A 52,947-nucleotide genomic window follows, 5' to 3' on the forward strand; every position below is an offset into this window, starting at 1 on the left:
AAGCGGCCTGCAGCAAGGCTGCAAGTAGAACTGAAAGCATGAATCCCCCCATCTTCGTGGCAAAGCTTAGGGTTGAAGGCCGCCGCCGCGCTACCGCGTTCTACCGGTCCCTGATCGACACCACCGAGGACATGACCGGAACGCGGATGGTGCGGCCCGCGCCGCCTCTCGCCCGTCAGTGGATCAGCAGCGCCTTCCTGGGATCGGGATCGAACCGAACCGCAATCAGGACCCAAGGGTCCTCACCGGCCTTCGGCGCATGGAAGCGCATCTTGGATCTCAGGGACATCAGCGCCTTGCCGAAGCCGTAGCCGGCGGGCGCCTCGGAATGGACGCTGCAATGGGCCGGCGCGCCGATGTCGTTGATCTTGCACTTCAGCGTCGCCTGCCCGGCCGTGCGCGTCTTCGACGCCTGACTGGGGTAGGCGAGCGCGCGCTCATAGGCGCTCGGCACGCGCTTCCATCGGGCTTCGGCCACCTCCCCAGGGAGGGACGCCGTGGCGGCCTGCAGCAACAGGGAAGCGGCGATCAGATCCATCAGGTACGCATACCGGCCGGCGTAACGGCCGCCAAATGCCGCCTACCGGTCCCCGGTCGAGACGATGGAGAACATGATCGGGATGCGGATGGTGCGGCCCGCGGTGGCGCTGCCGTCGGGCGCCGTGCCGGACATCTTGAACAGCGGCGCCAGCTCCAGGGCCGCCATGCCGAACTCCAGGCCCACCGGGTCCTCGATCTGTACGTTACAGGCCTCCAGCCCACCTTGCGTCGCGACGCGACATTCCAACAGTACGGCGCCGCTCTTGCCGGCCTGGACCGCGGTGGGGGGATAGACGTTGGCGATGTCCTGGCCGTTGGGGGTGGCGACCCAGCGCACTTCGGTCAGGGCAGTGGTGGCCAGGGCGGGGGCCGGAGCCGCCTGGATCGCGGAGGCGGAGGAGAGGGCCGCGGCGGCCAGTGCGATCAGGTGGAGCATTTCGGTCCCTACGCTTTGGTTACCTAAGCGTTAAAGCAAGACCTGCGCCAGCAGCCAAGCCGCATCGCTTCGCCGGCCTTGCCTTCGCCCCAAGAGCCCGCCAAACGTCACCGCGCCCATGCCCCGCATCGTCACCTACAATGTCCATCGCTGCGTCGGGAACGACCGGCGCCTCGACGTGGGCCGCGTGGCCGCGGTGCTGGCCGAGCTGAACCCCGACATCGTGGCGCTGCAGGAGCTGGACGTCGGGCGCCGGCGCACCGGCCACGCCGACCAGGCCCACGAGATCGCACGGCGTCTCGAGATGACGCATCATTTCCACGCGGCGCTGCAGGTCGAGGAGGAACGCTACGGCGACGCCATCCTCACGCGCTATCCCGAGCGCCTGGTGAAGGTGGGTCCGCTGCCCGGCCATCCGCGCATGCCCCGCCTGGAGCCGCGCGGGGCGCTGTGGGTCGAGGTGGAGATCGACGGCCGGCCGGTCCAGATCATCAACACCCACCTGGGCCTGGTGCCGCGCGAGCAGCAGATCCAGGCCGCCCACCTGGCCGGCTCCGCCTGGCTGGGGCACGCCGACTGCGCCTGGCCCGCGATCCTGCTGGGCGACTTCAACGCCACCGCCAGCTCGATCGTCTACCGCACGCTTACCTCGCGGCTGGAGCCCGCACGGCGGCTGGCGCGGCGAAAGCAGCCCACATCGACGTTCCCGTCGCCCCTGCCCGTGCTGCGGATCGACCACCTGTTCGTGAGCCCGGGGATCGAGGTTCACGAGGTCTCCGCCCCCTTCGACCCGCTGACCCGCGTGGCCTCCGACCACCTGCCGCTGGTGATGGACTTCGACCTGGCCTAACGCTCGGCCAGCGCGCGGGCCTGCTGGAACAGCCGTTCGCGGCGGCGGCCGAGGCGCCAGGCGTCGGCCACGTCGGCGGGATCGCCCAGGTGGTAGGCGGCGATGAACTCCTCCAGCGCGGTGCGCCGCGACAGGTCGATCGGGTTCAGCCGGCCGCTGTCGCGGTTCAACGCGTCGATCGCCGGGATCAGGCCGCCCCGGTCGGCGCTGGCCTTGGCGACCGCGTCCCCGGTCGCGCCGATGAAATGGCCGACCAGCCGGTCGCGGAAGGCGGCGATGTTGCGGCGCGCGTCCTCGTCCTCCGCCTCCACCGCCAGCTCGATCTCGGTGTCGAAGCCGAAGGACCGGTTATTGATGTTGGCCGAGCCCACCCGGACAATCCGATCGTCGAAGACGCTGGTCTTGGAGTGGACGATGATGTTGGTCCCCGCCCGCGTGACGGGGTGGAAGGCGCGGAAGCGGCCGTAGACGTCGGCGGCGCGTAGCCGCCACACCATCGCGCCGCGCGCGTGGTCCATGGTCAGCTGGTCGAACCAGCTGGGCGAGGCGCCCGTGGTCACCAGCACGATCTCGGGCCCCCCGGGGTCGCCCAGCCGCCGGGCCAGCGCCTCGGTGATCACCGGCGAGGTGAAGTATTGGTTCTCCAGGTAGATCGTGCGCTCGGCGCTGGCGATGCAGGCGAGCGTCAGGTCGCGGATCTCGTGGATGGTGGGCCGCCTGCGCCAGCCCGGGTGGGTGCGGGCGATGGAGACGTGGGTGTGGATCAGGTGCGGCGGCACGTGGTCCGGCCAGGGGTCGCCGCCGGCGTCGGGCGCGGGCGACATCGGCTCGTCCCGGGTCGCGTTGCCCCAGCGGGCGCGGAAGTGCTCGGCCAGGGCGGCCGCCGCATCGCCGTCGACCATCATCATAACCTCGTGCCGCGGCGCGTGGCACTCCTGGTCCGGCATGATCCGCCGCTGGTCCTCGTCCAGGTGGCCGGGCGTGTCCCACCGGTCGACGGAGATATCACCGCCGCCGCAGAACGCCAGCCGGTCGTCGATCACCACCACCTTCTGGTGATGGCAGGCGCCCAGCGGCACCTGGTCGTCCAGGTGAAACTTGACCCGCGAGCCCTGGAACCACTTGCGCGCCTTGTGCGGGAAGAATTCTTGGCTGGCGGCGATGGGCAGGGCCGACTTCCAGATCAGCAGGCGGATATCCAGCTCAGGCCGCTCGGCGGCGAGACGCAGCAGGACGTGGCCCACCTCGTCGAGGTCGTCCGGGCCGTCGTAGCCGTCCGGGAACAGGCGCGCGCGCGGATCGAAGCCCCAGCCCAGGATGAGGATCGAGCGGCGGGCCTTCATCATGGCCTCGTAGAGCGCCGTGAAATAGGCCTCGGTGTCGACCAGGAATGCGACGCGGTCGGCCTTCTCGGTCCGCCAGCAGGTCTCGCCGGGGGTCAGCACACTCATCGACGCCCTCGCCTCGGCCACCCAGGTCAAACCCTATGGCCCAGCTCGGGTTCCGGGCATAGCGCCGAGACGCGCCGGCGGCGCTACAAAAAGAAGGGCCACGCCAGCTTTCGCTGGCGTGGCCCTCTCAAAGAAAGAAAGGCGCGCCAGCTTTCGCTGGCGCGCCCGGCGGAATGCCGAGAGTTGGGCTTGGGATCTACTGCTTGGCGACGCTGGTGGCCGTGCCGAGATAGGCTTGGCAGGCGGTCGTGAGTTCGGTCGTCAGGCGTTCCTTGCGGTCGGCGCTCTTGGCTTCCCGGCGGGCGCGCTGGAACTCTTCGTCGCCGCGGTTGACGATGTAGGAAGCACGCGCGCCGCGCTCGGCCTTGATGAAGTTGGCGAGCGCGGCGGGATCGACCACGCCGTCGATGCTTGTGGCCAGGCCCTTGCAGCGGTTGGCCTTCAGATAGTCGACGTCACTGACCTTGTCGGAAGCCGAGGCGGCGCCCGCGGCGAAGGTGGCGGCGACAAGCGCGATGACTGCAAACTTCATGAGAATTTCTCCCTCAGAACCTGCAACAATGCTGCCCGTCAGGGTCGGTCAACTCAAATGAACAAGCCGCAATGTTCAATGTTCGAGGATTAATATTCAGTCATGATACGCGGTTGTTACACTGAAGATAAACGACTTGTAATAAATCGGTCACCTGCGTCACAAACATCCATGGCCAGGCTGGAACCGAAACTGGACGCCGAAGGCGTCAACGCGCTGCTCCGACGCGCCTTCCCGGGCATGAACCAAGCCGCCACGACCCTGGTGACCGAGGTGGGACCCGGCCGCGCGCACCTGGTCGCGCCGTACCGCGAGGGCCTCCTGCGGCCCGGCGGCGTCATCTCCGGCCCGACCCTGATGTCCCTGGCCGACAGCGCGGCCTACGCCCTTGTGCTGGCCCATATCGGCGACCAACTCATGGCCGTGACCTCCCAACTCAACATCAGCTTCCTGCGCGGCGCCCAGCCGGGCGACATCCACGCCGAGGCCGAGATGCTGCGGCTGGGCCGCCGCCTGGCGGTCTGCGATGTGCGGATCTGGACCGAGAGCCCGGAGCGCTTGGCGGCCCAGGCCAACGTCACCTACGCTATCCCGTGATGACGGTTTCTCCGGAAAGAGCCGGGCCCCCCGCCCCGATCAAGACGCCCTGCATCAAGGTCTGCGTCGTCGATGGCGAGAGCGGCCTTTGCCTGGGCTGCTACCGCAAGCTCAACGAGGTGGCCGGCTGGGCCCGCATGACCGACGAGGAACGCGACCGCGTCCTGGCCGAACTGCCCGACCGCCGCAGCCTGATCCGACCCGAAAAGCTTGCGATGTTCTGACGCGGGGATTCACGAACGTGAAACCCTGCCCGTTCACCGCTTCAAAACCCAACCAGAGGTAGCTTCGCACCCACAAGACAGGCCGGAACGGCCGCTTCCCTAGGTGATCGAGGTGTCTTCCTTCGGCAAATTCGCCATGGTGGCTGGCGTATCGGCGCTCCTGAGCGCCTGCGCCGTCACCGCGATCAGCCCTCAGCCGCTGCGGATCGCGCGGCTGGAGGCCGAGGGCTTCGCGTCCGGTCCGCCGAAGCCCGGCTCCGGCGCGGTCGCCAAGGCCGCCGACGGGCATTTCTGGGCCGACGCCCAGGTGAACGGCCGGCAAGGCCCCAGCCAGAACGTCCGCTTCCTCGTGGACACCGGCGCCACCGCCGTGGCCCTGACCCCGGAAGACGCCGAGAAGCTCGGCATCAAGCCCTCCGACCTGAAGTACGGCCACAACGTCACCACCGCTGGCGGCCAGGCCCGCGCGGCCGCGGTCACCCTGGCCTCGATCTCGATCAACGGGGCCCGCCTCGAGAACGTCCAGGCGCTGGTCGTCTCCGACGGCCTCGACGTCTCGCTGCTGGGGATGAGCTACCTAGGCCGCCTCACCCGCTTCGAGGCCACCCGCGACACGCTGCGCTTCGAGCCCTGAGACAGCGGCCAGGGCCCGGTCGATCACCTCCAGGCCGGCCCCCGCCTTCACGCCCTCGACAGTGAGGATGCGCCGCCAGGCCCGCGCACCCGGCATCCCGTGGAACAGGCCCAGCATGTGCCGGGTCATCGCCGCCAGGTGCGTGCCCCGCGCCAGCTCAGAGGCGACATAGTCCTTGTAGGCCTCGACCGCGGCGCAGGGATCGACGGAAGCGCCCTTCCCGAAGATGCGCGCGTCCGCCTCGGCAAGGATCGCCGGCGTGTGATAGGCCGCCCGGCCTAGCATGACGCCATCCACGTGCTTCAGGTGTTCCTGGGCCTCGTCCAACGAGCCGATGCCGCCGTTGATGACCACGGTCAGGTCCGGCCTCTCCCGCTTCAGCCGCCAGACCAGGGGATAGTTCAGCGGCGGGACGTCGCGGTTCTCCTTCGGCGACAGGCCCTTGAGCAGCGCCTTGCGCGCATGGACCACGAACAGCGTCACGCCCGCCTGGGCGCTGAGCTCCACCAGCCGGAACAGGCTCTCCTCGGGGTCCTGGTCGTCGACGCCGATCCGGCACTTCACCGTCACCGGGATCTTCACCGCCGCGGCCATGGCCGCCATGCACTCCGCCACCAGCTCCGGCTCGCGCATCAGGCAGGCCCCGAACCGGCCCGACTGCACCCGGTCCGACGGGCAGCCCACGTTGAGGTTGACCTCGTCGTAGCCCTCGGCCTCGCCGATCCGCGCCGCTTCCGCCAGGTCCGCCGGATCCGACCCGCCGAGCTGCAGCGCCACCGGATGCTCCTGCGGATTGAAGCCCAGCAGCCGCGCACGGTCGCCATGCAGGATCGCCCCGGTGGTCAGCATCTCGGTGTAGAGCAGACTCTCGTGCGTCAGCGTCCGATGCAGGACCCGGCAGTGCCGATCCGTCCAGTCCATCATAGGTGCTATACTAAGTAAATGATGTTGCATTTTCAATGTTTTATACTTATATCTCAATGCGCTGGACGAACGCCTTGGCTCGCCATTTTACGACGTTCCACGATGCGTTTCGCCGGCTTTCGATCCTCTACCGCACCCATCTTGCACGCGAAAAATGGCTTCCATACGCAAGCAAAAGTCCGGCCACTGGCGGGTCTGGGTCCGCCGCAAGGGCAGGTCTCTGACCGAGACGTTCGTCAATCGCGGCGACGCCAAGGCCTGGGGCCTCGAGACCGAAAGACAAATCGACCGCGGCGGTTCGCCTATGCCCTCCCGCGTGTCTCGGATCACCAAGTTCAAAGAGCTCATCGATCTGCACATTGCCGACATGAACGAGGTCGGCAAGCCGCCCGGCCGTTCGAAGGCGGCGACCCTGGACATGCTCAGGCGCGAATTGGGTCAGAAGAGCATCGTCGATCTGGATCGCAGTGAGCTTCTGAAGTTCGGGCGCGACCGCGCCGCGCAGGGGGCCGGACCGGTCACCCTGTCCATGGACATCGGCGCGATCAAGCTGGTGGTCTCACATGCGGCGGCGGTCCACGGGCTCGATGTCAGTGTCGAGCCGATCAATCTCGCCCGCATCGCGCTGAAGCGCCTGGGCCTGATCGGCAAGAGCAACGAGCGCGACCGGCGGCCGACTGACGAGGAGCTGGAGAAGCTCTTTCTGCACTTCGACAAGAACGAGCGGTACACGATCCCCATGTCGCGGGTGATCCGGTTCGCGATCGCCACGGCCATGCGGCAGGAGGAGATCTTCCGGGTCACCTGGAGCGACTACAATCCGCGCACCAAGATGCTCCTGATCCGCGATCGAAAGGACCCGCGCTCGAAGAAAGGCAACGATCAGCGCATCCCCCTCCTGTCTGTGTCCGGTTACGACGCCGCGGCGATGATCGAAGAGCAGCGGTCGATCCGCGCCAACGAGGACGACCGGATCTTCCCGCACCACCACAAATCCGCCGGCACCGCCTTCACACGGGCCTGCACGATGGCCGGCATCCACGACCTGCACTTCCACGACCTTCGGCATGAGGGGACCAGCCGGCTCTTCGAGGCCGGGTTCGCAATCCAGCAGGTCGCTCTCGTCACCGGGCACAAGGACTGGAAGATGCTTCGGCGCTACACGCACCTGAAGCCCGAATCCCTGCACGCGATCGCCGCGGGGTTGGATCGATGAGCGGATTGCGAAATGTGGCCCTTAGCGCTACACTTCTCAAGTCTGGCTCAAAATGAGCGTCTATAAGACAAAGGTCTTCGCGCGCTTTGCGCGAAAGGCGGAGTTGGACGACGAGGTCCTGCTGGGCGCCGCTGCAGAGGTGGTCGCCGGGCGGTACGAGGCCGACCTCGGCGGCGGTGTGTTCAAGAAGCGCGTCGCCCGGCCTGGCGCTGGAAAATCAGGAGGGTTCCGAACGCTCCTGGCCTTCCGGCACGGGAGTGACTGCTTCTTCGTGGTCGGGTTCGCGAAGAATGAGAAGGCCAACCTGAGCCCGAAGGACTTGGCGGCGGTCCACGACTACGCGGCCATGGTGTTCGCATACGATGCGAAGGCGCTCTCTGCAGCCGTCGCGGCGGGTGGATTGATAGAGTTGGAAGGCGATGGCGAAGGCAGCGAGAAGGTCGGGATCTAAGGTCCTCGCGGCGGTCCATGAATCGGTGACCGACCTCTACGAGATCGGTCTCGTGGACAAGGCGACGATGCGGCACTTCGACGAGCTCTGCCTCACGCCGGTCGCCGCGATGTCGCCGGAGGAAATCCGCGCCTTGCGGGAGCGCGAGCAGGTCTCGCAGCCTGTTTTCGCCCGCTACCTCAACGTCCGGAAGGAAGCGGTCAGCAAGTGGGAGCGCGGCGAGAAACGGCCGGATGGCCCTTCGCTCAAGCTGCTGGCCCTGGTGAAGGCGAAGGGCCTTCAGTCCATCGCATAGTCGCGCCGGTCATCGACAGGTGACACACCGTCGATCCACAAGGTTCGCGCTGCGGTCGCTTGGCCGGCGGAGCGCCAGGGCGCATCATCGCCACATGAGCGAGCGGTTCGTCGTCCGGCCCGATATCAGGGGATTCAGCGTCTTCGATCTGGCGCTTGGCCAGGTCGCCGAGATCGCGCGAATCCCGCAGCAGGCCCTCTCCACCGAAGACGCGGAACACCTCGCCGAGCTGCTGAATCAGCAGCCGATCGCAGCCGCTATGCAAAGGTCCTGAGTTCTCGGCCCGCCCGAGCCGCGCGGACGGTATGAACTGTCGTCTCGGTGGTCGAGACCCGGGCGCCGCGATCGGCCCACGCCTGCAGGTCGTCGATGGCGTAGACGACGCGGCCGCCGATCTTCCGGTAGGACGGTCCGGTGCCGAAGGTGCGGTGCTTCTCGAGCGTGCGGCCGGAGAGACCGAGCCAATCCGCCGCTTCGTTCGTGCGGAGCAGCCTGTGCGGGGTGACGGTGATGGCGTCGCTCATGATCGCAACCTCCAACGGATTTCCACCAGGATGCGCTCCGGCCGCCGGCCCGCCGAGGGCGTAGCCCTACCCTCGCCCGGCCGGCCGGCAAGCGCCCGTCCGTCGGACAGCCGACCTTCGCTTTGACACAGGCCCACCGGGCATGAACAACTTGTGACAAGTGCAGGTTGTTGGCGTGGCCGGGCATGGATGTCTTACGGGATCAGGATGCGGCGGCCCGGCGGGCGACCCTGTCGCGAATCCTCAAGCTGTTCCGCAAGCGCGCGGGCCTCCGCTCGATCGAGGCCGCCAGGCTGATGAACAAGGGCTACCGCACCTACCAGCGCTGGGAGTCCGGCTACTACGGCGTCGAGATCGAGGCGATCCATCGGTTCGCGGAGATCGTGAACACCGACCCGTGGGGCATCATCTTCGCCGTGGAGTTCGGGTCCGTGGACTTCGCCCTCGACACGTCCGGCAACAACGCCGCCTCGCTGTTGCTGGTGGCGCTTCGGCGGTTCCACCGGCGGCCGGGCGGCAAGGCGATCCGCGACCTCGACCCGCGGTCGCTGTCCCTCACCTACACCCGCGGCTTTGACCTGCTGATCAAGCGCGCCGAGGAATATGCCGCGGACCTGGAGCAGTGGATGTTCGACGAGGGTCTTGGCGGCGCGGGGGACGAGGATCCCGACGACAGGACGCGCTAGCTGAGCCGATCGGCCGGCAGGCGCGGCGGCGGGTCCGCGATCAGGCCAAGGGACCTCGCCCGCACCACCGCCTGGACGCGGGTCCGCACGCCGAGCTTGGCGCACGCCCGGAAGACATGGCGTTCGACGATCCGGTGGGACACGCCGAGGATGATGCCGATGTCTCGGGAACTCTTGCCTTGCTGAACCCAGAACAGGCACTCCGTCTGGCGAGGCGACAGGGTCACCGAACGGGTTTCGGCGTCACTCTCAAGGGCCGGCGACCGGTCTTCATGCAGCGCAACCATTGCACAGATCCTTCGAATACCGGGCGCCCAACACGCCTCGGCTTCCGAACTCATCCAATTATTCGATCCGGGGCGAAGTTCCCGGATTCTGATCGCGGTACAACCTAAGTCACCCTGAGCGCCCCACGCGGCGTCCCGCGCGCCAAATTCTGGCGCATTGGTCAGGGACGCGGGTGGAGGTTACGCCCTCGCGCCCATCGCGCCGCCCCGCCAGCCTGCTGGCGAAAGGACGGGCCCAATGCTGGATCCCCAAGCCGTCGTCGATCTGGCCACGCACTGCGCGCCCGGCGTCGCGCCGGCCACCCTGCTGGCCGTGGCCCGCGCCGAGAGCCGACTCGATCCGCTGGCGATCGGCGTGAACGGCCCCCCGGTGCGGCGCCCCGCCGCCGCGACGCCGGGCGAGGCCGCCGCCGCGGCGAGGGCCCTGGCGGCCGCGGGCCGCGACATCGACCTGGGCCTGGCGCAGATCAACATCCGCAACCTTGCGCGCCTCAACCTCTCCATCGAGGCCGCGTTCGACCCGTGCCGCAACCTCGCCGCCGCCGCGCAGATCCTCAGGGAGGGCTACGCGCGCGGCCGCGCCCGGCATGGCGCGGGGCAGGCGGCGCTGCGCGTCGCGCTCAGCGTCTACAACACCGGGGACGCCGCGCGGGGGTTCGCCAACGGCTATGTGGCCCGGGTCCTGGCGCAGGCGGGCGGACCCGCCCCGCCCGCCGCGACGCCCGGGCCCGCCGCGCCGCCGCCCGCCTGGGACGCGTTCGGCCGCGCCGGCCTGCGGCCCATCCGCTTCGTCATGTCCGCCACAGGAGTCACGCCGTGATCGCACCGCGCCGCGCTCGCCGCCTCGCCCTCTTCGCCGCCTGCGCCTCGCTGGCGGCCGGCCCCGCCTTCGCCCAGGACGTGGGCGGCGACCTCGGCGGTTTCATCCAGAACATCATCGACCTGCTGAACAGCGGCGTGGTCCGGGGCCTCGCGGTGCTGGCGGTGATCGTCACCGGCATCGTCTGGATGTTCGGACAGATCGACCTGCGCCGAGCCGGCACGGTGGTCGTCGGCATCATCGTCATCTTCGGGGCCTCGACCATCGTCGACCTGATCACCGGCGGCGGAGGCGGCTGATGGCCAGCGAACGGCTGCAGGAAGATATCCTGTTCCTCGCCTGCACGCGGCCGGCCCTGGTGCTCGGGGTCCCCATGGAGGCCATGGGCGTCAACCTCATCGTCTCCACCGTGGCGTTCCTGGGGGGCGGCTCGCTGCTCTACCTGCTGATCGCCCCGGCCCTCCACGCGATCTTCCAGGCCATCTGTCGGTCCGATCCGAACGCCTTCCGGGTGCTCTACCTTTTCCTGGAGACCAAGGGTCGCGCGCGGAACGGCGGCCTCTGGGGCGGCAGTTCGGCGAGCCCCCTGCCCGTGCGGCGGCCGTCGGGCCGGGGCGTCCCCCATGTCTGAGCTGGCCCTGCACGCCGCGCCCGACCGGGCGCGCGGGCGCGAGCTTCAGGCCTCGCGCACCCTGCCCTACGCCCGCCACGTCAACGACCGCGTCGTCGCTCTCGACACCGGGGCCCTGATGCTCGCCTTCCGCCTCGACGGCGCAAGTTTCGAAACCGCCGACGTCCGGGACCTCAACGACCGCCACGCCAAGCTCAACGGCGCCTGGCGCAACATCGCCTCGGATCGCCTGGCGGTCTGGCACCATCTCGTACGGCGCGAGGCCGATCCCCCCGGGGACGGGCGCTTCCGCTCCGACTTCGCCCGCCAGCTGGACGGCGCCTACCGCGCCCGCCTCGGACGCCAGCGGCTGTTCGTCAACGAGCTCTACGTGACCCTCGTGACGCATCCGGGCCGCGACGCCGCCGCCCGCACGCAGGCCTGGGTGGGCCGCCTGATCCGCGCGAGCGGGATGGACCTGGCGACCGACGACGCCGTCCGCGAGCTCGAGGACGCCGGCCAGGCGCTCGTCCAGCACCTGGCGCGCTATGGCGCCGAGCCCCTCGGGCTCTACGAGCGCGGCGGCCTGCTGTTCTCGGCGCCCCTGGAGATGCTGCGCCGCGTGCTCACCGGCGAGCCGGCTCGGGTCCCACTGGTCCGCGGCCACCTCGGCGAGGCGCTCTACACCTGCCGGCTGATCTTCGGCCGCGAGGCGCTCGAGGTCCGCGACACGGCCAGCGCCCGTTACGCGGCGATGCTGGGGATCAAGGAGTACCCGGCCTCCACACGGCCGGGCCTCTGGGACGGCCTGCTCTCCGCGCCGTTCCCGCTGGTGGCGTCGCAATCCTTCAGCTTCCTGTCGAAGGCGGCCGCGCAGGGGGTGATGACCCGCAAGCAGAACCAGATGCTGTCGGCGCGGGATCGGGCCGCCTCGCAGATCGAGGGCCTGGACGCCGCGCTCGACGAGCTGATGTCGAACCGCTTCGTCATGGGCGAGCACCAGGCCTCGCTGCTGGTCTATGGGGACACCCCCCGTGCGCTCGCCGACCACCTCTCGCGCGCCCGCGCCCTGCTCGCCGACGCCGGGCTGGTGGCCGCGCGCGAGGACCTCGGACTGGAGGCCGCCTTCTGGGCGCAGTTCCCGGGCAATTTCCGCCTGCGCCTCCGCCCGGCGGCGATCACCAGCCGCAACTTCGCGAGCTTCGCGCCCTTCCACACCCATCCGGCCGGCCGGGCCGAGGGCAACCACTGGGGGCCGGCGGTGACCACGCTGCGCACCTCGGCCGGCTCGCCCTACGCCTTCAGCTTCCACGTGGGCGACCTCGGCCATACCTTCATCTGCGGCCCGTCCGGGTCGGGCAAGACGGTGGTCCAGAACTTCATGCTGGCGCAGCTGGAGAAGCTCGGCGCCCAGCAGGTGTTCATCGACAAGGACCGGGGCGCGGAGATCTTCGTGCGCGCCTGCGGCGGAACCTATCTCGCCCTCGCCCCAGGGCGGCCGACCGGCTTCGCGCCCCTGAAGGCGCTCGCCGACACCCCGGCGGACCGCGCCTTCCTGGGCGTCCTCGTCCGCCAGATGGTCCGTCCCGGCGACCGGCCGCTGACGCCGCAGGAGGAGGCCGCGATCGACGGAGCCGTCGCCGCGCTCCTGCCCCTGCCGCCCGCCAACCGGTCCGTGGCCGCGCTGCGGGCCCTGCTGGGCCAGCGCGACGCCGGCGGGATCGGGGCGCGGCTCGATCGGTGGCGCTCCGGCCAGGCGCTCGGCTGGGCGCTCGATGGCGAGGCCGACCTCCTGCCGCTCGATGCGCGCCTCGTGGGCTTCGACATGACCCACGTGCTCGATGCGCCGGACGTGCGCACGCCCCTCATGCTGTACCTCTTCCACCGCCTGCAGGGCCTGGTGGACGGACGGCGCCTGATCATCGACGTCGACGAGTTCTGGAAGGCGCTGGGCGACGAGGCCTTCCGCGGACTCGCCCAGGACGGCCTGAAGACCTTCCGCAAGCAGAACGCCCTGCTGGTCCTCGGCACCCAGTCGCCGGCCGACGTCCTGCGCGCGCCCATCGCCCACACCATCGTCGAGCAATGCGCGACGAAGATCTTCCTGCCCAACCCGCAGGCCACGGCGCGCGACTACATCGAGGGCTTCGGCCTCTCCGAGCGAGAGTTCGCGCTGGTGCGCGAGGAGCTCGCGCCCGTCCAGCGCCGATTCCTGGTCAAGCAGGGACTCGACTCCGTGGTGGCCGAGTTGGACCTCGGCGGGCTCGACGACGAGCTCGCGATCCTGTCCGGCCGCGCCGAGACCGTGGACCTCCTCGACCGTATCCGCGCTCGGCACGGCGACGATCCCGCCGGCTGGATGGTTCCCTTCTGCACCCAACGGAGGCAGCTCCCATGAAGCCCCTGATCCCGCTCGCCGTCCTCGGCGCCCTGGCGTTCGCCCACCCCGCCTCGGCCCAGATGATGGTCCACGATGTGGCCAGCTACGCCAGCCTGCTGCGCCAGGCGACCACCGCCCTCGACCAGCTCAAGGAATTGCAGGCGCAGGTCGCCGAGGCCAAGCGGCTCTACGACGGCTTCAACACCGCCTCGGGCGCCGGCGCGCTGGCCGGCGTCCTGAAGGCGCCGGAACTGCGCGGTCTCGTGCCCGACATCGACAAATATGTCGCCGCCGCCAACGGCGATCTCGCCGCCCTCGGCGAGATCGGACGCACGGCGGCCGCGATCCGCGCCGAGGGCCGGCTCTACGCGCCCCCCGCCGACGATGCCCTCGGCCAGGAGCTCGAACGCCAGGGCGACCGCGCGGCCCGGGACCTGGCCCTGGGGCGGGCCGTGGCCGGCGCCGGCGGGCGACGGCTCGAGGGTCTGAACGAATTGCTCGGAGCCCTGGACGCCGCGCCGAACGCCCGGGCGGTCCTGGACCTGCAGGCGCGCATCGCCGCCGAACAGGCGATGGGCGTGAACGACCAGATGCGGCTGCAGGGACTGGCCATGGCGCAGGACGCCGAGGCCCGGCTTCAGGCGCAGCGCGACCGAGAACGGGCCGCGGCCGCGCGCCAGTCCCGTATGCAACGCTACAGGAGCGGCTTCCAATGATCCGTTCGGTCGTCCTGCTTGGCTTGTGCCTCGCGGCCTGCAGCCCCACGCCCCGCGACGTCAGCTGGTTCGAGACCAACCCCGAGGCGGCGAAGAAGGTCGTAGAACGCTGCGCTGCGGGGGCGCGCGACACCGAATGCGAGAACGCGCGCGCCGCGCTGAACCGCGTCAAGGCCAACGCCCGGATGGAGCGCTATCGTCAAGGGTTTGAATGATGGCCGGCGATCTGCGGATCTTCACGCCCGCGTACGCCTATATCGACGCTCGGCTCGACGCCTTCCTGAGCAACGGCGCCCGCGAGCTTATGGCAGAGGTTGCGGGTCCGTTGCGCGCGGCCCTCGTCCTCTATGTCCTTCTATATGGCTTCGCGATCCTCCGAGGAGCCATCGCCGAGCCCTTGATGGATTTTGCCGTCCGCTCGGTGAAGCTGGCGCTGGTAGTCATTCTGGCCACGACGGCCGCCTATGGTTCGTGGATTGCCCAACCGCTGTTCCACGGGCTACCGGATGCTCTCGCCCGTGGTATCGGAGGTGGAGGCGTCGGTGATGCCGGCGCTGCCTTCGATCAGTTCTTCAACCGAGCGGCCTACCTCGGGGAGAAGATCGCCGAGCAGGCAACGCTCACGGATTGGGTGCCGCTGCTCCTGAGCGGGACCGTCTGGGTGTGCGCGGCCCTCGCCGCCGCACTGGGGTTCGGCATCGTCGCACTTTCCAAGGTGGCGTTGGCGTTGTTGATCGCCCTTGGGCCGCTGTTCGTGGCCTGCGCACTTTTCGAAGCCAGTCGCCGGTACTTCTTCGGATGGTTGAGCCAGTCCGTGAACTATCTGGTGTTGTTCGCCTTGGTTCTGGCCATCGTCCAACTGGTGCTGGCGATTGTTGCGGAGCAATGGCCTGCGATTGAAGGCGACGATCCGATGGCTGGAGGTCTCATCTTCATCGCCCTGTGCCTGCTGGGCGCGATCTTCTTCCTGCAGACGCCGGCCATCGCCGCGGGGATCGCCGGCGGCGCCAGTATCGGCCTGGCCGACTTTGGCAACGCGATCGGGGTCCGGGGCGGCGGCGGCCGAGGCGGCGCGTCGGCCGGCGGCCATCGCAGCTACGCACCGCCGGAGGGCGGGTCCGTCCGGCAGGTCCGGAGCCCCAGCTAGGCGTGGCTCGGCAGAGCCCCGGCGCGTCCTCGGCGCCCGCGCGCGGGAGCCTATCGCGGCCTTGGCGGCTCCTCGGAAGCCCCGCCGGCGCCCTGGGGCGCAAACCGCGCGACAAGGTCATAGGCGTCGCCCGGGAAGGTGAGACGGACGTGGGTGATGCGGTCGGAACCCCGCCACGTGCCCCGCTCCATCACCAGGCAGGCGGAGGTCGGTTCGATGGACAGCAGGTCGGCGACCGCCTTCGAGGGGCTGGCGGCGCTGATCCGATGCTCCGCCTCGGTCCAGGGGACGTGACCCAGCAGCCAGCTGCCGGGCGCTGTGGCGGCGAAGTCCACCTCGCGCGCCTCGGGCACGGTTTCGAGGTTGATGAGGCGGTCCTCGAGGGCGAAGGGCCGCCGGCTGGCTCGGTGGAGGCAGCGCAGGGCAAGCACCTCGACGGGCCGTTCCAGGCCGAGCCGGTCGAGATCGCCGCTTCCGGCGCGACGCACGTCGCGCGCCAGCAGCTCATAGCCGTAGGGCTCGCCCCGCGCGGTGACCTCGGCGGGGATGTCCGGAATGTCCAGCACCACCGAATGGATGCGGGGCCGCGCCACGAAGGTGCCGACCTTGCGGTGGCGCACGATCAGGCCGGCCTCCGCGAGCGGCGCCAGGGCCTTGTTCACCGTCATGCGCGAGCAGGCGTATTCGCCCATCAGCTCGTGCTCGAACGGGATCCGGTGGCCCGGGGGCCAGGCGCCGGACAGAATCTTCGCCTGGATCTCCGCGCGGATCCGCTTGTGGAGCGTGCTGTCCTTGGGTGGGGCCATGGGCCCGCGCCTGATGCCGTCGGCTGGAAGCAGCGCGTCACGATTCGGCCGTGGCGGGCCACGGCGGAGCGGGGCGCTCAGGAGACGTCCCGCGCAGCTTTCGGCGCGGCCTCCGCCGGCGCGCGGGCCCGCCGGCGGCGCGCCGCGAAGGCGTCCCAGGGGTCGAGCAGCCAGGACACGTCCGACCGTCGGAAGCTGCGAAAGAGCAGGATCAGGCCGCTCAGCGCCAGCCAGGCGGCGCCGCAGGCGACCGTGATGATCAGCGGATGGTTGAAGCTCTGGCGCTCCTGGTAGTCCATGATGTGCAGCATCCAGGCGATGTCCCACAGCCGCCAGGTGTCGTTCTTCGCCCCCAGCACCTCGCCGGTCGTCGCCGACACCAGGAGGGTGTTGCGGTCCTTGTCCGCGAACTCCACCCGCCAGACCGGCAGCGAGACATCCCGCGTCTCGAGGGTCGGCCGGTCGACCCGGTCGACCGAGCGGACCGGCTCAGCCCCGCTGTAGCGCGCCACGGCCAGGGTCTTCGCCTTGGCTGCGTCGATCGGAATGGGGGCTCCGCTGGCGGCGTCGAGCAGCTGCACGCCGGCAGCGGTGGTGACCTCATAGACGTAGGTGTCGAACAGCGGCTTGAGCTGCAGCTTGAGGATCGGAGCGCCCACGCGTTCGACGATCCGCGCCAGCGACAGGGGCTCGGCCGGCGCGGCGATCTGGGCGACGGGCAGGACCGCGCGCTCGGCGGACACCTCGTGGTGGTCGAGCAGCGCCATCACCGCGCCGCTGACGGCCCAGAGCAGGAACTGCAGCCCGAGGACCAGGCCGAACCATTTGTGAAGCCAGCGGATCAGGAGCATCGGCGGCCTCAGGCGGCTTTGCGCACGCGGCGCTTTTTGCGGAAGCTGTAGAGCAGGAGCCAGGCGCCGCTGGCTGCGGTGGCCACGGCCATCCAGGTGAAGACCCGGATCAGCGGATTGTTCACATCCTGGCGGTCGTCATAGTCCATGATGTGGAACATCCACACGAAGTCGAAGGTGCGCCACAGGTCGTGGCGGCGTGACACCAGCTCCCCGGTGAAGGGCGAGATGTAGAACGTGGGCCGCCAGGCGCCCTCGAACTCCACCCGCCACAGGGGCATGGGCCGGGTCTGGACCTCCAGCGGCGCCTTGGTCAGGAGCTCCGCGCTCACGACGTCGCCCGCCTCGGCGAACAGGGCCTTGGCGCGGGCGCGGGCCTGGGCCTCGCTCAGGGGCGACAGCTTGGCGCCGGTGCGGGCGTCGAACAGCGCCTTGCCGGCCTCCGTCTCCACCACATAGACCGGCGCTCCCAGCTGCCGCTCGAGCCGCGCGGCGCGAAGCCCGGGGACCAGGTGGGCCAAGTGGGCGGGGTCCACCAGGCCGGTGACGTCCAGCGGGACGGCGGGCTCGGCCTTCACCAGCCGGTCGCCGTGGATGATGTCGATGTGGACGGCGGTCATGTAGAGGCCGCTCAGCGTCCAGAACACGGCCTGGATCGCCACCAGGAGGGCGAGCCACTTGTGGGTCTTCCGGGCGAAGGCGGGCCAGCGCATGCGTCGTCGTCTCGTCAAGTCTCGGGTCGAACGCCGGCCGGGCGAGTGGGGTGACCCGGCCGGCGCTCTCGGGGGCGGCTTTAGAAGGTGTACTGGAGCCGCACGTAGCCCCGCCGACCGAGGAGGTCGTAGGTCATGGTGTCGGTGTTGGCGTCCGTCCAGCTCTGGATGAACGGGGCGTCCTTGTCGAAGACGTTGTCCACGCCCACCGCGATGCTGGCCTGCTCGGTGATCCGGTAGGAGGCCTGGGCGAAGTGGTAGAAGACGTTGGACGTGCGCGACCCGATGGCGGTCGGCGCGGCGTTGAAGTCCTTGGCCTTGCCGATCATCTGCACGGACCAGGAGACGTTCCAATTGACGTCCGACAGGGTGAAGGCCGCGTTCGAGCGCCAGTGCGGATAGCCGCCGTTGCCGCCGCCGATCCGCCCGTCGAAGACGATCGGGGCCGCGCCCAGGAAGGGCACTACCTCATACTTGCCGAGGTAGGTCGTGTTCCAGTCGAGGTCCGCGCGCAGGCCGTGGACGTCGAAGCCGTACTGCAGGCCGATGTCGACCCCCTTCATGGTCTCCTTGCCGGCGTTCGTCGGCTGGGAGGACAGGAAGTTCACCTCGCCCGTGAGAGCGCTGCGACGAAACTGGGTGGGCGAGCAGAACGGGTGCGACAGGTTCGCGCTGGCGTAGCAGACCGCCAGCTTCGTGGAGCCGGGGATGTTGCGGATCGCATCCTTGATCTCGATGTCGAAGTAATCGACCGTGATCGACAGACCCGGCGCGTAGGTTGGCTGGTACACCACGCCCAGGGTCAGGTTCTCCGACTTCTCCGGCTGCAGGTTCTGGTTGCCCCCGACGGTGGTCAGGACCGTATTGCCCAGCTGGACATAGCCGGCCGGAACACCCGAGGCGCGGCAGTTGGCGACCAGGGTGGCGTTGGTGCTGGTCGAGTAGCGGCTGCACGGGTCGGTGGTGGTCAGGTTACCCTCGGCCACGCCGCCGAACAGTTCCGGCACGCTCGGGATGCGGAAGCCCGTGCCGTAGGTGGCCCGCAGGCGCAGGCCCGACATGACCGTCCAGTCGAGGCCCAGCTTGTAGGTCCAGTTATCGCCGAACAGGTTGTAGTCGGAGTAGCGGACCGCGCCGTTAAGCTCGAGCCGCTCGACCAGCGGCATGTCGGCCAGCAACGGCGCCGACAGTTCGGCATAGGCCTCCTTGGTCTTCACCTCGCCGCGGATCGGGCTCTGCTGGTTGGTGTTGGCCACGCCCAGCACCGTCAGGGCGTCCGGGTTCCGGTAGCCGACTTCCTCGCGGTAGACCGCGCCCGCGGCCACCGCCAGCGGGCCGGCCGGCAGCTCGAAGAGCGTGCCGGTGATGTCGGCCGTGACGCTCTTCTGCTCGTTGCCCCCGTTGTCGCGGGTGGTGGCCAGGATGTAGTTCAGCACCTGGGGCGTGAGGTCGCCTGCGCCCAGATAGTCGCCGCAGGGCGCCGTGGTGGTGGCGCCCGGCAGGCAGGCGGCGAGGGTCTCGCCCACGCGCTGCAGGTTGGCGATGTTGGTGGAGCCGTCGACGCCCTTGGTCTTGCCCCAGTTGCCGGCCACTTCCCAGGTCCAGTCTCCGGCGAACTTGCCGCGCAGACCCCCCACCAGCCGCCAGGTGTCGGTTTCCTGGAAGAACTGGCGAGGGCCCGGCTCCGCCAGGCGACGCTGGATGAGGGTGATCTGCTGGCCGGTGGGGTTGGTCCGGTTGGCGGCCGGGATCACCAGGTTGCGCAGGGTGCCGGGGGTCGCGATCTGGTCGCTCTCCCGGTTCGTGAACATGAACTCGCCGAACAGTTCGACGTCGTCGGTGAGGTCGTAGTCCCCGAACACCCCGACGCTGATCCGCTCGATGGCGCTCACCGCGTTGAGGAACGGGTTGGAGTTGAAGTTGTGCTTGGCGGCGCTGTAGGGCTCGAAGAAGTTGCCGTTGCCGCCGGGCGTCTGGTTGAAGTTGATCTGCTGGCCGTTCGGCAGCACGGCGCGGCCGCCGACGGTCGAGGCGCTGCCGACGCAGACCAGCTGACCGCCGACCTCGCCCAGGCCGCAGGGCTCGCGATCGGCCATGTTGACCGGCTTGGTCTTCTGGTAGTTCACCGCCGCCGTGAAGCCGCCGCGCTCGCCGCGCAGGCCCCACAGCAGGTCGCCGGTGAACTCCTCGCCGTCCCCTTCGTCGGTGACGCCGTACTTGCCGGTGACCTGCACGCCCTCGAAGTCGGTGCGGGTGATGATGTTGACCACCCCGGCCACCGCGTCGGCGCCGTAGATCGCCGAGGCGCCGTCCTTGAGGACGTCGATGCGGCCGATGAGGGCGGCGGGGATGGTGTTCAGATCCACCGCGCTGTTGGCGCCGGTGCCGCCGTAGACCACCCGACGGCCGTTCAGCAGCACCAGGGTCCGGTTGATGCCCATGCCGCGCAGGTTCACCTGGGCCGTGCCGTAGCCGTTGCCGGTCCAGTAGGCGTTGGTCTGGCCGCCGGCGTTGCCGGCCGACGCCGGAAGGCGCTGCAGCAGGGTCTCGACATTCGCAAGGCCGGTGCGCGCGATCGTCTCCTCGGTGACGACCGTCGCCGGGCCGACCCCTGTGATGTCCGCGCGCTTGATGCGGCTGCCGGTGACGACGACCTCGTCGACGCGGCTGTCCGCGGCGGTCTGCGCCGCCGCGGCGCCGCCGCTCATAGCTAGAGCGACGCAGGCGCTCGCAAACAGCCGACGCTTTGAAACCTGATCCATGCCACCCCCTCAGTTGGACGTCGGAGCGGCCCGCGACGCGTGTCACCGGCTCCGGTCTTCGAGTTCTCGGTTCGCTGGGAAGCGGGTGTCAAGTCATGTATATACATAAGAAGCCGCCGCGGCGGGCAGCAATTTGCGACGTTTGCGTGAACGTCGATCAGGCCGGGGTTCACGAACCGCGGCCCCTGGCAAGGACATGCCTCCATCCGCGGACATCCCAGTAAAATGCCGCTTTCTTCGTATTGAAGAAAGCATAGCGCCCCCATGCCCCCGGCGCCGCTTTTATAGACGCCTCGCAGGACAGAAGAACAGCTTCCCGTTATGAGAAACTCTCACCTCTCGCGCGCAGGAACGATGTCAACCTCGCCCCCCAGTTGCTCTCGGACCTCCGACAGAGGGCATGGAAACCTTCCCATTATTGGAGACTTGAAGGCCCTCCGATCCCGTCGCCGCTACATCCGCGCCCTTGACCTTCCCATGATGGGAAGCCCCATCTGCGCTGGGCGTCGCGTTCAGGAGTCGCCCCATGCCCCAGTCCCGTCTCGAGATGATCGACATTCCCATCCTCGGTATGACCTGCGCGAGCTGCGTCGGACGGGTGGAGGCGGCGATCGCAGGCGTGGCCGGCGTGGCCGCGGCGAGCGTCAACCTGGCCGCCGAGCGCGCCCGCGTCGAACTGACCCCGCAGGGCTCGGCGCAAGCCGTCGCCGACGCGATCCGCCGCGCCGGCTACGCGCCGATGGAGACGGTGGTCGAGCTCAAGATCGGCGGCATGAGCTGCGCCAGCTGCGTCGGACGTGTGGAGCGCGCGCTCGCCGCGGTCCGGGGCGTGCTCGGCGCGGAGGTGAACCTCGCCGCCGAGCGGGCGCGCGTGCGCGTGCTGGAGGGCGGCCCCGACCCCGCGACCCTGATCCTCGCCGTGACCGCCGCCGGCTATGAGGCCGCGCCGGCCGGATCGGCGACGCCCGAACGGGCCGATCGAGAGCAGGCGGCCCGCGCCGCCGAGATCTCCGGCCTGAAGCGCGCCGTAGTCGTGGCGGCGCTGGCCACGGCGCCCCTGTTCCTGCTGGAGATGGGCCGCCATTTCCTGCCGGGCGTCCACTACTGGCTCGACGCGACGATCGGCGAGCAGCCCTGGCGCCGGATGAGCTTCGCGCTGGCGGCCCTGGTCCTCTTCGGGCCGGGCCTGCGCTTCTATCGCAAGGGCGTCCCGAACCTCCTGCGGCGCACCCCGGACATGAATTCGCTGGTGGTTCTCGGCGCGAGCGCCGCGTTCGCCTACTCGGCGGTGGCGACCTTCACGCCCGGCCTTCTGCCGGCCGGCGCCGACCACGTCTACTACGAGGCGGCGGCGGTCATCGTGACCCTGATCCTGCTCGGGCGGCTGTTCGAGGCGCTGGCCAAGGGCCGCACGAGCGCGGCCATCCGCCGGCTGATGACCTTGCAGGCTAAGACCGCCCGCGTCGTGCGCGGTGGGCGCGAAACCGAGGTCCCGATCGCGGAGGTCCGCGCCGGCGACGTCGTCGCCGTTCGCCCGGGCGAGCGCGTGCCGGTCGACGGCGAGGTGACGGACGGCGCCTCTTTCGTCGACGAGTCCATGATCCGCGGCGAACCCGTCCCCGTGGAGAAGGGGGCCGGCGACGAGGTCGTCGGCGGCACGGTCAACAAGACCGGCGCCTTCCGCTTCCGCGCGACCCGGGTGGGCGCCGACACCCTGCTCGCCCAGATCGTCCGCATGGTGGAGACCGCCCAGGGCGCCAAGCTGCCGATCCAGGCGCTGGTCGATCGGATCACCGGCCGGTTCGTGCCCACCGTCATCGTCGTCGCCGTGGCCACCTTCGCCGCCTGGCTCGCTTTCGGACCCAGCCCGGCCCTCGGCTTCGCCCTGGTCAATGCCGTCGCGGTGCTGATCATCGCCTGTCCCTGCGCCATGGGCCTGGCCACCCCGACCTCGATCATGGTGGGGACGGGCAAGGCCGCCGAGCTCGGCGTCCTCTTCCGCCGCGGCGAGGCGCTGCAGGCGCTGCGCGACGTCAAGGTCGTGGCCTTCGACAAGACCGGCACGCTGACCATGGGCCGGCCCGCGCTCACCGACCTGATCCCGGCCGAGGGCTTCGCGGCCGACGAGGCGCTGCGGCTGGCCGCGGCGGTGGAGGCGCGCTCTGAGCACCCGATCGCAGCGGCCATCGTCGAAGCGGCGGCCGAGAGAGATCTCGCCTGGGGGGCCGCCGACGGCTTCGAAGCGGTCCCCGGCTTCGGCGCCGAGGCGTGGGTGGACGGCCGCCGCGTGCAGGTGGGCGCCGATCGCTACATGCTGCGCCTGGGCGTCGACGTCGCCGCCCTCGCGACCGAAGCCGCCCGCCTGGCCGCCGAGGCGCGGACGCCGCTGTTCATGGCCGTCGACGGCCGGCTGGCCGCCTTGATCGCGGTCGCCGACCCGATCAAGCCGACGACGCCGGCGGCGCTCGCGGCCCTGCACGCGGCCGGCCTCAAGGTGGCGATGATCACCGGAGACAATGCGCGCACCGCCCGTGCGGTCGCCGACGCGCTGGGGATCGACCAGGTGGTCGCCGAGGTGCTGCCCGACGGCAAGGTCGCCGCCCTCGCGGCGCTCCGCGCCCGATACGGCGCGGCGGCGTTCGTGGGCGACGGGATCAACGACGCGCCGGCGCTCGCCGCCGCCGACGTCGGCATTGCGATGGGCGCGGGCACGGACATCGCCATCGAGAGCGCCGACGTCGTGCTGATGCGCGGCGACCTCACGGCCGTGGCCACGGCGGCGAGCCTGAGCCGCGCCACCCTCGCCAACATCCGCCAGAACCTGGCCTGGGCGTTCGGCTACAACGTGCTCCTGATCCCGCTGGCCGCGGGCGTGCTCTACCCGGCCTTCGGCCTCACCCTCTCGCCGATGATCGCGGCCGGCGCCATGGCGCTCTCCAGCGTCAGCGTGTTGGCCAACGCGCTGCGGCTGCGGGGCTTCCATCCCGCGGCCGTGTGAGGTTCAGAACCAGGCCCGCAGACCGACGACGAAGCGCGTGTCGCTTGCGTCCTCGCCGGCGGCGCGGGCGAAACGGGCGGTGTCGCCGACCTTGCGGCTCCAGACCACGCCGACATAGGGCGCGAACTCCCGGCGAATCTCATAGCGCAGCCGCAGACCCGCCTCGACGTCCGAGAGGCCCGAGCCGACACCGCGGGAAGGGATGTCTGCTGCTGAAAAGTTGAGCTCCGCACGCGGCTGCAACACCAGCCGCTGCGCCAGCCGGAAGTCGTAGGTCCCCTCCGCCCGGCCGAGGAGCTCGCCCTTGTTGGAGAGGAACAGCGCCCCTTCCGCCTCGAACCAGTAGGGGAGCAGGCTCTCGAAGCCGATCACGGCATAGGTGCGCTGCGGCCCCGGCTCGAAATCGTGGCGCACGCCGACCTGCAGGTCGGTGTAGACGCCGACGGCGCGGGAGTAGAGCACCTGGGCCTCGGCGTCCTCGGCGCCGTCATCCCAGCTTCCCTCGCCCTCCGATTTCAGGACGAGGCGGTTCACGTCGCCGCCGAACCAGGCCTCCAGGTCCCAGTGATAGCCGCCGCCGGACCCCAGGCGGGCCTCGGACATGTTGGCCATCACCTTGGAGAGCCGGGTTCCGCCGTGCTCCTGTCGCAGGATCGCGCGGCCCTCGGCCATCGGACCCGCGCCGTAAACACGGTCTGCGCCGAACTCGGCGGGCGGCGCCGGCGGGGCCTCCGCGCCCACCGGCAGGTCGGCCCCGGTCTGGGTCACGGCCGGCGCCGCTGCGTGTGCGGCGTGCGGGTCCGCGGGCGGCGCCGGCATCGTGTGGCCCGCGTGCGGATCGGCGGCGGGCGGCCCGGCCTGGGCCGTGTGACCCGCGTGGGGATCGGCCGTCGGGGCCGGCATCGTATGGCCGGCGTGCGGATCGGCGGTCGGCGGCGGCGCGGGCTTCGCGGCCGGGGCCGCATGCCCCGCATGCGGATCGGCCGTCGGCGCCGGCCTGGCGTGGCCGGCGTGCGGATCGGGGGTCTGGGCCAGGGCCGGGGCCGCGAAGAGGGTCGGAACCAGGGCCATGCAGATCAGACGGCTCATGCGGCGGCTCCATCCAGGGGCCGCACGGCGAACACCTGAAACATCCCGGCGTGCATGTGGTACATCATGTGGCAGTGGAAGGCCCAGTCGCCGGGCTCGGCGGTGATGTCGAAGCTGACCTTTCCCCCCGGCAGGACATTCACCGTGTGCTTGCGCGGCATGTGGCCCACCGGCCCGTGGGTCAGTTCGAAGAAGTGGCCGTGCAGGTGGATCGGGTGGGTCATCATGGTGTCGTTGACCAGGGTGACTCGGACCCGCTCGCCCTTGCGGAAGCTGTACGGCTTCGGACCGTCGCTGAACTTCATCCCGTCGAAGCCCCAGATGAAGCGCTCCATGTTGCCGGTCAGGCGGATTTCCAGGCCGCGCGACGGGGCGCGCGTGTCCGGATTGGGCTCCAGGGCGATGAGGTCCGTGTAGACCAGCACGCGATGCCCGACGCTCTCCAGCCCCTGCCCCGGCTCGCCGGTCCGGTCCATGGGCGACGGTGCGATCGACTGCACGCCCGGGCCCATCTTCACCTGCGGCGCGTTGAGCGGATCGCGCATGGACATCTCCATGCCGCCCATGTCGCCCATGGCGTCGGACCCTCGCACTCTCGGCGGCGCCATTCCGGGGGCGGGCTGCGCCGCGCCGGCCGGGGCATGGCCCATCGCCGCGTGATCCGCGCCCGCCGCCGCCGGCGCGCCGGCCTGGACGCCGCCGTGGCCGGCGTGCGTGCCCATGCCCATGTCCTTCATCGTCCCGAGCGGCCGTTGGCGCAGCGGCGGGACTGCCGCGGTCATGCCCGGTCGCGGGGACAGGGTCGCCCGGCCCATGCCGGAACGGTCCACGGCCTCGGAGACCAGGGTGTAGGCGCGATCCTCGGTCGGCTGCACGATCACGTCGTAGGTCTCGGCGTTGCCGATCTGGAATTCGTCGACCTCCACCGGGCGCACGTTCTGGCCGTCGGCCGCCACCACGGTGAGCTTCAGGCCGGGGATGCGGACGTTGAAGATCGTCTGGGCGCCGGCGTTGATGAAGCGCAGGCGCACCCGCTCGCCGGGCGTGAACAGCGCCGTCCAGTTGTCCTCAGCGCCGTGGCCGTTGATCAGGAACTTGTAGACCGCGCCCGTGACGTCGGAGATGTCGGTAGGGTCCATCAGCGTCTTGGACCACTCCTTCCGCTCCTGCAGCGTCTGGTCCCGCCCCGCCAGCAGGCCCGCGATGGTCTGGCGTTGATAGTTGAAGGTCCCAGACTGCTGCTTCAGCCGCTGGAAGATGCGGTGGGGATGCATGAAGCTGTAGTCCGACAGCACCACCACGTGCTCGCGGTCGTAGGCCACCGGATCCGGGCCGGCCGGGTCGATCACGATGGGCCCGTAGTGGCCCTCCTGCTCCTGCAGGCCCGAGTGGCTGTGGTACCAGTAGGTGCCGCTCTGGATGACCGGGAACTCGTAGACAAAGGTCTCGCCGGGCTTGATGCCGGGGAAGCTGACGCCCGGCACGCCGTCCATCTGGAACGGCACCAGCAGCCCGTGCCAGTGGATCGAGGTGTCCTCATCCAGGGTGTTGGTCACCGAAAGGCGGACCTTCTGGCCCTCCTTCAGGCGGATCAGCGGCGCGGGCACGGTGCCGTTGATGGTGACCGCGTGCCCGCGGCGGCCGTCGACGGTCAGCGCGCTGTGGCCGATCGTGAGCTTTATGTCCTCCCCGGAGAGCGTGGGCAGCGTGGGCAGGCCAGGCGCGGCGCTGAGCGCCCACCCGGGCAGGAGGCCGGCGGCGGCGAGGCCGCCGCCCGCCAGGGTCGCGCCGCGCAGGAGTGCTCGGCGGCTGAGAAGATCGTGCATCGTCCGTCCCGGAGGTTCACCGCGGCCCCGCGGTGCGAGGCGACATGGCCAGTATACGCACGAGGTCGGCTGCGCCCCTCAAAAAGCGATTGCGGCGGGCCCGTCATCCTGTCGCGTGAGGGACTGGAGGTTGGCCGCGCGTACAACCCGGTGAGGCGTCCCTCAACCCTGCGGAGATATCGGAATGACGTTCAGAACCCCCGTCGCGCTGGCCGTCGCCGCGAGCGCCCTGCTCGTCGGCAGCCACGCCTCCGCCCATGCAAAGCTGGTGAGTTCCAGTCCCGCGGCCAATGCGGCATCGCCCGCCCCCGCCCAGATCCAGCTGCAGTTCAATGAGAAGCTGCAGGCGAAGTTCTCCGGCTTCGAGGTCTCCTCGAAAGGCGCAGCCGTGCCGGTGAAGGTGGCCCCAGGCAAGGACGGGCTTTCGCTGGTCGGGACGCCCGCACGGCCGCTGAGCGCCGGCGTCTATGAGGTGAAGTGGCACGCGGTGACCGCGGACACCCATCGCATGCAGGGCGCCTTCAACTTCACCGTGCGCTGACGGCGCGCGCATGCACGCCGCCGTCGTCGCCCTGCGCCTCCTGCAGTTTGCGGCCGCCGTCGTGCTCTTCGGCGCGCCGCTCTTCCTGCTCTACGGCCTGAAGGCCCCTGCGCGGGATGCGCTGCCATGGCCACGGCCGCTCGCCATCGGCGCCGGCCTGGCGCTGTGCGCCGGGGCCGTGGCCGGGCTGCTCGCGCAGACGGCCGTGATGGCTGGTGACCCTTCGGCCGCATGGGACGGCGCGCTCCTGATGAGCGTCGGCGTCGAGACCCCCTTCGGCCGCGCGGCCCTCGCCCGCGCCGTGGCCGCCATGGCGGCGCTCGTGCTGGTCTTGGTCATGACGCCCGGCCGTCGCCTGTGGTGGGCGCTCAGCGTCCTGGGCGCCGCCGCCGTGGCCAGCCTTGCCTGGAGCGGCCACGGGGCCGCCACCGAGGGCCCCGGGAGTCTCGTCCATCTGGTCGCCGACATCCTGCACCTCCTGGCGGCCGGGGTCTGGATCGGGGCCCTCGCCGCCTTCGGACTTCTGCTTCGCGCCAAGCCCTTCGGCGTCCTGCAGGCGCGGGCGTTGCACGGCGCGCTCGCCGGCTTCTCCGGCGTCGGCTCGGCGGTGGTCGCCACCCTGGTCCTGACCGGCCTCGTCAACAGCTGGTTCCTGGTCGGCCCGCAGGGCCTGGCGCGCCTCGCCGCCACCGGCTGGGGCGTCCTCATGCTCGCCAAGCTGGCCGTCTTCGCCGTCATGCTGGGCCTGGCCGCGGTGAACCGCTTCCGCCTGACGCCCGCCTTGGCCGCCGGCGCGGCGTCGGGCGATCCCGCGGCGCTGGCCGGCTTGCGCCGCAGCCTCGCGCTCGAGACCGGCGCGGCCGTCCTCGTCCTGGCGCTGGTCGCCGCGCTCGGCACGCTCCCGCCTCCGGCCGCCGCTTGAGGGAAGTCAAAGACAACTGCGCGCCGAAGGCTCATGATGAGCCCATGATCGCGCGGCTGTTTGCGCTCCTCGCCGTCCTGGCCCTGGCCCTCAGCCCGCTCAACGCGGCGGCGGCCGCGCGCGCCTGCGAGCACATGGACGCCGCCGCGGCCATGGCGGACATGCCGTGCTGCGATCCCGACCCATCTGCGCCCATGGACCCGGCCTGCGCGGCGAAGTGCGTGGTGATGGCCGGGGTCGTCGCCGACCTGCCGACGTCGCTGGTGGTCGATCGGCCGGCCGCGACCTGGACCGCCTATGCCGTCCCGGGCGCACAGTTGCTGCACGCCCATCCGCCGCCGCCGCTGGAACGACCACCGCGACCGCTCGCCTGAAGCGCGCCGCCGGCCAGCCCCGAGGCTCCGCCGGCGCGTGAGACTGCGCGCGCCTTCGGGCGCTTGGTTCCGCGTCGTCAGGACGATTCCATGACCTTGTTGTCCCCCCGAGCCCGGCGGCGACGCCGTCGCGCTCGCTGGCCCGGCCTCGCGGCCGCCGCGGCCTGGCTGGTCGCCGCACCCGCGGCCGCCGCGCCGATCACGCTCGCCGCCGCCCTCGACCGCGCCGAGGCCCAGGCCCCCGAACTGCAGGCCGCCGCCCTGCAGGAGGAGGCCGCGCGCGCGGCCTCGCGGGCCGCCGGCGCCCTGCCGGACCCGAAGCTGCAGCTCGGACTCGAGAACGTGCCGGTCTCAGGCCGCGGGGCGGGCCGCTTCGACGCCGAGGAGATGACCATGGCCCGCTTCGGCCTGACGCAGGACCTCCCCAACGCGGCCAAGCGGGCGGCCGAGCGCGAACGCGCCCAGACGGGCATCGCCGCGGCCCTGGCCGCCCGGCGGGCGAGCGGACGCGAGGTCCGCGCCGCGGCGGCCGCCGCCTGGGTCGACCTCTACTATGCGCAACGACGGCTCGCGGCGCTCGACCAGGCGGTGGCGACGCTGAGTCCGCTCTGGGACGCGGCCTTCGCCAGCGTGGCGTCGGGCGCCGCGCGACCCGCCGCCGGCCCGGAGGGGCGGCGCCTGCGCGCCGAACTCGCCGACCGCCGCAGCGAACTGGTCGCCGCCGTCGCCGTCGCGCGCGTCCGCCTGGCGCGCTGGACCGGCGACCCGGCGGCGGAGCCGACGGGAACCCCGCCGCCGCTCGAGCTCGACGTCGCAGCCTTGCGCGCCGGCCTCGACCGCCATCCGCTGATCGAGGCCCGCGACGCCTCGGTCCGCCAGGCGGGCGCCGAGGTCGACCTGGCGCGCGCCGGCAAGCGCCCGGACCTTGGCCTGGAGTTCGCCTACCAGCGCCGCGACCCGATGTTCGGGGACATGGTCTCGGTCGGGGTGACGGTGAGCCTGCCGGTCTTCGCCCGCACCCGCCAGGAGCCGATCATCGCGGCGCGGACCGCAACCTTCGGCCAGGCACGGGCCGAACGCGAGGCCGCCGCGCGCGCCCTGGCCGCCGAGCTCGAGGCGGGTCTCGCCGACCACGCCATGCTGCGGGAACAGTGGCTACGGGCGCGCGACACCCTTCTGCCGCTGGCGCGGACCCGGGCCGACCTGGAGACCGCCAGCTACGCCGCCGGGCGCGCGGGCGTGCCTGAAGTCACCGAGGCGCTCAGCGCCCGCGCCGAGGCGCAACTCACCCTGCTCGAGCGCGAGGCCGCCTTGGCCCGGGCGACCGCGCGGCTCACACACACCCTGGGGAGCGATCGATGACCCGCTTCAACATGTCTCCAGTCGCGCTCGCCGCCGCGGCCGGCCTCGCCGTCGCCGCCCTCGCCGGCGGCGTCCTGATCGGCCGGGCGACGGCGCCCGCGGACGCTCCGGCGCCGGCGGCGGCCGGCCGCGAGGTGCTCTACTGGTACGACCCCATGAACCCGGGCCAGCGCTTCGCGCGCCCCGGCAAGTCGCCGTTCATGGACATGCCGCTGCAGCCGAAATACGCCGACGACGCGGCGTCGGATCCCGGCGTCGCCATCGATCCGGCGCAGACGCAGAGCCTGGGCCTGCGCCTGGCCAGGGCTCAGCGCGGCGCGTTGCCGGGCGGTCTCAGCGCCACGGGCGTGATCGACTTCAACGAACGTGACGTCGCCGTGGTGCAGTCCAGGGCCTCGGGCTTCGTGCAGCGGGTCTACGGCCGCGCCCCCGGCGACGTCGTGGGCGCGGGCGCGCCCCTGGCGGACATCCTCGTGCCCGACTGGGCGGGCGCCCAGGCCGAGTTCCTGGCCGTGCGGCGATCGGGCGATGCGGCCCTGATCCGCGCGAGCCGCCAGCGCCTGCAGCTGCTGGGCATGCCCCCCGGCCTGATCGCGGCCGTGGAACGCGGCGGGCGCGTGCGGGACGTGACCACCGTCGTCATGCCCTCGGGCGGGGTGATCCGCACGCTCTCGGTCCGCGACGGGATGACCGTGACAGCGGGGCAGACCCTGGCCGAGATCAACGGCCTCGGCCGGGTCTGGCTGAACGCGGCGGCGCCCGAGGCGATGGCGGGCCAGATCCGCGTCGGCGAAGCGGCCAGCGCCACCCTTGCCGCCTATCCCGGCGAGGCCTTCGGCGGCCGGGTGACGGCGATCCTGCCGCAGGTCCAGCCGGACAGCCGCACGCTCACGGTCAGGATCGAGCTGCCCAACGCAGGCGGCCGGTTGCGGCCCGGCATGTTCGCCACGGTGCGGTTCGGCGGTGTGGGGCAGTCCGCGCTGCTCGTCCCCACCGAGGCGGTGATCCGCACCGGACGGCGCACGCTGGTCATGCTGGCGGGGCCGCGCGGGACCTATCAGCCGGCGGAAATCCGGACCGGGCGTGAGGCGGGCGGCCAGACCGAGGTGCTGGCCGGCCTGCGCGAAGGCGAACAGGTCGTGGCCTCCGGCCAGTTCCTCATCGACAGCGAAGCCAGCCTGTCCGGCGTCGCGGCCCGTCCGATCGGCGACGCGCCCCCCGCTCGCGCCGCGGCGTCCCTGATCGAAGGCGTCGGCCGCGTGGAGCAGATCACGGCGAGCCAGGTGACCCTGAGCCACAACGCCATCCCGGCCGTGCAGTGGCCGGCCATGACCATGTCGTTCCGGCTCGGCGATCCACACCTGGCCCATGCGGTGAAGCCGGGCGAGCAGGTGACCTTCGCCTTCGAGCAAACGGCGAGCGGTCCGATCGTGCGCCGGCTCGAGCGGAGGCCCGCGCGATGATCGCCGCCCTCATCCGGGCCTCGGTGCGGGGTCGGTTCCTCGTCCTGCTGGGCGCTCTGGCCCTCCTGGTCGCGGGGGTCATGGCCGTCCGTGCGACGCCCGTCGATGCGCTGCCCGACCTCTCCGACGTGCAGGTGGTGATCCGCACAAGCTATCCCGGGCAGGCGCCGCAGATCGTAGAGAACCAGGTCACCTATCCCCTGACCACCACCATGCTCTCGGTGCCCGGGGCCAAGACGGTGCGCGGCTACTCCTTCTTCGGCGACAGCTTCGTCTATGTGCTGTTCGAGGACGGGACCGACCTCTACTGGGCGCGCTCCCGGGTGCTGGAGTACCTCAACCAGGTGCAGGGCCGCCTGCCCGCCGGCGCGAAGGCCGCGCTCGGGCCGGACGCCACCGGCGTCGGCTGGGTCTACGAATATGCGCTGATCGACCGCTCCGGCCGCCACGACCTGTCGCAGCTGCGCGGGCTGCAGGACTGGTTCCTGCGCTATGAGCTGAAGAGCCTGCCGGGCGTCGCCGAAGTCGCCAGCATCGGCGGGATGGTGCGCCAGTACCAGGTGGTGCTGGATCCCGTCCGCCTCGCGGCCTACGGGGTGACCCATCAGGAGGTCGTGGGCGCGATCCAGCGGGCGAACCAGGAGGCCGGCGGCTCGGTGCTGGAGATGGCCGAGGCCGAATACATGGTCCGGGCCAGCGGCTATCTGAAAACCCTCGACGACTTCCGCGCCATCCCGTTGCGCACCGCCCGCGGCGGCGTGCCCGTTCGCCTGGGCGACGTGGCCACGGTCCAGATCGGGCCGGAGATGCGCCGCGGTGTCGCCGAACTGAACGGCGAGGGCGAGGTGGCCGGGGGGGTCGTCATCCTGCGCTCGGGCAAGAACGCGCGCGAGACCATCGCGGCGGTGAAGGCCAAGCTCGTTGAACTCAGGCGCAGCCTGCCGCCCGGCGTGGAGGTGGTCACCACCTACGACCGCTCGCAGCTGATCGACCGGGCGATCGCCAACCTCAGCCAGAAGCTGCTCGAGGAGTTCGTGGTCGTGGGCGTGGTCTGCGCCCTGTTCCTCTGGCACGCCCGATCGGCGCTGGTGGCCATCCTGACCCTGCCGCTCGGTGTGCTGTTCGCCCTGCTCGTCATGCGGCTGCAGGGCGTCAACGCCAACATCATGTCGCTGGGCGGCATCGCCATCGCCATCGGGGCCATGGTCGACGCCGCCGTGGTGATGATCGAGAACGCCCACAAGCGGCTCGAGCGGTGGACGCACGAGAACCCCGGCGAGGCCATGGACGAGCCGACCCGCTGGCGGCTGGTCACGGACGCCGCCGCCGAGGTGGGGCCCGCCCTGTTCCTGAGCCTGGTGATCATCACCCTCTCGTTCGTGCCGGTGTTCGCCCTGCAGGCCCAGGAAGGGCGGCTCTTCTCGCCCCTGGCCTTCACCAAGAGCTACGCCATGGCCGGCGCCGCGATCCTCTCGGTGACCCTGGTGCCGGTGCTGATGGGCTTCCTGATCCGCGGCCGCATCCCGAACGAGGCGGCCAACCCGGTGAACCGCTGGCTCACGCGCGCCTACGAACCCGTCATCGGCTGGGTGCTGCGCCGGCCCCGCACGGTGCTCGTGGTCGCGCTGCTGGCCTTCGCCACCACGGCCTGGCCGCTCAGCCGCCTGGGCGGGGAGTTCATTCCGCCGATGGACGAGGGGGACCTTCTCTACATGCCCTCCGCCCTGCCTGGCATCTCCGCGGCCGAGGCGTCCGCCCTGCTGCAGCAGAGCGACCGGCTGATCCGCACGGTCCCGGAGGTGAAGAGCGTCTTCGGCAAGGCCGGCCGCGCGGAGACCGCCACCGACCCGGCGCCACTGGAGATGTTCGAGACCACCATCCAGTTCAAGCCCCGCGACCAGTGGCGTCCCGGCATGACCCCGGAGACGCTGACCGAGGAGCTCGACCGGGTGGTGCGGATCCCCGGCCTCGCCAATGTCTGGGTGCCGCCGATCCGCAACCGCATCGACATGCTGGCCACCGGCATCAAGAGCCCGATCGGCGTCAAGGTCTCCGGCGCGGACCTCGCCCAGCTCGACCGGGTGGCCGCCCAGGTGGAGAGGGTCGCCAAGCGCACGCCCGGCGTCTCCTCCGCCCTGGCCGAGCGCCTGACCGGCGGACGCTACGTGGACGTGCGGATCGACCGCGCCGCCGCGGCCCGCTTCGGCCTCAACATCGCCGATGTCCAGGAGATCGTCGGCGGCGCCGTCGGGGGCCAGACCGTCGGCGAGACGGTGGAGGGCGTCGCCCGCTACCCGATCAGCGTGCGCTATCCGCGCGAGCTGCGCGACAGCCTCGAGGGGCTGCGCGGCCTGCCCATCCTGACGCCCGCCGGCCAGCAGATCACCCTCGGGACCGTGGCGGCCATCGAGGTCGCGGACGGGCCGCCGATGCTGAAGACCGAGAACGCCCGCCCGTCGACCTGGGTCTATGTGGACGTGCGGGGCCGCGACCTGAACTCGGTCGTCACCGACCTGCGCCGCGCCGTCGCCAGGGACGTGACGCTGCCGCCCGGCGTGTCCGTCGCCTACGCCGGCCAGTTCGAGTACCTGCAGCGGGCCGCCGCGCGGCTGAAGCTGGTGGTGCCCGCGACCTTGGCGATCATCTTTCTGCTGCTCTACGCCACCTTCCGCCGCTGGGACGAGGCCGCCCTGATCATGGGCACCCTGCCTTTCGCGCTGACCGGCGGCGTCTGGGCCATCTACCTGCTCGGCTACCACCAGTCGGTCGCCACGGGGGTCGGCTTCATCGCCCTGGCGGGCGTGGCGGCCGAATTCGGGGTCGTGATGCTGATCTACCTGAAGCACGCCCTGGCGGAGCGCGGTCCGGACCCCAGCCCCGAGGACGTGGCCGCCGCCGTGCACGAAGGGGCCCTGCTGCGGGTCCGTCCCAAGGCCATGACCGTCGCCGTGATCCTGGCGGGCCTGGCGCCGATCCTCGTGGGCCACGGCGCCGGCGCCGAGGTGATGAGCCGCATCGCCGCCCCGATGATCGGCGGCATGCTCACCGCCCCGCTGCTCTCCATGCTCGTCATCCCCGCGGGCTATCTGCTGCTGCGCCGCCGCCGGCCAGGCCGGCGGTCCCCCCTGCCGAAAGGAGTCTCCCGATGATCAACCCCTCCCCCACCCCCGCCCGAGGCCCGGGTCGCCGCGCGCTGATCCTGGGCGCCGCAGCGCTGGGCCTGACGGCGGGCTGCGCCCGCGCGGCGGCCGCCGAGCTGACGGTCTACAAGACCCCCTGGTGCGGCTGCTGCGGCGGCTGGGTCACCCACATGCGCCGCGCCGGCTTCTCGCCCAAGGTCGTCGAGGTGGAGGACCTGGCCCCGGTGCGGGGGAAGCACGGGATCCCCTTCACGCTCTCGTCGTGCCACACCGGGGTCATCGCGGGCTATGTGGTCGAGGGCCACGTCCCGCCGGCGGACGTCGCGCGACTGCTGCGGGAGCGGCCGAAGGCCCTGGGTCTCGCCGTCCCCGGCATGCCGATAGGCTCCCCGGGGATGGAGCAGCCCGGCGGCGCGACCGAGCGCTTCGTGACCCTGCTGCTGCTCGACCGGTCCGGCCGCACCCGACCGTTCGCGACCCACGGGTAGCGGCCGCGGGCGCGAGGGCTGCGGCGGCGGCCCGGCACGCCGCTTCGCAGCGGCGGCGGCGCTCCGCGCAGACCTGGTGATGGGCCATCTGCGCATGGCGCGCCTCCTGGTGTCGGAAGGGCCGGCCACCCCGCGGAGGGCGGCCGGCGTTCCCGGCCGGGCGCAACTCGCCATTGACGTGCGAAGGTTGTCGCCCGGGGAAGGTTGCGGCGGCTCCGGACTCCGTCCGCCGCCTCAGGCGGGCGCGCGGACCGCGTATCCCGCCCCTGTGATCGCCTGCGACACCGCCCCGGCGTCGGCGCGGGTCTGCGCCTCCACCGTTCCCGCCTGCAGGTCCACGCGGACCTCCGCGGCGGGATCGAGCGCCTGCACGGCGCGGGTCACCGCGCCGACGCAATGTCCGCATCCCATGCCATCGACCTTGAACCGAAGCATCTCAAACCTCCAAGCTGGCCTCGGTTCCGAAGATGGGGCTTCCCATCGTGGCAAGGTCAAGGACGGGGCGGAGGGGCCGGTTGAGGGATGCGCGGCGGCGGCGCGTAATCTCACCGACGGTCCGCGCAGTGGGCGGGCAGATTTTCCGAGATTCAGGAGACCGACATGAAACTTGCCTTGATCCTCGCCGGTGCGCTCGCCGTGGCCGCGCCGGCCGCAGCCCAGCCGGCAAACCACGCCGACCACGCCGCCGCCGCGCCGAAGGCCGCCGCTCCGGTCCAGGGCTCGGGCGTCGTGAAGGGCGTGAACGCCAAGGCCGGGACCATCACCCTCCATCACGGCCCGATCCCCGCCCTCAAGTGGCCGGCGATGACCATGACGTTCAAGGCGGCTCCCGAGGCGGTCAAGGCCGCCAAGACGGGCAAGTCCGTGACCTTCACGCTCAACGCGGCCGGCGACCAGGTGCTGTCGCTGCAATAGGCCTTCAGCCGCCGAAAGGACGGGCCGCCGCGCGGCGGCCCCTCCCGGCCGGCGGATCGCCGGACGCCAGATCCGCCAGGATGGGACAGTCGGGGCGGTCGTCGCCGGCGCAGCAGCCGGACAGGTGGCGCAGGGTGTCCGCCATCGCCTGCATCTCGGCGATACGGCCCTCGAGCTCGGCGACATGCTGATCGGCGATCGCCTTGACGTCGCGGCTCGGCCGCGCGCGGTCGCGCCAGAGAGAGAGCAGGTTGGTGATTTCGTCCACCGAGAACCCGAGGCTGCGGGCGCGCCTGATGAAGCGCAGCTCATTGACGTTGCGCTCGTCGAAGCTGCGGTAGTTGTTGGCCTCGCTGCGCTCGGCCGGTCGGATCAGGCCGACCTGCTCATAGTAGCGGATCATCTTGGCGCTGACCCCGGACGCGCGGGACGCATGGCCGATGTTCATCCGAAGCCTCCCTCTCCGCGTCGGCGCCCCATCGACGCGCCTTTCCATCGTGGGAAGGTCAAGCCGGCCGCCAACCAGGGATACGCATGAGCCCGCCCCGCCCCCTCACGCGTCGAGATGTGGGCTGCGCGGGATCTTCGTGCGGCGACCCTCCCATGGTCGGACGGCTGGCGTCCGTTGACGCCGGCCTGCGCAACGAACCGGGCGTGTTGCGCCTTTAACCCGGCGCCTACGTCCTGGGCGATGGCCGCGCAGGGCAGGACAACACCAGGGTGAATTCCATGAAGACGTCGCAACTCCTGGCCGCCAGCGCGGTCCTCAGCCTGGCCGGCGCCGCCGCCTGGGCGCACCCGCCGGGCGAACACGGGACGATGGCCCAGGGCAAGATGGAACAGGACAAGATGGGACACGCCGCCAAGGGCGCGGGGGGTCATCACATGATGGCGGACGAGGCCTTCATGGCGTCCATGCAGTCGATGCACAGGTCGATGACCGCCGCGAAGGGCGGTACGGTCGACGCCACCTTCGCGAAGAAGATGATCGCCCACCACGAAGGCGCCATCGCGATGGCGCGGATAGAGCTCGAACACGGCGCCGACGCTCAGGCCAAGCAGCTGGCGCAGAAGACGATCGACGAGAACACCCGCGGCATCGCGGCCCTGCGCGACTGGCTGCGCGCCCACGGCGGCTGACACGTCGCCGCGCCGGGATCGCGGCGCTTGCGGGATCGAGGCGGCCCGGGCGTATATCCAGGTGAAGACTGTGCAAGGACGACCGATGTCGAACGATCTGGATCACATGCTCGCGCAGCTCGCCCGGGAGGCGCCCGATGCGTCTCTGGAGGGGTTGGAGGCGACCGTGATGGCCGCTGTCGCGCGCCACCGCGAGGCGGCGCGCGCGTCGCGCGCGCTCACCCCGATCCGCGCCGCCTCCGTGGCGATGGCGATGGCGTTCGGCGTGACCGCCGGCGGGATGGCGGCCGCCACCACGCTGAGCGAACCCCACCGCCTCGACACCTTCTCGACGGGCGCGCACCTGGCCCCCTCCACCCTGCTCGAGGGGCGCGGGTGAGTTTCGCCCGCGGCCTGCTGATCACCCTCGTTCTGTCGGTGCTGGCGGCGTTCGCGGGCGCCTGGGGCGGGGCGTCCTATATCGTCTCGCGCATGCACGACGAGCCGCCCCTGCACGAGGTGGTGCACGAGAAGCTGAACCTGACCGCCGACCAGGAGCGGCGCATCGCCGGGCTCGAGCGCGACTTCGCGGCGCGGCGACAGGCCCTGGAGTCCGAAATGCGCGCCGCCAACGCCGAGCTCGCCCAGGCCATCGGCCGCGAGCACGCCTATTCTCCGGCGGTGCAACAGGCCATCGACCGCTTCCACCGCGCCATGGGGCAGCTGCAGAAGGAAACCATCCTGCACGTGCTGGCGATGCGCCAGGTGCTGACGCCCGACCAGGCGGCCGTTTTCGACGACACTGTGGTGAAGGCGCTCACTGACGAGACCCCGTGAACCCGCCCGCCGAACCCAGCGACGCCATGCTGGCGCGCCAGGCGGCGGCCGGCGACGAGCGGGCCTATGCGACCCTCGTCGGGCGGCACAAGGACCGCCTCTACGGGCTGCTGCGCCGCTACCTCGGCGACCCGGACGAAGCGCGCGAGGCGGCGCACGAGGCCTTCATCGCCGCCTGGGCCGCCCTGCCCCGCTACGACCCGGCGCGCCCGTTCGCGGCCTGGCTGCGCACCATCGCCATCAACAAGGCGCGCGACCGGGCCCGGCGTCGGGCCTTTCGCCGGCTAATCTTCGGCGACCGGCCGCCCGACGACGCGGACGCGGAGGGTCCGGCGGACCCGTCGCCGGATGCGGAGGCGACCCTCGTGGAGCGCGAGCGGCTGGCCCTGCTGGACCGCGGCATCGCGCGCCTGCCGGCTCCGCTCAAGGAAGCCCTGGTGCTCACCGCCCTCGATGGCCTGTCGCAGCAGGCGGCGGCCGACGTCCTGGGGGTGACCGTCAAGACCGTGGAGACGCGCGTCTACCGCGCCCGCAAGATCCTGGCCGAAACCCTCGACCCCACCCTGCGGCCTGGCCGTTGACCTGGAGCCTGACCATGCCCCGCCCCGAAGCCCTGGCCCTCGCGGCCATCCTCGCCCTCGCCGTCGCGCCGGCGCCCGCCCTCGCCCACCCTGGCGAGCGCCCGCAGGCCGCCGTCCGTGCGGCGCCGGCCGCGCCGCGGGAGGCGGCCCGCGCCGTCGACGCCTTCCACGCGGCGCTGCGCCGCGGCGACACCGCCGGCGCCCTGGCCCAGCTCGCCGACGACGTGCTGATCTTCGAGGCCGGGGGCGCCGAACGGTCCAAGGCGGAATACGCCGCGGCCCACCTGGCGGGCGACGCGGCGTTCGCCCAGGCCGTCCCCGGCGCGCTGCTGCGCCGCACCGGCGGGATGCTGGGCGGGTTGGCCTGGGTGGCCTCCGAAGGGCGCACCCAGGGCCGCTACAAGGACCGCGACGTGGACCGCATCACCACCGAGACCATGCTCCTGCGCCGCGACGGCGCGACCTGGAAGATCGTGCACGTCCACTGGTCCTCGAGAGCCGCGGCCGCAGCGCACTGAGCCCGGCCCCGCCCTGGCGTCGCCCGTTCGTCCGGGGGGCGCCCGGACGACGACGCAGCGCCGCTGGCGCCGGGCGCGCCGCGACTCAGCCTGGTCCGGCGTGAGGGTTGCGCCTCGGTCGCGCGTATCCCCTATAGCGGGCATGCGCGGGAGACGGCTGAGCAGATGTGTCGTTCGCCCAAATTTCAGTCTCGTCCTGATCGTTTTGCGGGCGCCTGCGGCCTGGTCGCCGGCCCTGACCTTGTTCGGCGAAGCCTTCGGTGTAGCCCATGTTAGCTCAGCCTGATCAATCGAGGAGGAGTGGGTTTGATGATCAAGACACTGGGAGTCGCCGCCGCGGGCATGGCCGCCATGGCCCTGGCGGGTTGCGCGACCATGGACGATACGCCGCCGACAGCGGAGCAAAAGGCCGCCTGCGAGAAGATGCTGAGCGAGATGGGCGAGGGCGCGACCCACAGCCACGGCTCGGACAAGTCCGGCGCGGTCAACAGCATGGGCATGACCCATGCCCAGTGCCGGTCCATGCTGAAAAAGTAGGCTTCCCAGGTCGCGCGGTCTCGTCGAGCCGCGCGCGGGAAGTTGGCACGGTCCGCCTCAGTATCCCCTCTGGCGGACCGTGCACGCCCCGGCTGCGAGCCTCCGTTGACCTCGGTCAACGCCTGTCTCCCTGGACCCGGTTAGCTGCGAATCTGGCGGCTTTCGCCGGCGTGAATCCGTCGGCCTGCGCGCAGGCGACTGGGCAACCTGGGAGACGAAGATGACGCATCGGCGGAACCTCTTGACCGTGGCCCTCGGCCTGGCGGCGATCGCGGGCGCAACGGGTCCGGCGGCGGCGCAGGCCGCCGCCGGCGGCCACATGTCGCTCGCCGACTGCATCGCGCTCTGCCTGAAATGCCACGCCGCCTGTCAGGACGCGGTCGGCAAGACGCTTTCCGGGGCCGGACGCGCCGAGCCCGCCCTGGTGATGACCCTGCTCGACTGCGCCGAGATCTGCCAGGCCACGGCCAATTCCATGGCGCGGGGCTCGCCGGTCCACACCGCCTTCTGCGCGGCCTGCGCGCAGGTCTGCGACGCCTGCGCCGAGGCCTGCGGCAAGGCCGAGGCCGCCGCGGCGCTGCAGGCCTGCGCGGACCTCTGCCGCGAGTGTGCGATGTCGTGCCGCCACATGGCCGGGTCGATGCGCTAGTGTCGGCCCGCCGTCCGCCGCGCCGTCCAGGCCGCCGCGTCGCCAGTTCGGCGGGGCGCGCCCGCGCCGCCCTCGGCGGGACGCTGGCCGCCGCCGTCCTGTCGCTGTTCGCGGCGCAAGCGGCCCTGGCGCAGCCGCCCACGGCGGACGAGCATGCGGCCCACCATCCGGGGGGCGGGGCCCCCGCCACGCCGGCGGCGGCTGCAGGCGCGCCCGCTCCCGCCATGACGGGCATGCCGCCCGCCGCGGCGGCGCAGCGGGCGGGCGCGGAGGGCATGGCGGGCATGATGGGCGGCTGCATGGGCGAGGGCTGCATGTCGGCGGGCGGGCAGCCCCTCTACGCCCGGCTCCTGGCCCTGCCTCATGTCTCCGACGCCGAGCGGCATGCGATCGCCGACGAGGGCCGCCGCCGCATGGACGTGGGCGGGGCCCTGCTCGCGCGGGCCGCCAAGGAGGCGCAATGGGCGGCCTCGATGCACGACGCCGCGGCGCTCGCGCAGGCGGACGCGACGGCCCGCGAAGGCCAGGCTCTGCTCCGCAGCGGGACCGCGGCGCATCTGGCCCTGGCGCGCGGCCCGGCCGGGCCGCAGGTCGCGCTGGACTGGTACCGCGACGAACTGGGTCTCCCGACGCCGCAGCCGCACGCCTCGCTCTGGTACGGCGCCAACGCGGGACACCTCCTCCTGATGACGGCCTTGGCGCTGGTCGCATCCGGACTCGTCGCGCTGCAGGTGCTGCGCCGCGGACGGACCCGCGCGGTCCTGGCCGCCGCGAAGGCAGGGCCGGGCGACACGGCGGCGGCCGGCGCACCACAGCCTCCCGGGCCGGCGGCGCCGGCCGGGGTCGCCGCTCAAGTCGCGGCGCCCGCTCCGGCGCCGGGACCAGGCGCAGCCGCCGCAGAGACGGTTCGGCCGGCGGTCGCCGCACGGCCCTGGAAGGGCGAGCTGCGGGTGGCGCAGGTGGTTCGGGAGACCCCGACCGTCTCCACCTTCCGGCTGGTCGACCCCGCGGGCGGGCGGCTGCCGTTCGACTTCCTCCCCGGGCAGTTCCTGCAGGTGGAGGTGGAGCCCACGCCCGGCGCCTCGGCCAAGCGGTCGTACACGATCGCCTCGGCGCCCACCCGCACCGGCTACGTCGAACTGACGGTCAAGCGCGAGCCGCAGGGGGCGGTGTCGGCCTACCTCCACGACCAGGTGGCGGCCGGCGCGCGCCTGAAGGTCGCCGGCCCCTACGGCGCCTTCACCTTCTCCGGCACCGACGCCGACAGCATCGTCCTGATCGCGGGCGGGGTCGGCGTGACCCCCATGATGTCGGTACTGCGCTACCTGACCGACCTGGTCTGGCCGGGGGAGATCTTCTTCATATACAGCGCCCGCGCCACGGACGAGTTGCTGTTCCGCGAGGAGCTCGAGCACCTCGAGCGGCGCCACCCGAACCTGAGCGTCCTCTGCACCGCCGAGACGCGGACCCCCGGCACCAGCTGGCTGGGTCCGGAAGGGCGGCTGACGCGGGAGCTGCTCCAGGCGGCCGTGCCGGACCTGGGCCGCCGCCGGGTCCACCTGTGCGGGCCGCCGGCCATGATGGCCGCCATGAAGGGCGTCCTGCAGGAGCTCGGGGTGCCCCCCGAACAGCTGCGGACCGAGGCGTTCGGGCCCGCGTCCCTGCCGGTGCACGAGCCGCCTGCCGAGGCGGCGGTCCCGCCGCCCGCGAAGCGCGCCGGCAAGCGCAAGGCGGCGGAGGTGGCGCCGCAGACCGTCACCTTCTCGATCGCCGGCGTCTCGGCGCCCCTGCCCAGCGACCAGACCGTGCTCGAGGCCGCCGAGGGCGCCGGGGTGGAGATCCCCTACTCCTGCCGGTCCGGCGTCTGCGGCGTCTGCGTGGTCAAGCTCAAGCAGGGCGCAGTCACCATGGCGGTGGAGGACGGGTTGGACCCCGCCGACAAGGCCGCGGGCTACGTCCTGGCGTGCCAGGCCAAGTCCGCCGGGGGCGACCTCGTTGTCGAGGCCTGATCATCAGGAACGCGAGAGCCTGGTCGTCGGCGGCCTGGTCCTCCTGCTGGTCGGGTTTCCGCTGGGCTTCCTGGTCCATGTGAGCGCCCGCTTCCCGGGCAGCCTGGCCGGAAGCCTCATCGGGATCGCCGGCGCCATCCTGATGCTGGCCCCTTTCGTCTACCTCGTGATCAAGCGCACGCCGTCGCTGAAGGCGCGGGTGACGCGCCACGTCTCCATGCGCACGCTGCTCGCGGTCCACATCTACGCCGGGATCCTGGGACCGCTGCTCGGCCTCGTCCACGCCGCCCACAAGTTCGAAAGTCCCCTGGGCGTGTCGCTCACCGGACTGATGCTGGTGGTGGTGCTGAGCGGCTACGCCGGCCGCTACCTGCTGAGCCAGCTCGGCCGCGCCATCCGTGGCCGCCAGTCCGACCTGGCGGCGCTGCGCGTGGCCCTCGACCGCGCCGCGCCCGCGGCGACGCCGCCGGCGGCCCGCGGATTCTGGCGCGGGCTGCGCGACAGCCTGATGCGGCCTGAGGCCGGGGCCGAGACCCCGAACCCGGCGCGCCTGGCCGCGGCGATCGCCGACCTGGAGTTCGCGGTCCGCGCCGAAGCCCTGGTGAAGGAGCTTTTCGACCGCTGGCTCAAGCTCCACATCGTCATCGCCATGGCGCTCTACGCCCTCCTGGCCCTGCACATCTGGTCGGGCCTCTACTACGGGCTGCGCTGGCTATGAGGTGGACGGCGATCCTCTACGGCGCGGTGGGCGCGGCCGCCCTGGTCGCGGGGCTCCTGATCCCCTGGCTGGTGCACAGCCAGGGCAGCGCCGGGGTCCCGGGCTGGCAGGGCCTGGTCAATCCTGGCCCGGTGTCGGGAGCCCACAGCTTCCTGGCCGGCCAGTGCGAGGCCTGCCACACGCCGCACCAGGGGGTCGAAGCCAAGCAGTGCCTGACCTGCCATGCGGCGACCCGGTTCACCGACAAGGCCTCCACCCGGTTCCACGCCGAGGCGACGACCTGCGCCGGCTGCCACACGGAGCACCTCGGCGGGCGCGCGCCGGCGCGGATGGATCACGCCGTCCTCCTCGACGCCCGCGTCTGGAACCCAGCGCGGACGCCGCCCAAGGCCGCGGGGATCGCCGGGCTCGACTGCGCCGCGTGCCACGGGGTCAAGGACCCCCACCAGGGCCTGATGGGCGCGGGCTGCGCTGAGTGCCACGGCACGGAAACCTGGCGGATCGCGGGATCGCGGCACCCGCCCGACAGCTCCACCCAATGCGCCGAATGCCATCGCCCGCCGCCCAGCCACACGATGATGCACTTCGAGATGGTGTCGCAGCGCGTCGCCGGCGAGACGGCCCGCGTCGAGCAGTGCTTCGCCTGCCACGCCACCGACGACTGGAACAACATCCGCAAGGTGGGCCGCTACGATCACCACTAGTCGCGCGCACGGCGCACGCCGCGCCGGTCAGCCGAGCCGCACGTCTCGCCCCGGGTCTTCGACGCACCGCGCGGCGTCGCCGATCCGGTTGATCCGACGCAAGGCCGCGGGCCGGCGCGTCGTTCAGTATCCGTCCTGCAAGCCGCTGAGGTCCAGCCTATGAGATTGACGCCCAGGAAAACGGTCGCCCTGGTCGGCGCAGGCCTGATCGCCATCGCCGCCGGCTCGGGGTACGCCTACTGGCGCATGCGTCCCGATCCGCTGCCCGCGCAGGTGATCTATGGCAGCGGACGGATCGAAGCGGACGAGGTGCGCGTCGCCTCGGAAGTTCCGGGCCGGCTGCAGGTCAACAACGCCATCGAAGGCCGGTCCGTCAGGGCCGGGGAGTTGCTGGCCCAGATCGATGCCTCCGACTACCAGCTGCAGGAGGACCGCATCAGCGCCCAGCACGAGGCCGCCCGCCGGACCGGCGCGCAGATCGGCGCGCAGATCGGCCTGGCCGAGCATCACGCGGACACGGCGAAGAAGAACCTCGATCGCTACGAGACGCTGGCCCAGCAGGGCTGGTCGCCCGCCCAACGGGTCGAGAGCGCGCGCGACGCCTACCAGGCGGCCAAGGACCAGACCCAGGTGCTGCGGCAGCAGCGGGCGGAAGCCGAGGCGCAGTCGACCGCCGCGTCGAAGTCCCACGCGCTCGCCCGCTCGCAGATCGGCAAGACCAGGGTGCCCGCCCCGATCACCGGCGCCGTGCTCGAGCGGCTGGCCGAACCCGGCGAGGTCGTGGCGGCCGGCCAGCCCGTGGCGGTGCTCGCGGATCTCACGGAGGTGAAGCTCAAGGTGTTCGTCAGCGAGCGCGACCTGGGCAAGGTGCGGCTCGGCGCGCCCGTGCGGATTCGTGTCGACGCCTTCCCCGACCGGGCGTTCCCCGCCCGGGTGGCGCGCGTCGACGCCCAGGCGCAGTTCACCCCGCGCGACGTCCACACGGCCGACGAGCGGAGCCGCACCGTCTATGGCGTCACCCTCGAGGCTCCCAACCCCGAAGGCCGGCTGAAGCCCGGCATGCCTGCGGACGCGTGGATCCTCTGGGATGAGCGCAGCGGCTGGCCCGCGACCCTCAAGGTTCCCGAGTAGGTGATGCCCTCGCAGCCAGTCATCGCCGCCGAGGGTCTCGGCCGCCGCTTCGGCCGACGGACCGTGCTGCAGGACGTCACCCTGGCGATCGCGCCGGGCGAGGTGTTCGGCGTGGTCGGCCCCGACGGCGCGGGCAAGACGACCCTGCTGCAGATGCTCGCCGCCATCCTCACGCCGAGCTTCGGCCAGTGCCAGGTGCTCGGTTTCGACGTACGCAAGGCGGCCCAGCGGGTGCAGGCGCGCATCGGGTACATGTCGCAGGGCTTCTCCCTGTACGACCGCCTCACGGTCGCCGAGAACATCGCCTTCGCCGCCGGTGTGCGCGACGTGCCGAAGGGCGAGTATGCCGCGCGGAAGGCCAGGCTGCTGGCCATGGCGGGTCTGGAGCGCTTCGAAGGTCGTCGCGAGGGGGCGCTCTCGGGCGGCATGCGCAAGAAGCTCGCGCTCTGCGCCAATCTGATCCACGAGCCGCCGCTGCTCATCCTCGACGAACCCAGCCTGGGCGTCGATCCGCTCTCCCGTCGCGAACTCTGGCGCCTCCTGGACGCGGCCCGTGGCCAGGGGCGCTCCATCGTCTTCGCCACCTCCTACATGGACGAGGCGGACGCCAGCGATCAGGTGCTGCTGCTGCGCGAGGGGCGGCCGCTGGCGATGGGCTCTCCGGCCGAACTCCGCAAGCGCGCGGCCGGGCGCGTGTACCAGGTCAAGGCGCCAGATCCGGCCGCCGCGGAGCGGGCGCTCGCCGAGATGCCCGGCGTGCTCAGCTTCCAGCGGCGGTCGGGCGACGAGGTGCGGGTGCAGCTGCGCGAGGTCGGCGACGTCGCGGCGCTTCGGCCGATCGAGGGCGTGGCGGCTGCGGCCGAGCCGACGATGGAGGACGTCTTCACCGTGCTCTCCTCGCCGGACGCCGCGCCGGAGCCCGACGCCGCGCCGCCGCCGCGGGCCATCACCAGGACGGTCCTCGTCGATGCCCAGAACGTCACCCGGCGCTTCGGCGACTTCCTGGCGGTCGACGACGTCCAGCTTCAGGTGCGCGCCGGAGAGATCCTCGGGCTGCTGGGGCCCAACGGGGCCGGCAAGACGACGCTGATGCGGATCCTCTGCGGACTGCTTGCGCCGAGCGAGGGCCAGGCGCGGGTGGGCGGGTTCGACGTCGCAAGGGACAGCACGGCCGTGCGCAGCAGCATCGGCTACGTCTCACAGAGGTTCTCCTTGTTCGCGGACCTGACCCCGCAGGAGAACCTCTTCTTCTTCGCGCGCAGCTACGGCCTCTCGGGGTCGGAGCTGGTTCCCCGGATCTCCTGGGCCTGCGCCCGCGCAGGCTTCCCGCTGGCGGAGGAGGAGGGCCTCGTCCGAAGCCTCTCCAGCGCCGTGCGCCAGCGCCTCGCCCTCGCCTGCGCGATCGTTCATCGGCCGAAGGTGCTTTTTCTCGATGAGCCGACGTCCGGGGTCGATCCGCTGTCGCGGTTCCGGTTCTGGCGGCTCATTGCGACACTGGCTGCGGAGGGCGTCGCGGTGATCGTTTCGACGCACTACCTGGAAGAGGCCACCTACTGCGACCGGCTCGGCCTGATGATGGACGGGCGGATGATCGCGCTCGGCCCGCTCGGCGCCCTGCAGGCGGAGCTCGGCCTGAAGGCTGCGCGCGTCGAGGACGTCTTCCTCGAGTTCATCCGCCGCGCACGACAGGGCGCGATCGCCGCATGAGCCTCAAGCGCATCCTCGCCTTCAGCCGGAAGGAGGCGCTCGAGATCCTGCGGGACCCGATCACGGTCTGGATCGCCGTCTTCATGCCGCTGTTGATGCTGTTCCTGTTCGGCGTCGCGCTGTCGTTCGACGTCGAGGACGCGCCCCTGATCGTCATCGACCACGACAAGAGCGCGGCAAGCCGCGCGCTCGCCGATCAGTTCCTCAACACCCCATACTTCCGGCTGGTGAGCGCCCCCGACGACGAACGGGTCGCCGAACACGCCCTGATGAACGGCCGCGCGCGGGCGGTCCTGTCGATACCCTCCGGTTTCGGGGCGCGCCTCGCGCGCGGCCAGGGCGCGCCTGTCGAGTTCCTGGTGGACGGGACCTATGCGTCCACCGCCGCCGTGGTCTCGGCCTACGGGCGCGCCATCATCTACGCCTTCCCCCGCGGGACGCTGGAGCTCCCCGTCCAGCCAGAGGTGCGCGTCTGGTACAATCCCCAGCTTCGCAGCCGCGACTTCATCGTTCCCGGCCTCTTCGCAGTGATCCTGATGGCGTTCCCGCCCCTGCTCACGGCCCTTGCCGTGACCCGGGAGAAGGAGCTCGGCACGATCGCCCAGATCTACGCCTCGCCGCTGACCAAGACCGAGTTCGTGTTCGGCAAGCTGATCCCCTACGTCCTGATCGCCGCCCTGCAGCTCGCCATGGTGCTCGCCGGTGGCTTCCTGGTCTTGAAGACGCCGATGCACGGCAGCCTCGCGCTGCTGACCGGGCTCGGCCTGATCTACGTCGTCACCACGGTTTCGGTGGGCCTGCTGGTCTCGACCCTGGTGCGCACCCAAGTCGCGGCCATGCTCGTGACGCTGATCATCACCCTGATGCCGTCGTTCCTGTTCTCCGGCTTCGTCTATCCGATCTTCACCATGCCTGATTTCTTCCAGGGCTACTCCGCGCGGATCCCGACCATGTACTTCGTGAACATCTCGCGCGGGATCGTCATGCGTGGCGCCGGCCTGGCCGAACTCTGGCCGAACGTGGCCGTCCTCGTCGGCTATACCGTGGTGGTGCTCGCGGTCGCGATCCTGCTTCTGAAGAAGCGGATCGCCTGACGATGTGGGGTCGCCTCTATGGGCTGATCGGCAAGGAGTTCGCGCAGATGCTGCGCGATCCGGTGGTGCTGTTCCTTATCTTCTGGCTGACGACGCTGGAGGTGGCGATGTGCACCATGGCCATCGGCATGGACGTCAAGAACCTCAAGCTGGGCCTGGTCGACAACGACCGCACCGAGGTGAGCCGCGCTTTCGTCCGGGAACTGACCTCGGCGGACACCTTCGTCCTCGCCGGGGTCTTCGCCTCGCCGCGGGACGCCGAACGCCGCTTCCGGCGCGGCCAGCTCGACGCCCTGGTCGAGGTGCCGCCCAACTTCGGCGCGCGGGTCACCGCAGGCCGGCGCGCCACGGTCGGCGTGGTGGTCGATGGCTCGAACGCCGACGTGGCCGCCCGCGCGCGGGCCTATATCGTCGAGATGACGTCGCGGTTCGCCGCCGCCCGCTATGCCGGCGCGACGGTCATGGCCAAGGGCGTGCAGCCGGCGGTGCGCGTCTGGTACAATCCGAACCTCACCAACACCAACTTCGTCGCCCTGGCCATGATCGCACAGGCCGGGTTCATGCTGGCCGTCGTGCTGCCGGCGGCGGGGCTCGTGCGGGAGAAGCAGAGCGGCACGCTCGAGCAGATTCGCGTCACCCCGATCCGCGCCCACGAGATGTTCGTCGCCAAGGTACTGCCGCCGGTCGTGGTCAGCACCGGGGCGCTGTTCCCTTCGCTCCTCGTCGCCCGGCTGCTGGGCGTTCCCGTGAGCGGTGACCTGCTGACATTCGTCGCGCTCAACCTCATCTTCCTGCTCAGCGCCGTCTCCATCGGGGTCTTCGTCGCCTGCGTGACCAGCACGCTGCAGCAAGCGCTGCTCACCAGCTTCTTCGGCTTGTTTCCGCTGCTCTTCCTTTCGGGAAGCGTGACGCCGATCGAGAGCATGCCGCGATGGCTGCAGATGGGGGCGGAGGCCAGTCCGCTGCGGCACGGCATCGCCATCATCACCGGGCTGTTCCTGAAGGGCGCCGGATGGAGCGAGCTCTGGCCGCACGCCGTCGCCCTGGCCCTCATCGGCGTCTCGCTCTTCTCCGCCAGCTGGTGGCTGTTCCGACGACAGTGGTGACCGGCCAGCGTCAGGCCATAACGCGTCGGCCCAAACGCCAGTCGCGACGGCCGCTGGGCGGCAGGATCGTCATGGCCGACAAGACCCGCTCCAGGTTTCCACGCCCCGCGGCAGCGCGAGAAGCGCCTCGTCGTGGTGGGCGCCTGGGCCGGGCCGGGACGTGATGCGCCCTCAGGGGGCTGGTGGGCTGCAGGAACCCGGCGCCGGCCGCCGGCCTGCCGCGCGGTCCACCCCCTCGATCTCCCGTTGGAGGAAGATATTCAGGGCCGTCCGCAGCGCCGCGATCGCCGCGAGCTGCCCGATTTCCGTCCAGGTCGGGGCCACCGCGGTTCGCATGATGTCGGCGGCCAACAGGAATTCGAGCCCGAGGGCCAGCGAGCGGGCAAGCCGCAAACGCGCGCCCTCGCCGGCCTGCCGCCCTTCGGCGTCGCCTTTCCAGGCTTGCCCCAAGGTCCGCCAGAACGCACCCGCGATCGCCACCGCGATCAGCGCGACGGCGATCGCGTCGGTGACCAGGGCCATGACCACGGTCGCCTGCTGAAGCCAATCCGCGATGTTCCGGATATCGGGCATGTTGAAGGAAGGGTCTCGATGGAGCCGGCTGCGCAACACCCCCCCCGGAGGCCGACGATCCAGGGCATCGACGGTCGAAGCGGCGCACGCTCGGACGCTTGACCAGGTTGCGGGCACGGGACTTAGGCCCGCCCACGCCGCGAACGGGTGCGCGTTCGTCGGCGTGGGCGGGCCAAGTCTCTCGGGTCGGTCCCGCTCGCGAGCCCGACCTCGGGACTACATGTGACCGTCCATCTTCATGGGCGGGTCGGCCTTCTTCGCCGGCATGGCGTCGGCGCCCTTGGCGCTCATGCCGTCGGCGTGGGCCCTGGCGCCCATGTCCATGCCGCGCTCGTGGGCGTCGCGCTCCATCTCCATGCCCTCGCGGTGGCCCTGGGCCCGGGCCTCCTCGAGCGTCTGGTTCGCGTCGCCGTGATGTTCGTTTTCGCTTTCGCCCGAGGCGGGGGGGGGCGCCGCCGCGTCCGTCGCGGGCGCGGCGGCCGGCGTTGCGGCGACGGGCGCCGGGGTCTCGGGCTTCTTCTCGCAGGCGGCGAGGCCGAGCAGGAGCGCGGCGGCGCCCCCGGCGAGCGCTGGGCGCAGGTAATGGTTCAGGCGGGTCATGGATCGCTCCCGATCAAGGCTTATGCGGCGGGGTGGAGCAAGGCTGACCGGCCTGCGCGCCGCGCAGGCCGTGGCCTCCGAACGCTACTTCTTGGCGTCGCCAGGATTCGCGGCTTCCATCTTGGCGGCGCACTTGCCGTGCATCTTGTCCATCTCGGCCTTGCTGAGCGGCTTCCGCACGGCGGGCTTCGGCGCCCCCTTGTCGGCAGAGTGGTCATGCAGGACGCGGCCGTCCATCTTGCGGCCCATCACGCTCTTGCACTCTTGGTGCGTGGGGTTGGCCGGGTCCTTGACCGAGACGGTGTCTTCCGCCGGGGCCGTATGGCCGGCATGCCCGGGCTGGGCATAGGCCTGACCGGCGGCGGCCAGGCCGAGGGTGGCGATGGCGACGAACAGCGTCCGCATCGAAGTGTCCTTTCTGGGTTCGCGGACAGCCATTGGCCGTCCTTCAATGAATACGCTCGAACCCTACCCGCCCCCTCAAACCGAACATTGATATCGCTCAAGCGACCCGACCTGCGCCCGACGGTTGCGGGTCAGCCGCGGAGCCGGTCCATCAGCCCGACCAGCTCCGCCGTCCTGCGGTCGCGCTCGACCGCATCGCCGCTCGTCATCGCCTCGGTGACGCAATGCTGCAGATGCGACTTCAGAAGTTCGGTCTCCACGCGCCGGGCGGCGGCGCGGACGGCATGGAGCTGGGTGAGGATGTCCAGGCAGTCGCGATCCTGCTCCACCATGCGGGCGACCCCGCGCACCTGCCCCTCGATGCGGTTCAACCGGTTGAGCAGTCGCGGCTTGTCCGTGCGTTCCATCAAGGCCCCCCCCGCGGCAGCCTGGGAATATACCCGCGGACGGCCTTTGAGCAATGCCCCTTAGGGGTATATACCCGGACGGCAGGAGCCCCACATGAACGATCGCCCGCCCCACCCTCACGCGCACGCGCACGCGGCCGCCGTCCCGGATGGCGACGCCAGCGCCACGGACCCGGTCTGCGGGATGAAGGTCGATCCGGCGACGAGCGCCCACCACGCCGAGCACGCCGGGATGGTCCGCCACTTCTGCTCGGCCGGCTGCCGCGACAAGTTCGTCGCCGACCCCGAGAAATACCTGACCCAGGCGCAAGCGCCACCGCCGCCCCGCCCAGGCGTGATCTACACCTGCCCGATGCACCCGCAGATCCGCCAGGAGGGTCCCGGCAATTGCCCGATCTGCGGCATGGCGCTGGAGCCGGAGACGGCGAGCGCCGAGAGCGGCCCGAACCCCGAGCTGGCCGACATGACGCGCAGGTTCTGGATCGGCCTGGTCCTCGCCTTGCCGGTCCTGGCGCTGGAGATGGGCGGGCACGTCCTCGACCTGCACCGCTGGATCTCGCCGACCGCCTCGAACTGGGCGCAGCTCGCCCTGGCGACCCCCGTCGTGCTGTGGGCCGGCTGGCCGTTCTTCGAACGGGGCGCGGCCTCGCTGCGGACCCGCAACCTCAACATGTTCACCCTGATCGCCATGGGAATCGGGGTGGCGTGGGCCTACAGCGTCGTGGCCACGCTGGCGCCGCAGATCTTCCCCCCGGCCTTCCGCCGCGCCGACGGCAGCGTCGCGATCTACTTCGAGGCCGCCGCCGTGATCACGGTCCTGGTGCTGCTGGGCCAGGTGCTGGAGCTGCGGGCCCGGGAGCAGACCTCGGGCGCCATCAAGGCGCTGCTGGACCTCGCCCCCAAGACCGCCCGGCGGGTCCGGGCGGATGGGACCGACGAGGAGGTCACCCTCGACCAGATCCTGGTCAGCGACCAGCTGCGCGTGCGGCCGGGCGAGAAGGTGCCCGTCGACGGGGAGGTCGTGGACGGCCGGGTATCGATCGACGAGTCCATGGTCACCGGCGAGTCCATGCCGGTCACCAAGGAGGCGGGCGACAAGGTGGTGGGCGGCTCGATCAACAAGACCGGCTCCTTCGTCATGCGGGCCGAGAAGGTCGGCGCCGACACCCTGCTGTCGCAGATCGTCCACATGGTGGCCCAGGCGCAACGCTCGCGCGCGCCGATCCAGCGGATGGCCGACCAGGTCTCGGGCTGGTTCGTCCCGATCGTGATCCTGGTCGCCGTCCTGGCGTTCGCCGGCTGGGCCGTCTTCGGCCCCGAGCCGCGGTTCGCCTTCGGCCTCGTGGCGGCCGTCTCGGTCCTGATTATCGCGTGCCCCTGCGCCCTGGGGCTCGCGACGCCGATTTCGATCATGGTGGGCGTGGGCCGCGGCGCGGGGGCGGGCGTGCTGATCAAGAACGCCGAGGCCCTGGAGCGCTTCGAGAAGATCGACACCCTGGTGATCGACAAGACCGGAACCCTGACCGAGGGGCGGCCCGCGGTGACGGCCATCGTGCCGGCCCCGGGCTGGAACGAGACGGAGGCGGTTCGGCTGGCCGCGAGCCTGGAGCGGGGCAGCGAGCACCCCCTGGCCGACGCCATCCTCCGCGCCGCGGCCGATCGCGGGCTCAGCCTTTCGGAGCCGACCGACTTCGACTCGCCCGTTGGCAAGGGCGTCCTGGGCTCGATCGACGGGCGGCGCCTGGTGCTCGGGTCCGGCAAGTTCCTGAAGGAACAGGGGGTCGACACCGGCGGCCTCGAGGCGCAGGCCGAGTCGCTGCGCGCCGACGGCGCGACGGCGATCTTCATGGGGGTGGACGGCCAGGCCGCGGCGGTGTTCGCGATCGCCGACCCGATCAAGGCCACCACCCCGGAAGCGGTCCGCCTCCTGAAGGCGGAAGGCGTGCGCCTCGTGATGATGACCGGCGACAACCGGACCACCGCCCTCGCCGTCGCCCGCAAGCTCGGCATCGACGAGGTGGAGGCCGAGGTCCTGCCCCAGGACAAGGCCGCGGTGGTGCAGAAGCTCCGGGCCGAGGGCCGCAAGGTGGCCATGGCGGGAGACGGCGTGAACGACGCGCCGGCGCTGGCCGCCGCCGAGGTGGGGATCGCCATGGGCGCGGGGTCCGACGTGGCCATCGAGAGCGCTGGGGTGACCCTGCTGAAGGGCGACCTGCAGGGCATCGTCAAGGCCCGGCGGCTGTCCCGCGCCGTCATGCGCAACATCCGGCAGAACCTGTTCTTCGCCTTCGTCTACAACGCCGCGGGCGTGCCGGTGGCCGCGGGCGTGCTCTATCCGATGTTCGGCTGGCTGCTCTCGCCCGCCATCGCGGCGGCGGCCATGGCGCTGTCCAGCGTCAGCGTGGTCAGCAACGCCCTGCGGCTGAGGGGGGTGAAGCTCTAGCGGGGTCCGCCCCCGGCGGCCTCGGGCTGCGGATGCAGGTCCGGCTCGTCCGGGGACATCAGGTGGGTCTCGGCCGGGTCCTTGGCGAACGCCGACTGGTCGTGGGCCTCGCCCATCTCGTCCGAGGGGGCGGCGGCCTGGACCTCGCTGGGCGCGGAGGCGGGCGCGCCGGAACAGGCCGCCGCCCCGCCGAGCGCCCCCACGGCGAGCACTCGCGCCGCGAAGCGCGCGGCGACCGC

General features: G+C 71.3%; 61 protein-coding genes (2 of these 61 cut by a window edge). 40 read left to right on the plus strand and 21 right to left on the minus strand.

Annotated features, from left to right (window positions below; all coding sequences use genetic code 11):
* From EPO51_RS11365 to EPO51_RS11375, 3 genes are all read right to left on the minus strand, one after another.
* Positions 1-40, minus strand: the beginning of a protein-coding gene (locus EPO51_RS11365) for a TonB family protein (RefSeq protein WP_293350282.1). The gene continues 887 nt to the left of window position 1, outside the view; 40 of the gene's 927 nt are visible here — the first part of the coding sequence; the start codon lies at positions 38-40; its stop codon lies beyond the left edge, outside the window.
* Between the two features lie 135 nt (positions 41-175).
* Positions 176-538, minus strand: coding sequence for a TonB family protein (locus tag EPO51_RS11370; protein WP_293350285.1), 363 nt, complete (start codon positions 536-538; stop codon positions 176-178).
* Positions 539-580: 42 nt separating this feature from the next.
* Complete coding sequence (locus EPO51_RS11375) at positions 581-976, minus strand: TonB family protein (protein WP_293350288.1); 396 nt, start codon at positions 974-976, stop codon at positions 581-583.
* Positions 977-1,094: 118 nt separating this feature from the next.
* Between EPO51_RS11375 and EPO51_RS11380 the strand changes: the two genes are divergently transcribed.
* A complete protein-coding gene (locus tag EPO51_RS11380) occupies positions 1,095-1,826 on the plus strand; it encodes an endonuclease/exonuclease/phosphatase family protein (protein ID WP_293350291.1) in 732 nt (243 codons plus the stop codon).
* Here the strand turns inward: EPO51_RS11380 and EPO51_RS11385 are convergent.
* A complete protein-coding gene (locus EPO51_RS11385) occupies positions 1,823-3,277 on the minus strand; it encodes a phospholipase D-like domain-containing protein (RefSeq protein ID WP_293350294.1) in 1,455 nt (484 codons plus the stop codon). The genes EPO51_RS11380 and EPO51_RS11385 overlap by 4 nt on opposite strands.
* 196 nt (positions 3,278-3,473) lie before the next feature.
* On the minus strand, positions 3,474-3,809 hold the full coding sequence (locus EPO51_RS11390; protein WP_293350297.1) for a hypothetical protein: 336 nt from the start codon (positions 3,807-3,809) through the stop codon (positions 3,474-3,476).
* A 171-nt stretch (positions 3,810-3,980) separates the two neighbouring features.
* Between EPO51_RS11390 and EPO51_RS11395 the strand changes: the two genes are divergently transcribed.
* From EPO51_RS11395 to EPO51_RS11405, 3 genes are all read left to right on the plus strand, one after another.
* Positions 3,981-4,406, plus strand: coding sequence for a PaaI family thioesterase (locus tag EPO51_RS11395; protein ID WP_293350300.1), 426 nt, complete (start codon positions 3,981-3,983; stop codon positions 4,404-4,406).
* On the plus strand, positions 4,406-4,630 hold the full coding sequence (locus EPO51_RS11400; protein ID WP_293350303.1) for a DUF1289 domain-containing protein: 225 nt from the start codon (positions 4,406-4,408) through the stop codon (positions 4,628-4,630). The genes EPO51_RS11395 and EPO51_RS11400 overlap by 1 nt, the downstream gene beginning before the upstream one ends.
* Before the next feature lie 112 nt (positions 4,631-4,742).
* Positions 4,743-5,264 (plus strand): TIGR02281 family clan AA aspartic protease, encoded by a 522-nt coding sequence (locus tag EPO51_RS11405; RefSeq protein ID WP_293350307.1) that lies wholly within the window; start codon positions 4,743-4,745, stop codon positions 5,262-5,264.
* On the opposite strand, the gene dusA is transcribed toward EPO51_RS11405, so the two are convergent.
* Positions 5,208-6,218 (minus strand): tRNA dihydrouridine(20/20a) synthase DusA, encoded by a 1,011-nt coding sequence (gene dusA / locus EPO51_RS11410; RefSeq protein ID WP_293350310.1) that lies wholly within the window; start codon positions 6,216-6,218, stop codon positions 5,208-5,210. The genes EPO51_RS11405 and dusA overlap by 57 nt on opposite strands.
* 124 nt (positions 6,219-6,342) lie before the next feature.
* On the opposite strand from dusA, the gene EPO51_RS11415 reads away from it, so the two are divergent.
* From EPO51_RS11415 to EPO51_RS11430, 4 genes are all read left to right on the plus strand, one after another.
* A complete protein-coding gene (locus tag EPO51_RS11415) occupies positions 6,343-7,404 on the plus strand; it encodes a site-specific integrase (RefSeq protein WP_293350313.1) in 1,062 nt (353 codons plus the stop codon).
* Positions 7,405-7,456: 52 nt separating this feature from the next.
* Complete coding sequence (locus EPO51_RS11420; RefSeq protein WP_293350316.1) at positions 7,457-7,855, plus strand: type II toxin-antitoxin system RelE/ParE family toxin; 399 nt, start codon at positions 7,457-7,459, stop codon at positions 7,853-7,855.
* 25 nt (positions 7,856-7,880) lie between these two features.
* Complete coding sequence (locus EPO51_RS11425; RefSeq protein ID WP_293350319.1) at positions 7,881-8,150, plus strand: helix-turn-helix domain-containing protein; 270 nt, start codon at positions 7,881-7,883, stop codon at positions 8,148-8,150.
* A 94-nt stretch (positions 8,151-8,244) separates the two neighbouring features.
* Positions 8,245-8,424, plus strand: coding sequence for a hypothetical protein (locus EPO51_RS11430; protein WP_293350322.1), 180 nt, complete (start codon positions 8,245-8,247; stop codon positions 8,422-8,424).
* Here the strand turns inward: EPO51_RS11430 and EPO51_RS11435 are convergent.
* Positions 8,408-8,674, minus strand: coding sequence for a helix-turn-helix transcriptional regulator (locus EPO51_RS11435; RefSeq protein WP_293350325.1), 267 nt, complete (start codon positions 8,672-8,674; stop codon positions 8,408-8,410). The two genes, EPO51_RS11430 and EPO51_RS11435, sit on opposite strands and share 17 nt — an antisense overlap.
* Before the next feature lie 185 nt (positions 8,675-8,859).
* On the opposite strand from EPO51_RS11435, the gene EPO51_RS11440 reads away from it, so the two are divergent.
* The gene (locus EPO51_RS11440; protein ID WP_293350327.1) at positions 8,860-9,360 is read left to right on the plus strand and encodes a helix-turn-helix domain-containing protein; all 501 of its coding nucleotides are present in this window, start codon (positions 8,860-8,862) and stop codon (positions 9,358-9,360) included.
* Here the strand turns inward: EPO51_RS11440 and EPO51_RS11445 are convergent.
* A complete protein-coding gene (locus EPO51_RS11445; protein WP_293350330.1) occupies positions 9,357-9,647 on the minus strand; it encodes a helix-turn-helix domain-containing protein in 291 nt (96 codons plus the stop codon). The two genes, EPO51_RS11440 and EPO51_RS11445, sit on opposite strands and share 4 nt — an antisense overlap.
* Positions 9,648-9,885: 238 nt before the next feature.
* On the opposite strand from EPO51_RS11445, the gene EPO51_RS11450 reads away from it, so the two are divergent.
* From EPO51_RS11450 to EPO51_RS11480, 7 genes are read left to right on the plus strand one after another with little or no spacing between them, the layout of a single operon-like run.
* Entirely contained in the window at positions 9,886-10,467 is a 582-nt protein-coding gene (locus EPO51_RS11450) for a lytic transglycosylase domain-containing protein (protein WP_293350333.1), read from the plus strand.
* Positions 10,464-10,766 (plus strand): TrbC/VirB2 family type IV secretion system protein, encoded by a 303-nt coding sequence (locus EPO51_RS11455; protein ID WP_293350336.1) that lies wholly within the window; start codon positions 10,464-10,466, stop codon positions 10,764-10,766. The genes EPO51_RS11450 and EPO51_RS11455 overlap by 4 nt, the downstream gene beginning before the upstream one ends.
* Positions 10,766-11,098 (plus strand): VirB3 family type IV secretion system protein, encoded by a 333-nt coding sequence (locus EPO51_RS11460; RefSeq protein WP_293350339.1) that lies wholly within the window; start codon positions 10,766-10,768, stop codon positions 11,096-11,098. The genes EPO51_RS11455 and EPO51_RS11460 overlap by 1 nt, the downstream gene beginning before the upstream one ends.
* Positions 11,091-13,475: a VirB4 family type IV secretion/conjugal transfer ATPase gene (locus EPO51_RS11465; protein WP_293350342.1), complete on the plus strand. Its 2,385-nt coding sequence runs from the start codon at positions 11,091-11,093 to the stop codon at positions 13,473-13,475. The genes EPO51_RS11460 and EPO51_RS11465 overlap by 8 nt, the downstream gene beginning before the upstream one ends.
* On the plus strand, positions 13,472-14,173 hold the full coding sequence (locus tag EPO51_RS11470) for a TrbJ/VirB5 family protein (RefSeq protein ID WP_293350345.1): 702 nt from the start codon (positions 13,472-13,474) through the stop codon (positions 14,171-14,173). The genes EPO51_RS11465 and EPO51_RS11470 overlap by 4 nt, the downstream gene beginning before the upstream one ends.
* Entirely contained in the window at positions 14,170-14,388 is a 219-nt protein-coding gene (locus EPO51_RS11475; RefSeq protein ID WP_293350348.1) for an EexN family lipoprotein, read from the plus strand. The genes EPO51_RS11470 and EPO51_RS11475 overlap by 4 nt, the downstream gene beginning before the upstream one ends.
* Positions 14,388-15,320, plus strand: coding sequence for a TrbL/VirB6 family protein (locus EPO51_RS11480; protein WP_293350351.1), 933 nt, complete (start codon positions 14,388-14,390; stop codon positions 15,318-15,320). Before EPO51_RS11475 ends, EPO51_RS11480 begins: the two co-directional genes overlap by 1 nt.
* Positions 15,321-15,370: 50 nt before the next feature.
* Here the strand turns inward: EPO51_RS11480 and hutC are convergent, their stop codons facing one another.
* The 4 genes from hutC to EPO51_RS11500 form a co-directional block, all read right to left on the minus strand.
* Entirely contained in the window at positions 15,371-16,126 is a 756-nt protein-coding gene (gene hutC, locus EPO51_RS11485) for a histidine utilization repressor (RefSeq protein WP_293350353.1), read from the minus strand.
* Positions 16,127-16,203: 77 nt separating this feature from the next.
* The gene (locus tag EPO51_RS11490; RefSeq protein ID WP_293350356.1) at positions 16,204-16,977 is read right to left on the minus strand and encodes a PepSY domain-containing protein; all 774 of its coding nucleotides are present in this window, start codon (positions 16,975-16,977) and stop codon (positions 16,204-16,206) included.
* Positions 16,978-16,985: 8 nt separating this feature from the next.
* Positions 16,986-17,690: a PepSY domain-containing protein gene (locus tag EPO51_RS11495; RefSeq protein WP_293350359.1), complete on the minus strand. Its 705-nt coding sequence runs from the start codon at positions 17,688-17,690 to the stop codon at positions 16,986-16,988.
* Positions 17,691-17,770: 80 nt separating this feature from the next.
* Positions 17,771-20,452 carry a TonB-dependent receptor gene (locus tag EPO51_RS11500; RefSeq protein ID WP_293350362.1) on the minus strand — a complete coding sequence of 894 codons (2,682 nt, stop codon included), beginning with the start codon at positions 20,450-20,452 and terminating at the stop codon, positions 17,771-17,773.
* Between the two features lie 526 nt (positions 20,453-20,978).
* Between EPO51_RS11500 and EPO51_RS11505 the strand changes: the two genes are divergently transcribed.
* A complete protein-coding gene (locus EPO51_RS11505) occupies positions 20,979-23,450 on the plus strand; it encodes a heavy metal translocating P-type ATPase (protein ID WP_293350365.1) in 2,472 nt (823 codons plus the stop codon).
* A gap of 3 nt (positions 23,451-23,453) precedes the next feature.
* Here the strand turns inward: EPO51_RS11505 and EPO51_RS11510 are convergent, their stop codons facing one another.
* Together EPO51_RS11510 and EPO51_RS11515 are read right to left on the minus strand one after the other, a co-directional pair.
* A complete protein-coding gene (locus EPO51_RS11510) occupies positions 23,454-24,539 on the minus strand; it encodes a copper resistance protein B (protein WP_293350368.1) in 1,086 nt (361 codons plus the stop codon).
* Entirely contained in the window at positions 24,536-26,365 is a 1,830-nt protein-coding gene (locus tag EPO51_RS11515) for a copper resistance system multicopper oxidase (protein ID WP_293350371.1), read from the minus strand. The genes EPO51_RS11510 and EPO51_RS11515 overlap by 4 nt, the downstream gene beginning before the upstream one ends.
* A gap of 184 nt (positions 26,366-26,549) precedes the next feature.
* Here EPO51_RS11515 and copC point away from each other — a divergent pair, with 184 nt between their 5' ends.
* The 7 genes from copC (at position 26,550) to EPO51_RS11550 (ending at position 34,655) form a co-directional block, all read left to right on the plus strand.
* Complete coding sequence (copC, locus tag EPO51_RS11520; protein ID WP_293350374.1) at positions 26,550-26,906, plus strand: copper homeostasis periplasmic binding protein CopC; 357 nt, start codon at positions 26,550-26,552, stop codon at positions 26,904-26,906.
* 10 nt (positions 26,907-26,916) lie between these two features.
* Complete coding sequence (gene copD / locus EPO51_RS11525; RefSeq protein WP_293350376.1) at positions 26,917-27,828, plus strand: copper homeostasis membrane protein CopD; 912 nt, start codon at positions 26,917-26,919, stop codon at positions 27,826-27,828.
* Between the two features lie 44 nt (positions 27,829-27,872).
* The gene (locus EPO51_RS11530) at positions 27,873-28,202 is read left to right on the plus strand and encodes a hypothetical protein (protein WP_293350378.1); all 330 of its coding nucleotides are present in this window, start codon (positions 27,873-27,875) and stop codon (positions 28,200-28,202) included.
* Between the two features lie 90 nt (positions 28,203-28,292).
* On the plus strand, positions 28,293-29,564 hold the full coding sequence (locus EPO51_RS11535) for a TolC family protein (RefSeq protein ID WP_293350381.1): 1,272 nt from the start codon (positions 28,293-28,295) through the stop codon (positions 29,562-29,564).
* Positions 29,561-31,027 (plus strand): efflux RND transporter periplasmic adaptor subunit, encoded by a 1,467-nt coding sequence (locus EPO51_RS11540; RefSeq protein WP_293350384.1) that lies wholly within the window; start codon positions 29,561-29,563, stop codon positions 31,025-31,027. Before EPO51_RS11535 ends, EPO51_RS11540 begins: the two co-directional genes overlap by 4 nt.
* Positions 31,024-34,176, plus strand: a complete 3,153-nt coding sequence (locus tag EPO51_RS11545; RefSeq protein WP_293350387.1) for an efflux RND transporter permease subunit — start codon at positions 31,024-31,026, stop codon at positions 34,174-34,176. The genes EPO51_RS11540 and EPO51_RS11545 overlap by 4 nt, the downstream gene beginning before the upstream one ends.
* A complete protein-coding gene (locus EPO51_RS11550) occupies positions 34,173-34,655 on the plus strand; it encodes a DUF411 domain-containing protein (RefSeq protein WP_293350390.1) in 483 nt (160 codons plus the stop codon). Before EPO51_RS11545 ends, EPO51_RS11550 begins: the two co-directional genes overlap by 4 nt.
* Positions 34,656-34,889: 234 nt before the next feature.
* On the opposite strand, the gene EPO51_RS11555 is transcribed toward EPO51_RS11550, so the two are convergent.
* Positions 34,890-35,090 carry a heavy-metal-associated domain-containing protein gene (locus EPO51_RS11555; RefSeq protein ID WP_293350393.1) on the minus strand — a complete coding sequence of 67 codons (201 nt, stop codon included), beginning with the start codon at positions 35,088-35,090 and terminating at the stop codon, positions 34,890-34,892.
* Positions 35,091-35,255: 165 nt separating this feature from the next.
* On the opposite strand from EPO51_RS11555, the gene EPO51_RS11560 reads away from it, so the two are divergent.
* Positions 35,256-35,570, plus strand: a complete 315-nt coding sequence (locus EPO51_RS11560; protein ID WP_293350396.1) for a copper-binding protein — start codon at positions 35,256-35,258, stop codon at positions 35,568-35,570.
* Positions 35,571-35,574: 4 nt separating this feature from the next.
* Here EPO51_RS11560 and cueR read toward each other — a convergent pair whose 3' ends face one another.
* Complete coding sequence (gene cueR / locus EPO51_RS11565) at positions 35,575-36,018, minus strand: Cu(I)-responsive transcriptional regulator (protein ID WP_293350398.1); 444 nt, start codon at positions 36,016-36,018, stop codon at positions 35,575-35,577.
* A gap of 281 nt (positions 36,019-36,299) precedes the next feature.
* On the opposite strand from cueR, the gene EPO51_RS11570 reads away from it, so the two are divergent.
* The 14 genes from EPO51_RS11570 (at position 36,300) to EPO51_RS11635 (ending at position 48,280) form a co-directional block, all read left to right on the plus strand.
* A complete protein-coding gene (locus tag EPO51_RS11570) occupies positions 36,300-36,710 on the plus strand; it encodes a DUF305 domain-containing protein (RefSeq protein ID WP_293350400.1) in 411 nt (136 codons plus the stop codon).
* An 85-nt stretch (positions 36,711-36,795) separates the two neighbouring features.
* Positions 36,796-37,089, plus strand: coding sequence for a hypothetical protein (locus EPO51_RS11575; protein WP_293350402.1), 294 nt, complete (start codon positions 36,796-36,798; stop codon positions 37,087-37,089).
* Entirely contained in the window at positions 37,086-37,526 is a 441-nt protein-coding gene (locus EPO51_RS11580) for a Spy/CpxP family protein refolding chaperone (protein WP_293350404.1), read from the plus strand. Before EPO51_RS11575 ends, EPO51_RS11580 begins: the two co-directional genes overlap by 4 nt.
* Entirely contained in the window at positions 37,523-38,107 is a 585-nt protein-coding gene (locus tag EPO51_RS11585; RefSeq protein ID WP_293350406.1) for an RNA polymerase sigma factor, read from the plus strand. Before EPO51_RS11580 ends, EPO51_RS11585 begins: the two co-directional genes overlap by 4 nt.
* A gap of 14 nt (positions 38,108-38,121) precedes the next feature.
* Complete coding sequence (locus tag EPO51_RS11590; protein ID WP_293350408.1) at positions 38,122-38,625, plus strand: nuclear transport factor 2 family protein; 504 nt, start codon at positions 38,122-38,124, stop codon at positions 38,623-38,625.
* 309 nt (positions 38,626-38,934) lie between these two features.
* On the plus strand, positions 38,935-39,162 hold the full coding sequence (locus EPO51_RS11595; RefSeq protein WP_293350410.1) for a hydroxylase: 228 nt from the start codon (positions 38,935-38,937) through the stop codon (positions 39,160-39,162).
* A 220-nt stretch (positions 39,163-39,382) separates the two neighbouring features.
* Positions 39,383-39,811, plus strand: coding sequence for a four-helix bundle copper-binding protein (locus EPO51_RS11600; RefSeq protein WP_293350412.1), 429 nt, complete (start codon positions 39,383-39,385; stop codon positions 39,809-39,811).
* Positions 39,811-41,820, plus strand: coding sequence for a 2Fe-2S iron-sulfur cluster-binding protein (locus EPO51_RS11605; protein ID WP_293350414.1), 2,010 nt, complete (start codon positions 39,811-39,813; stop codon positions 41,818-41,820). Before EPO51_RS11600 ends, EPO51_RS11605 begins: the two co-directional genes overlap by 1 nt.
* The gene (locus EPO51_RS11610) at positions 41,807-42,538 is read left to right on the plus strand and encodes a hypothetical protein (protein ID WP_293350417.1); all 732 of its coding nucleotides are present in this window, start codon (positions 41,807-41,809) and stop codon (positions 42,536-42,538) included. Before EPO51_RS11605 ends, EPO51_RS11610 begins: the two co-directional genes overlap by 14 nt.
* Positions 42,535-43,242 (plus strand): cytochrome c3 family protein, encoded by a 708-nt coding sequence (locus EPO51_RS11615; RefSeq protein ID WP_293350420.1) that lies wholly within the window; start codon positions 42,535-42,537, stop codon positions 43,240-43,242. The genes EPO51_RS11610 and EPO51_RS11615 overlap by 4 nt, the downstream gene beginning before the upstream one ends.
* Before the next feature lie 159 nt (positions 43,243-43,401).
* Positions 43,402-44,373: an HlyD family secretion protein gene (locus EPO51_RS11620; RefSeq protein WP_293350423.1), complete on the plus strand. Its 972-nt coding sequence runs from the start codon at positions 43,402-43,404 to the stop codon at positions 44,371-44,373.
* Between the two features lie 3 nt (positions 44,374-44,376).
* Positions 44,377-46,080 carry an ATP-binding cassette domain-containing protein gene (locus EPO51_RS11625; protein ID WP_293350426.1) on the plus strand — a complete coding sequence of 568 codons (1,704 nt, stop codon included), beginning with the start codon at positions 44,377-44,379 and terminating at the stop codon, positions 46,078-46,080.
* Positions 46,077-47,174, plus strand: coding sequence for an ABC transporter permease (locus EPO51_RS11630; RefSeq protein WP_293350429.1), 1,098 nt, complete (start codon positions 46,077-46,079; stop codon positions 47,172-47,174). Before EPO51_RS11625 ends, EPO51_RS11630 begins: the two co-directional genes overlap by 4 nt.
* A gap of 2 nt (positions 47,175-47,176) precedes the next feature.
* Complete coding sequence (locus EPO51_RS11635; RefSeq protein WP_293350432.1) at positions 47,177-48,280, plus strand: ABC transporter permease; 1,104 nt, start codon at positions 47,177-47,179, stop codon at positions 48,278-48,280.
* A 171-nt stretch (positions 48,281-48,451) separates the two neighbouring features.
* Here the strand turns inward: EPO51_RS11635 and EPO51_RS11640 are convergent, their stop codons facing one another.
* The 4 genes from EPO51_RS11640 to EPO51_RS11655 form a co-directional block, all read right to left on the minus strand.
* Complete coding sequence (locus EPO51_RS11640; protein ID WP_293350435.1) at positions 48,452-48,853, minus strand: DUF1622 domain-containing protein; 402 nt, start codon at positions 48,851-48,853, stop codon at positions 48,452-48,454.
* A gap of 216 nt (positions 48,854-49,069) precedes the next feature.
* Complete coding sequence (locus EPO51_RS11645) at positions 49,070-49,453, minus strand: hypothetical protein (RefSeq protein WP_293350438.1); 384 nt, start codon at positions 49,451-49,453, stop codon at positions 49,070-49,072.
* An 84-nt stretch (positions 49,454-49,537) separates the two neighbouring features.
* Positions 49,538-49,858 carry a hypothetical protein gene (locus EPO51_RS11650; protein WP_293350441.1) on the minus strand — a complete coding sequence of 107 codons (321 nt, stop codon included), beginning with the start codon at positions 49,856-49,858 and terminating at the stop codon, positions 49,538-49,540.
* A 131-nt stretch (positions 49,859-49,989) separates the two neighbouring features.
* Entirely contained in the window at positions 49,990-50,265 is a 276-nt protein-coding gene (locus EPO51_RS11655) for a metal-sensitive transcriptional regulator (RefSeq protein ID WP_293350444.1), read from the minus strand.
* Between the two features lie 94 nt (positions 50,266-50,359).
* Between EPO51_RS11655 and EPO51_RS11660 the strand changes: the two genes are divergently transcribed.
* Positions 50,360-52,708: a heavy metal translocating P-type ATPase gene (locus EPO51_RS11660; RefSeq protein ID WP_293350447.1), complete on the plus strand. Its 2,349-nt coding sequence runs from the start codon at positions 50,360-50,362 to the stop codon at positions 52,706-52,708.
* Here EPO51_RS11660 and EPO51_RS11665 read toward each other — a convergent pair.
* A protein-coding gene (locus EPO51_RS11665; protein ID WP_293350450.1) for a hypothetical protein crosses the window boundary here: on the minus strand, positions 52,705-52,947 show its 3' portion. It continues 12 nt past the right edge of the window; the window shows 243 of its 255 coding nt (coding positions 13-255); its start codon lies off the right edge, out of view — the gene reads right to left on this strand; it ends in the stop codon at positions 52,705-52,707. The two genes, EPO51_RS11660 and EPO51_RS11665, sit on opposite strands and share 4 nt — an antisense overlap.

Origin of the sequence: Phenylobacterium sp. (genome assembly GCF_004297125.1) — a bacterium.
In the GTDB taxonomy this organism is placed as follows: domain Bacteria; phylum Pseudomonadota; class Alphaproteobacteria; order Caulobacterales; family Caulobacteraceae; genus Phenylobacterium.

What these genes read in the sequence shown, in the direction of transcription:
- EPO51_RS11435 (WP_293350325.1), bottom strand. Translation starts at nt 8,674, where the DNA reads ATGAGCGACGCCATCACCGTCACCCCGCACAGGCTGCTCCGCACGAAC.
- cueR (WP_293350398.1), bottom strand. Translation starts at nt 36,018, where the DNA reads ATGAACATCGGCCATGCGTCCCGCGCGTCCGGGGTCAGCGCCAAGATG.
- EPO51_RS11460 (WP_293350339.1), top strand. Translation starts at nt 10,766, where the DNA reads ATGGCCAGCGAACGGCTGCAGGAAGATATCCTGTTCCTCGCCTGCACG.
- EPO51_RS11595 (WP_293350410.1), top strand. Translation starts at nt 38,935, where the DNA reads ATGATCAAGACACTGGGAGTCGCCGCCGCGGGCATGGCCGCCATGGCC.
- EPO51_RS11440 (WP_293350327.1), top strand. Translation starts at nt 8,860, where the DNA reads ATGGATGTCTTACGGGATCAGGATGCGGCGGCCCGGCGGGCGACCCTG.
- EPO51_RS11600 (WP_293350412.1), top strand. Translation starts at nt 39,383, where the DNA reads ATGACGCATCGGCGGAACCTCTTGACCGTGGCCCTCGGCCTGGCGGCG.
- EPO51_RS11450 (WP_293350333.1), top strand. Translation starts at nt 9,886, where the DNA reads ATGCTGGATCCCCAAGCCGTCGTCGATCTGGCCACGCACTGCGCGCCC.
- EPO51_RS11430 (WP_293350322.1), top strand. Translation starts at nt 8,245, where the DNA reads ATGAGCGAGCGGTTCGTCGTCCGGCCCGATATCAGGGGATTCAGCGTC.
- EPO51_RS11480 (WP_293350351.1), top strand. Translation starts at nt 14,388, where the DNA reads ATGGCCGGCGATCTGCGGATCTTCACGCCCGCGTACGCCTATATCGAC.
- EPO51_RS11465 (WP_293350342.1), top strand. Translation starts at nt 11,091, where the DNA reads ATGTCTGAGCTGGCCCTGCACGCCGCGCCCGACCGGGCGCGCGGGCGC.
- EPO51_RS11650 (WP_293350441.1), bottom strand. Translation starts at nt 49,858, where the DNA reads ATGCGGACGCTGTTCGTCGCCATCGCCACCCTCGGCCTGGCCGCCGCC.
- EPO51_RS11555 (WP_293350393.1), bottom strand. Translation starts at nt 35,090, where the DNA reads ATGCTTCGGTTCAAGGTCGATGGCATGGGATGCGGACATTGCGTCGGC.
- EPO51_RS11370 (WP_293350285.1), bottom strand. Translation starts at nt 538, where the DNA reads ATGGATCTGATCGCCGCTTCCCTGTTGCTGCAGGCCGCCACGGCGTCC.
- EPO51_RS11390 (WP_293350297.1), bottom strand. Translation starts at nt 3,809, where the DNA reads ATGAAGTTTGCAGTCATCGCGCTTGTCGCCGCCACCTTCGCCGCGGGC.
- EPO51_RS11545 (WP_293350387.1), top strand. Translation starts at nt 31,024, where the DNA reads ATGATCGCCGCCCTCATCCGGGCCTCGGTGCGGGGTCGGTTCCTCGTC.
- EPO51_RS11550 (WP_293350390.1), top strand. Translation starts at nt 34,173, where the DNA reads ATGATCAACCCCTCCCCCACCCCCGCCCGAGGCCCGGGTCGCCGCGCG.
- EPO51_RS11635 (WP_293350432.1), top strand. Translation starts at nt 47,177, where the DNA reads ATGTGGGGTCGCCTCTATGGGCTGATCGGCAAGGAGTTCGCGCAGATG.
- EPO51_RS11625 (WP_293350426.1), top strand. Translation starts at nt 44,377, where the DNA reads ATGCCCTCGCAGCCAGTCATCGCCGCCGAGGGTCTCGGCCGCCGCTTC.
- EPO51_RS11660 (WP_293350447.1), top strand. Translation starts at nt 50,360, where the DNA reads ATGAACGATCGCCCGCCCCACCCTCACGCGCACGCGCACGCGGCCGCC.
- EPO51_RS11445 (WP_293350330.1), bottom strand. Translation starts at nt 9,647, where the DNA reads ATGGTTGCGCTGCATGAAGACCGGTCGCCGGCCCTTGAGAGTGACGCC.
- EPO51_RS11470 (WP_293350345.1), top strand. Translation starts at nt 13,472, where the DNA reads ATGAAGCCCCTGATCCCGCTCGCCGTCCTCGGCGCCCTGGCGTTCGCC.
- EPO51_RS11570 (WP_293350400.1), top strand. Translation starts at nt 36,300, where the DNA reads ATGAAGACGTCGCAACTCCTGGCCGCCAGCGCGGTCCTCAGCCTGGCC.
- hutC (WP_293350353.1), bottom strand. Translation starts at nt 16,126, where the DNA reads ATGGCCCCACCCAAGGACAGCACGCTCCACAAGCGGATCCGCGCGGAG.
- EPO51_RS11420 (WP_293350316.1), top strand. Translation starts at nt 7,457, where the DNA reads ATGAGCGTCTATAAGACAAAGGTCTTCGCGCGCTTTGCGCGAAAGGCG.
- EPO51_RS11395 (WP_293350300.1), top strand. Translation starts at nt 3,981, where the DNA reads ATGGCCAGGCTGGAACCGAAACTGGACGCCGAAGGCGTCAACGCGCTG.
- EPO51_RS11490 (WP_293350356.1), bottom strand. Translation starts at nt 16,977, where the DNA reads ATGCTCCTGATCCGCTGGCTTCACAAATGGTTCGGCCTGGTCCTCGGG.
- dusA (WP_293350310.1), bottom strand. Translation starts at nt 6,218, where the DNA reads ATGCAACATCATTTACTTAGTATAGCACCTATGATGGACTGGACGGAT.
- EPO51_RS11540 (WP_293350384.1), top strand. Translation starts at nt 29,561, where the DNA reads ATGACCCGCTTCAACATGTCTCCAGTCGCGCTCGCCGCCGCGGCCGGC.
- EPO51_RS11535 (WP_293350381.1), top strand. Translation starts at nt 28,293, where the DNA reads ATGACCTTGTTGTCCCCCCGAGCCCGGCGGCGACGCCGTCGCGCTCGC.
- EPO51_RS11475 (WP_293350348.1), top strand. Translation starts at nt 14,170, where the DNA reads ATGATCCGTTCGGTCGTCCTGCTTGGCTTGTGCCTCGCGGCCTGCAGC.
- EPO51_RS11505 (WP_293350365.1), top strand. Translation starts at nt 20,979, where the DNA reads ATGCCCCAGTCCCGTCTCGAGATGATCGACATTCCCATCCTCGGTATG.
- EPO51_RS11590 (WP_293350408.1), top strand. Translation starts at nt 38,122, where the DNA reads ATGCCCCGCCCCGAAGCCCTGGCCCTCGCGGCCATCCTCGCCCTCGCC.
- EPO51_RS11515 (WP_293350371.1), bottom strand. Translation starts at nt 26,365, where the DNA reads ATGCACGATCTTCTCAGCCGCCGAGCACTCCTGCGCGGCGCGACCCTG.
- EPO51_RS11500 (WP_293350362.1), bottom strand. Translation starts at nt 20,452, where the DNA reads ATGGATCAGGTTTCAAAGCGTCGGCTGTTTGCGAGCGCCTGCGTCGCT.
- EPO51_RS11560 (WP_293350396.1), top strand. Translation starts at nt 35,256, where the DNA reads ATGAAACTTGCCTTGATCCTCGCCGGTGCGCTCGCCGTGGCCGCGCCG.
- EPO51_RS11375 (WP_293350288.1), bottom strand. Translation starts at nt 976, where the DNA reads ATGCTCCACCTGATCGCACTGGCCGCCGCGGCCCTCTCCTCCGCCTCC.
- EPO51_RS11385 (WP_293350294.1), bottom strand. Translation starts at nt 3,277, where the DNA reads ATGAGTGTGCTGACCCCCGGCGAGACCTGCTGGCGGACCGAGAAGGCC.
- EPO51_RS11530 (WP_293350378.1), top strand. Translation starts at nt 27,873, where the DNA reads ATGATCGCGCGGCTGTTTGCGCTCCTCGCCGTCCTGGCCCTGGCCCTC.
- EPO51_RS11645 (WP_293350438.1), bottom strand. Translation starts at nt 49,453, where the DNA reads ATGACCCGCCTGAACCATTACCTGCGCCCAGCGCTCGCCGGGGGCGCC.
- EPO51_RS11615 (WP_293350420.1), top strand. Translation starts at nt 42,535, where the DNA reads ATGAGGTGGACGGCGATCCTCTACGGCGCGGTGGGCGCGGCCGCCCTG.
- EPO51_RS11630 (WP_293350429.1), top strand. Translation starts at nt 46,077, where the DNA reads ATGAGCCTCAAGCGCATCCTCGCCTTCAGCCGGAAGGAGGCGCTCGAG.
- copC (WP_293350374.1), top strand. Translation starts at nt 26,550, where the DNA reads ATGACGTTCAGAACCCCCGTCGCGCTGGCCGTCGCCGCGAGCGCCCTG.
- EPO51_RS11640 (WP_293350435.1), bottom strand. Translation starts at nt 48,853, where the DNA reads ATGCCCGATATCCGGAACATCGCGGATTGGCTTCAGCAGGCGACCGTG.
- EPO51_RS11380 (WP_293350291.1), top strand. Translation starts at nt 1,095, where the DNA reads ATGCCCCGCATCGTCACCTACAATGTCCATCGCTGCGTCGGGAACGAC.
- EPO51_RS11495 (WP_293350359.1), bottom strand. Translation starts at nt 17,690, where the DNA reads ATGCGCTGGCCCGCCTTCGCCCGGAAGACCCACAAGTGGCTCGCCCTC.
- EPO51_RS11620 (WP_293350423.1), top strand. Translation starts at nt 43,402, where the DNA reads ATGAGATTGACGCCCAGGAAAACGGTCGCCCTGGTCGGCGCAGGCCTG.
- EPO51_RS11510 (WP_293350368.1), bottom strand. Translation starts at nt 24,539, where the DNA reads ATGAGCCGTCTGATCTGCATGGCCCTGGTTCCGACCCTCTTCGCGGCC.
- EPO51_RS11655 (WP_293350444.1), bottom strand. Translation starts at nt 50,265, where the DNA reads ATGGAACGCACGGACAAGCCGCGACTGCTCAACCGGTTGAACCGCATC.
- copD (WP_293350376.1), top strand. Translation starts at nt 26,917, where the DNA reads ATGCACGCCGCCGTCGTCGCCCTGCGCCTCCTGCAGTTTGCGGCCGCC.
- EPO51_RS11415 (WP_293350313.1), top strand. Translation starts at nt 6,343, where the DNA reads ATGGCTTCCATACGCAAGCAAAAGTCCGGCCACTGGCGGGTCTGGGTC.
- EPO51_RS11575 (WP_293350402.1), top strand. Translation starts at nt 36,796, where the DNA reads ATGTCGAACGATCTGGATCACATGCTCGCGCAGCTCGCCCGGGAGGCG.
- EPO51_RS11400 (WP_293350303.1), top strand. Translation starts at nt 4,406, where the DNA reads ATGACGGTTTCTCCGGAAAGAGCCGGGCCCCCCGCCCCGATCAAGACG.